General features: G+C 45.9%; 50 protein-coding genes (2 of these 50 cut by a window edge). 20 read left to right on the top strand and 30 right to left on the bottom strand.

The genetic code is table 11. From position 1 onward, the window contains the following. The 3 genes from GVN20_RS06635 to bla all read right to left on the bottom strand — a co-directional run. Window positions 1–190, bottom strand: partial view of a glutamate synthase subunit beta gene (locus GVN20_RS06635; RefSeq protein WP_166557580.1) — the start only. The gene continues 1,346 nt to the left of window position 1, outside the view; 190 of the gene's 1,536 nt are visible here — the first part of the coding sequence; it begins with the start codon at window positions 188–190; its stop codon lies beyond the left edge, outside the window. Between the two features lie 164 nt (window positions 191–354). Then, window positions 355–4,935, bottom strand: a complete 4,581-nt coding sequence (gene gltB, locus GVN20_RS06630) for a glutamate synthase large subunit (RefSeq protein WP_166557579.1) — start codon at window positions 4,933–4,935, stop codon at window positions 355–357. A gap of 325 nt (window positions 4,936–5,260) precedes the next feature. Continuing rightward, entirely contained in the window at window positions 5,261–5,986 is a 726-nt protein-coding gene (gene bla, locus GVN20_RS06625) for a subclass B1 metallo-beta-lactamase (RefSeq protein ID WP_166557578.1), read from the bottom strand. Between the two features lie 153 nt (window positions 5,987–6,139). Between bla and purL the strand changes: the two genes are divergently transcribed. Next, window positions 6,140–8,386, top strand: coding sequence for a phosphoribosylformylglycinamidine synthase subunit PurL (gene purL, locus GVN20_RS06620; RefSeq protein ID WP_166557577.1), 2,247 nt, complete (start codon window positions 6,140–6,142; stop codon window positions 8,384–8,386). Window positions 8,387–8,737: 351 nt separating this feature from the next. Here purL and GVN20_RS06610 read toward each other — a convergent pair whose 3' ends face one another. The 7 genes from GVN20_RS06610 to GVN20_RS06580 form a co-directional block, all read right to left on the bottom strand. Beyond that, window positions 8,738–9,250 carry an ankyrin repeat domain-containing protein gene (locus tag GVN20_RS06610; RefSeq protein ID WP_166557576.1) on the bottom strand — a complete coding sequence of 171 codons (513 nt, stop codon included), beginning with the start codon at window positions 9,248–9,250 and terminating at the stop codon, window positions 8,738–8,740. Window positions 9,251–9,535: 285 nt separating this feature from the next. Continuing rightward, a complete protein-coding gene (locus GVN20_RS06605) occupies window positions 9,536–9,763 on the bottom strand; it encodes a hypothetical protein (RefSeq protein ID WP_166557575.1) in 228 nt (75 codons plus the stop codon). A gap of 169 nt (window positions 9,764–9,932) precedes the next feature. Then, window positions 9,933–10,214, bottom strand: coding sequence for a DUF6932 family protein (locus GVN20_RS06600; RefSeq protein WP_166557574.1), 282 nt, complete (start codon window positions 10,212–10,214; stop codon window positions 9,933–9,935). A gap of 17 nt (window positions 10,215–10,231) precedes the next feature. Further along, a complete protein-coding gene (gene rpe / locus GVN20_RS06595; RefSeq protein ID WP_166557573.1) occupies window positions 10,232–10,888 on the bottom strand; it encodes a ribulose-phosphate 3-epimerase in 657 nt (218 codons plus the stop codon). Between the two features lie 63 nt (window positions 10,889–10,951). Further along, the gene (locus GVN20_RS06590; RefSeq protein WP_166557572.1) at window positions 10,952–11,803 is read right to left on the bottom strand and encodes a methylated-DNA--[protein]-cysteine S-methyltransferase; all 852 of its coding nucleotides are present in this window, start codon (window positions 11,801–11,803) and stop codon (window positions 10,952–10,954) included. Between the two features lie 92 nt (window positions 11,804–11,895). Further along, complete coding sequence (locus GVN20_RS06585) at window positions 11,896–12,312, bottom strand: hypothetical protein (protein ID WP_166557571.1); 417 nt, start codon at window positions 12,310–12,312, stop codon at window positions 11,896–11,898. A 73-nt stretch (window positions 12,313–12,385) separates the two neighbouring features. Next, on the bottom strand, window positions 12,386–12,949 hold the full coding sequence (locus tag GVN20_RS06580) for an NUDIX hydrolase (protein ID WP_166557570.1): 564 nt from the start codon (window positions 12,947–12,949) through the stop codon (window positions 12,386–12,388). Window positions 12,950–13,064: 115 nt separating this feature from the next. On the opposite strand from GVN20_RS06580, the gene GVN20_RS06575 reads away from it, so the two are divergent. Next, window positions 13,065–13,943 (top strand): DUF2911 domain-containing protein, encoded by an 879-nt coding sequence (locus GVN20_RS06575; RefSeq protein WP_166557569.1) that lies wholly within the window; start codon window positions 13,065–13,067, stop codon window positions 13,941–13,943. An 81-nt stretch (window positions 13,944–14,024) separates the two neighbouring features. Here the strand turns inward: GVN20_RS06575 and GVN20_RS06570 are convergent, their stop codons facing one another. The 3 genes from GVN20_RS06570 to GVN20_RS06560 form a co-directional block, all read right to left on the bottom strand. Continuing rightward, entirely contained in the window at window positions 14,025–14,621 is a 597-nt protein-coding gene (locus tag GVN20_RS06570; RefSeq protein ID WP_114463790.1) for a bifunctional nuclease family protein, read from the bottom strand. 214 nt (window positions 14,622–14,835) lie between these two features. Then, window positions 14,836–15,798 carry an electron transfer flavoprotein subunit alpha/FixB family protein gene (locus GVN20_RS06565; RefSeq protein WP_166557568.1) on the bottom strand — a complete coding sequence of 321 codons (963 nt, stop codon included), beginning with the start codon at window positions 15,796–15,798 and terminating at the stop codon, window positions 14,836–14,838. Window positions 15,799–15,923: 125 nt separating this feature from the next. Next, on the bottom strand, window positions 15,924–16,661 hold the full coding sequence (locus GVN20_RS06560; protein ID WP_166557567.1) for an electron transfer flavoprotein subunit beta/FixA family protein: 738 nt from the start codon (window positions 16,659–16,661) through the stop codon (window positions 15,924–15,926). Window positions 16,662–16,766: 105 nt separating this feature from the next. Here GVN20_RS06560 and GVN20_RS06555 point away from each other — a divergent pair, with 105 nt between their 5' ends. The 6 genes from GVN20_RS06555 to secG all read left to right on the top strand — a co-directional run bounded on the left by GVN20_RS06555 (window position 16,767) and on the right by secG (window position 22,208). Continuing rightward, complete coding sequence (locus tag GVN20_RS06555) at window positions 16,767–17,093, top strand: tetratricopeptide repeat protein (RefSeq protein WP_166557566.1); 327 nt, start codon at window positions 16,767–16,769, stop codon at window positions 17,091–17,093. A 185-nt stretch (window positions 17,094–17,278) separates the two neighbouring features. Beyond that, complete coding sequence (gene miaB / locus GVN20_RS06550) at window positions 17,279–18,727, top strand: tRNA (N6-isopentenyl adenosine(37)-C2)-methylthiotransferase MiaB (protein WP_166557565.1); 1,449 nt, start codon at window positions 17,279–17,281, stop codon at window positions 18,725–18,727. Window positions 18,728–18,856: 129 nt separating this feature from the next. Beyond that, window positions 18,857–20,194 (top strand): sigma-54-dependent Fis family transcriptional regulator, encoded by a 1,338-nt coding sequence (locus tag GVN20_RS06545; protein ID WP_166557564.1) that lies wholly within the window; start codon window positions 18,857–18,859, stop codon window positions 20,192–20,194. A gap of 4 nt (window positions 20,195–20,198) precedes the next feature. Next, the gene (gene lptE / locus GVN20_RS06540) at window positions 20,199–20,729 is read left to right on the top strand and encodes an LPS assembly lipoprotein LptE (RefSeq protein ID WP_229598988.1); all 531 of its coding nucleotides are present in this window, start codon (window positions 20,199–20,201) and stop codon (window positions 20,727–20,729) included. A 125-nt stretch (window positions 20,730–20,854) separates the two neighbouring features. After that, window positions 20,855–21,673, top strand: a complete 819-nt coding sequence (locus tag GVN20_RS06535) for a hypothetical protein (RefSeq protein WP_166557562.1) — start codon at window positions 20,855–20,857, stop codon at window positions 21,671–21,673. Between the two features lie 172 nt (window positions 21,674–21,845). Next, window positions 21,846–22,208: a preprotein translocase subunit SecG gene (secG, locus tag GVN20_RS06530; RefSeq protein ID WP_114065552.1), complete on the top strand. Its 363-nt coding sequence runs from the start codon at window positions 21,846–21,848 to the stop codon at window positions 22,206–22,208. Between the two features lie 77 nt (window positions 22,209–22,285). Here secG and GVN20_RS06525 read toward each other — a convergent pair whose 3' ends face one another. From GVN20_RS06525 to carB, 9 genes are all read right to left on the bottom strand, one after another. Further along, window positions 22,286–22,672, bottom strand: a complete 387-nt coding sequence (locus GVN20_RS06525) for a DUF1801 domain-containing protein (RefSeq protein ID WP_166557561.1) — start codon at window positions 22,670–22,672, stop codon at window positions 22,286–22,288. 60 nt (window positions 22,673–22,732) lie between these two features. After that, entirely contained in the window at window positions 22,733–23,122 is a 390-nt protein-coding gene (locus GVN20_RS06520; protein ID WP_166557560.1) for an iron chaperone, read from the bottom strand. A gap of 12 nt (window positions 23,123–23,134) precedes the next feature. After that, entirely contained in the window at window positions 23,135–23,854 is a 720-nt protein-coding gene (locus tag GVN20_RS06515; RefSeq protein ID WP_166557559.1) for a class I SAM-dependent methyltransferase, read from the bottom strand. A gap of 33 nt (window positions 23,855–23,887) precedes the next feature. After that, window positions 23,888–24,547: a GNAT family N-acetyltransferase gene (locus GVN20_RS06510; RefSeq protein WP_166557558.1), complete on the bottom strand. Its 660-nt coding sequence runs from the start codon at window positions 24,545–24,547 to the stop codon at window positions 23,888–23,890. Between the two features lie 75 nt (window positions 24,548–24,622). Further along, entirely contained in the window at window positions 24,623–24,991 is a 369-nt protein-coding gene (locus GVN20_RS06505) for a DoxX family protein (RefSeq protein WP_166557557.1), read from the bottom strand. A 50-nt stretch (window positions 24,992–25,041) separates the two neighbouring features. Continuing rightward, window positions 25,042–25,542: an SRPBCC domain-containing protein gene (locus tag GVN20_RS06500; protein WP_166557556.1), complete on the bottom strand. Its 501-nt coding sequence runs from the start codon at window positions 25,540–25,542 to the stop codon at window positions 25,042–25,044. Window positions 25,543–25,546: 4 nt separating this feature from the next. Next, entirely contained in the window at window positions 25,547–25,861 is a 315-nt protein-coding gene (locus GVN20_RS06495; protein WP_166557555.1) for a helix-turn-helix transcriptional regulator, read from the bottom strand. Between the two features lie 221 nt (window positions 25,862–26,082). Further along, the gene (locus tag GVN20_RS06490) at window positions 26,083–26,550 is read right to left on the bottom strand and encodes a hypothetical protein (RefSeq protein WP_166557554.1); all 468 of its coding nucleotides are present in this window, start codon (window positions 26,548–26,550) and stop codon (window positions 26,083–26,085) included. A gap of 731 nt (window positions 26,551–27,281) precedes the next feature. Next, window positions 27,282–30,110, bottom strand: a complete 2,829-nt coding sequence (gene carB / locus GVN20_RS06485) for a carbamoyl-phosphate synthase large subunit (RefSeq protein WP_166557553.1) — start codon at window positions 30,108–30,110, stop codon at window positions 27,282–27,284. Between the two features lie 327 nt (window positions 30,111–30,437). Between carB and GVN20_RS06480 the strand changes: the two genes are divergently transcribed. The 7 genes from GVN20_RS06480 (at window position 30,438) to GVN20_RS06450 (ending at window position 41,043) form a co-directional block, all read left to right on the top strand. Next, window positions 30,438–31,433, top strand: a complete 996-nt coding sequence (locus tag GVN20_RS06480) for a DUF2157 domain-containing protein (RefSeq protein ID WP_166557552.1) — start codon at window positions 30,438–30,440, stop codon at window positions 31,431–31,433. A gap of 62 nt (window positions 31,434–31,495) precedes the next feature. Beyond that, complete coding sequence (locus tag GVN20_RS06475) at window positions 31,496–32,650, top strand: hypothetical protein (protein WP_166557551.1); 1,155 nt, start codon at window positions 31,496–31,498, stop codon at window positions 32,648–32,650. Window positions 32,651–32,742: 92 nt separating this feature from the next. Next, a complete protein-coding gene (locus GVN20_RS06470) occupies window positions 32,743–34,869 on the top strand; it encodes an alpha-amylase family protein (protein ID WP_166557550.1) in 2,127 nt (708 codons plus the stop codon). A 74-nt stretch (window positions 34,870–34,943) separates the two neighbouring features. Then, a complete protein-coding gene (locus GVN20_RS06465) occupies window positions 34,944–35,420 on the top strand; it encodes a MarR family winged helix-turn-helix transcriptional regulator (RefSeq protein ID WP_166557549.1) in 477 nt (158 codons plus the stop codon). Window positions 35,421–35,496: 76 nt separating this feature from the next. Then, entirely contained in the window at window positions 35,497–36,822 is a 1,326-nt protein-coding gene (locus tag GVN20_RS06460; RefSeq protein ID WP_166557548.1) for a TolC family protein, read from the top strand. A 16-nt stretch (window positions 36,823–36,838) separates the two neighbouring features. Further along, on the top strand, window positions 36,839–37,897 hold the full coding sequence (locus GVN20_RS06455) for an efflux RND transporter periplasmic adaptor subunit (RefSeq protein ID WP_166557547.1): 1,059 nt from the start codon (window positions 36,839–36,841) through the stop codon (window positions 37,895–37,897). A gap of 26 nt (window positions 37,898–37,923) precedes the next feature. Then, window positions 37,924–41,043, top strand: coding sequence for an efflux RND transporter permease subunit (locus GVN20_RS06450; RefSeq protein ID WP_166557546.1), 3,120 nt, complete (start codon window positions 37,924–37,926; stop codon window positions 41,041–41,043). 97 nt (window positions 41,044–41,140) lie between these two features. Here GVN20_RS06450 and GVN20_RS06445 read toward each other — a convergent pair whose 3' ends face one another. From GVN20_RS06445 to GVN20_RS06420, 6 genes are all read right to left on the bottom strand, one after another. Beyond that, a complete protein-coding gene (locus tag GVN20_RS06445; RefSeq protein WP_166557545.1) occupies window positions 41,141–42,367 on the bottom strand; it encodes a 1-acyl-sn-glycerol-3-phosphate acyltransferase in 1,227 nt (408 codons plus the stop codon). Between the two features lie 159 nt (window positions 42,368–42,526). After that, window positions 42,527–42,925, bottom strand: coding sequence for a hypothetical protein (locus tag GVN20_RS06440; RefSeq protein WP_166557544.1), 399 nt, complete (start codon window positions 42,923–42,925; stop codon window positions 42,527–42,529). Between the two features lie 142 nt (window positions 42,926–43,067). After that, complete coding sequence (locus tag GVN20_RS06435; RefSeq protein WP_166557543.1) at window positions 43,068–43,535, bottom strand: GNAT family N-acetyltransferase; 468 nt, start codon at window positions 43,533–43,535, stop codon at window positions 43,068–43,070. A 40-nt stretch (window positions 43,536–43,575) separates the two neighbouring features. Further along, on the bottom strand, window positions 43,576–44,307 hold the full coding sequence (locus GVN20_RS06430; RefSeq protein ID WP_166557542.1) for a helix-turn-helix domain-containing protein: 732 nt from the start codon (window positions 44,305–44,307) through the stop codon (window positions 43,576–43,578). A 41-nt stretch (window positions 44,308–44,348) separates the two neighbouring features. Continuing rightward, window positions 44,349–45,296, bottom strand: coding sequence for a bile acid:sodium symporter family protein (locus GVN20_RS06425; RefSeq protein WP_166557541.1), 948 nt, complete (start codon window positions 45,294–45,296; stop codon window positions 44,349–44,351). A 21-nt stretch (window positions 45,297–45,317) separates the two neighbouring features. Beyond that, window positions 45,318–45,929 (bottom strand): trimeric intracellular cation channel family protein, encoded by a 612-nt coding sequence (locus tag GVN20_RS06420; RefSeq protein ID WP_166557540.1) that lies wholly within the window; start codon window positions 45,927–45,929, stop codon window positions 45,318–45,320. A 346-nt stretch (window positions 45,930–46,275) separates the two neighbouring features. Between GVN20_RS06420 and GVN20_RS06415 the strand changes: the two genes are divergently transcribed. From GVN20_RS06415 to GVN20_RS06405, 3 genes are all read left to right on the top strand, one after another. Beyond that, window positions 46,276–48,717 (top strand): outer membrane beta-barrel family protein, encoded by a 2,442-nt coding sequence (locus tag GVN20_RS06415; protein ID WP_166557539.1) that lies wholly within the window; start codon window positions 46,276–46,278, stop codon window positions 48,715–48,717. Between the two features lie 290 nt (window positions 48,718–49,007). Beyond that, window positions 49,008–49,889: a DUF6454 family protein gene (locus tag GVN20_RS06410; RefSeq protein WP_166557538.1), complete on the top strand. Its 882-nt coding sequence runs from the start codon at window positions 49,008–49,010 to the stop codon at window positions 49,887–49,889. Between the two features lie 64 nt (window positions 49,890–49,953). Continuing rightward, window positions 49,954–50,733 (top strand): DUF1080 domain-containing protein, encoded by a 780-nt coding sequence (locus GVN20_RS06405; protein ID WP_166557537.1) that lies wholly within the window; start codon window positions 49,954–49,956, stop codon window positions 50,731–50,733. Between the two features lie 53 nt (window positions 50,734–50,786). Here GVN20_RS06405 and GVN20_RS06400 read toward each other — a convergent pair whose 3' ends face one another. Both GVN20_RS06400 and GVN20_RS06395 read right to left on the bottom strand, forming a co-directional pair. Beyond that, complete coding sequence (locus tag GVN20_RS06400; RefSeq protein WP_166557536.1) at window positions 50,787–53,330, bottom strand: cation-translocating P-type ATPase; 2,544 nt, start codon at window positions 53,328–53,330, stop codon at window positions 50,787–50,789. A gap of 416 nt (window positions 53,331–53,746) precedes the next feature. Next, the gene (locus GVN20_RS06395) at window positions 53,747–54,595 is read right to left on the bottom strand and encodes a hypothetical protein (protein WP_166557535.1); all 849 of its coding nucleotides are present in this window, start codon (window positions 54,593–54,595) and stop codon (window positions 53,747–53,749) included. 110 nt (window positions 54,596–54,705) lie between these two features. On the opposite strand from GVN20_RS06395, the gene GVN20_RS06390 reads away from it, so the two are divergent. Together GVN20_RS06390 and GVN20_RS06385 are read left to right on the top strand one after the other, a co-directional pair. Beyond that, window positions 54,706–55,005: a hypothetical protein gene (locus GVN20_RS06390; protein ID WP_166557534.1), complete on the top strand. Its 300-nt coding sequence runs from the start codon at window positions 54,706–54,708 to the stop codon at window positions 55,003–55,005. Between the two features lie 82 nt (window positions 55,006–55,087). After that, window positions 55,088–57,671: the 5' portion of an SNF2-related protein gene (locus GVN20_RS06385; RefSeq protein ID WP_166557533.1), read on the top strand. 1,271 nt of this gene lie beyond the right edge of the window; the window shows 2,584 of its 3,855 coding nt (coding positions 1–2,584); it begins with the start codon at window positions 55,088–55,090; its stop codon lies beyond the right edge, outside the window.

The following is a 57,671-nucleotide window of genomic DNA, read 5'->3' as shown; positions in this document are numbered from 1 at the left end:
TAATGTTACCCAAAGGACAACCGTTGTGGCAAAATGGAATCCCGCAATCCATGCAACGGGCAGCCTGCTGTTTTGATTGCGTTTCGTTGCCGATGGGCTCAATTTCTTTATAATCGGTGCGGCGCACTTCGACGTCGCGCTTTTTTGGCAACTCACGGCCAAATTCTATGAATCCGGTGGGCTTTCCCATTTTTTTAAATTAGTAAGCGGTTCGCCGCTGCGATGAGTGATTGAGTAATGGAACGAATAGCTTTGTTCAGTCCTTAATTCGTTCATCAATGTATCTTTTGACCAGCCTTTTTACAAAGACCTTACAGGCTTTCGCCTGCAAGGTCCTACTTATTAAGGGATGGGTTAATTGTGTGCTACGTCCACGACGATGTCTTGGTACACTACGTTTTTGTCGGCCAATTGTTGTGACAGACTGATGTTGCGACTTGCCAAGGCTTTCTTGAAATCGCCGGGCATTACTTTCACAAACTGACCGATGTAGGTATCCCAATCCTGCAACATCATAAAGGCGACGTTACTGGTTGTGTATTGGAAGTGTTTTTCTACGAATTCTCTGATAATCAGGTGGTCTTCTTCGGTAAGTTCTTCCAAATTCACCATTTCACGGTTCACTTTAGGGGCAAAATCACCTTTTTTGTCCCATACATACGCTACTCCTCCCGACATACCAGCGGCGAAGTTGCGACCCACTTCTCCCAAAATCAGGGCTAATCCACCCGTCATGTATTCCAGACCGTGGTCGCCAACACCTTCTACTACTACTTTGGCACCCGAGTTGCGTACACAGAAACGCTCACCGGCTGTTCCGCGAATAAACGCTTCTCCCGCAGTGGCACCGTAGAAGGCTACGTTACCGATGATGATATTTTCTTCGGGTTTGAAGGTTGCTTCACGGTCGGGATAAACGATGAGTTCAGCCCCGCAAAGTCCTTTTCCGAAGTAATCATTGGCGTCTCCTTCGAGTTCAAGACGAATACCGGTGGTGTTGAATGCTCCGAAACTTTGCCCAGCCGTTCCTCTAAACTTAAAGTGAATCGTGCCTTTTGGTAAACCTTCGCCGCCAAATACCTTGGAGATTTCGTTGGAAAGCATATTGCCCACCGAGCGATTCAGGTTATTGATGGCGTACTCACCATAGACTTCTTCCGAACGTTGAAGGGCCGGTTGAGCGGCTTCAATCAATTTCCAGTCAATGACATCGGCAATACCGTGGTCTTGTTCTTCTTGTTTAAACTGAGCGACATCGAGGCTAACGGGCTCTTTGAACAACATGGCACTGTAATCCAGCGCTTTGTATTTCCAATGCTTGATGTCGTCGCGCATTTCGAGGTATTGTACCTGACCTACCATTTCGTTGATGGTCCGGAAGCCCAACTGCGCCATGATTTCACGCAATTCTTCGGCCATGTACGTAAACATATTTACTACGTATTCTGGCTTACCCGTAAACAAGGCCCGCAGCTCTTTGCGCTGAGTGGCAACGCCGACGGGGCAGGTATTCAGGTGGCATTTGCGCATCATAATACAACCCGCCGTGACGAGGGCCGCCGTGGCTACACCCCATTCTTCAGCTCCTAGCAGCGCGGCAATCGCCAAGTCGCGTCCGGTACGCATCTGCCCGTCGGCCTGAATGGTAACGCGTCCGCGTAATTTATTTTTAACGAGGGTTTGGTGGGTTTCGGCTAAGCCAAGCTCCCAAGGCAAACCAGCGTGACGAATTGAACTCAAAGGCGAAGCGCCCGTTCCACCGTCGTGACCCGCAATCAAAATATGGTCGGCGTGGGCTTTGGCTACCCCCGTAGCTACCGTTCCTACGCCTGCCTCCGAAACCAGTTTTACGCTGATACGGGCGGCACGGTTGGCATTTTTAAGGTCGTAAATCAACTGGGCCAAATCCTCAATCGAATAAATATCGTGGTGAGGTGGTGGTGAAATCAAACCAACACCCGGTGTAGAGTGACGGGTACGTCCAATCCAGTCATCCACTTTATGGCCGGGCAACTGACCGCCTTCTCCGGGCTTAGCGCCTTGGGCCATTTTAATTTGGAGTTCCTGCGCATTGCTTAAATAATGGCTCGTTACGCCAAAACGTCCCGAAGCGACTTGCTTGATGGCCGACGACATGAAGTCTCCGTTGGGGAGGGGCTTGTAGCGAAGTTCGTCTTCACCACCTTCTCCCGAGTTTGACTTTCCACCGATGCGGTTCATCGCAATGGCCAACGTGGTATGCGCTTCCCACGAAATAGAACCAAAGGACATGGCTCCCGTAGCAAAGCGTTTAAAAATATTTTCGACCGATTCTACCTCTTCTAAAGGAATTGATTTCCCTTTTCTGAATCGCATCAACCCGCGCAGTGTGAGCGCTTTTTGGGTTTGGTCGTCGATGAGTTTCGAGAATTTCTTGAAAATCTGGTAACCTTCTTCACCTCCTTTACGGGTGGATTGTTGTAGCAGGTGAATCGTTTGCGGATTGAAAATGTGGGCCTCTCCGCGTTGTTTCCACTGGTAAAAACCACCCACTTCCAAACGTGGATTGACAATTGGGGTTTCGGGATAGGCTACTTTGTGGCGGACGATTACTTCCCGCGCAATTTCGTCGATGCCCATCCCGCTAATGCGTGAAATGGTTCCCGTAAAATATTTGTCAATAACATCTTTATTTAAGCCTAAACACTCAAAAATCTGCGCTCCTTGGTAAGACTGAAGCGTTGAGATTCCCATTTTAGAGAAGATTTTCAGCAACTCTTTATTAATGGCTTTGATGTAGTTGGCGCTTAATTTTTCATGGGTAAACTCGCCGTTAATCATGCCGTGGCGGTTCATGTAGGCCAAAGTTTGGAAGGCCATGTATGGACAAACCCCCGAAGCTCCGTACCCGATGAGGGTAGCTACGTGGTGGGTTTCAAACACGTCGCCAGCTTCCACCAAAATGCCAACCTTACCGCGTAAGCCTTTGCGAATCAGGTGGTGGTGAATGGCAGAAGTGGCCAAAAGCGATGGAATAGGGGCGTGGTCGGAGTCAATGGCGCGGTCGGAAAGAACCAAAATTTCAAAACCATCTTCAATGGCATCTTCGGCGTAGCGGCAGATGCGCTCTAAGGCACGGGTAAGCCCTTTGCCGCCATCAACCGATGAAAAATAGGTGTTGATGGTTTTGGCTTGAAAATGCGCTTTGTCTACCCAACGAAGTTTGTCGAACTCTTCAATGGTCAATACGGGCTGATCCAGCTCAATCTGACGACAGTGAAGGGGCGATTCGGTGAGTAAATTTTCGGTTGCACCTACAAACGAAATCAATGACATAATCGACCGCTCCCGGATAGAATCAATCGGCGGGTTGGTGACCTGGGCAAAAAGTTGTTTGAAATAATTCGTCAGGTGTTGGCTTTGCTCCGACAATACTGCCAAAGGTACATCCACCCCCATCGAACCAATGGCCTCATAACCTGTTTCGGCCATGGGCCCTAGTACCATCCGTAGGTCTTCTGACGAAAAGCCGAATGCGATTTGACGTTTCAGCAACGATTTGTCATCATAAGGGGTAAACGGACGAGGCGACGGCTCTAAGTCCGAGAGTTTGATTTTATTTTCGTCCAACCATTGTTGATACGGCTGACGCGAGCAAATATCAGCTTTCAATTCGTCGTCGGGAATGATGCGGCCCTGTTCCATGTCGACCACAAACATTTTACCCGATTGCAAACGGCCTTTTGATACCACCTTGGCGGGATCTACGTCCAATACCCCCGCTTCCGAGGCCATGATGACCGTATCGTCGTCCAAAACCCAGTAACGGGAAGGACGCAGACCGTTACGGTCGAGGGTAGCACCGATGATTTTTCCGTCGGTAAATGAAATCGACGCGGGGCCGTCCCAAGGCTCCTGAATGGCAGCGTGGTATTCGTAAAAAGCACGACGCTCAGGGTCCATGGCTTCGTTGCCGTCCCAAGCTTCGGGTACTACCATCATCATTACGTGCGGCAGTGAGCGGCCTGATAAGTACAGAAGCTCAATCGCGTTGTCAAGGTTGGACGTATCAGAGTTGGTAATGTCGCAGATAGGCAGCAACATATCCATTTCTTCTTTTGTAAATTTATCCGACCAAAATGACTTCTCTCCCGCACGAATCCAGTTTACGTTTCCCCGTACGGTGTTAATTTCACCGTTGTGTGCTACATACCGGAACGGCTGGGCCAGTTTCCATGAAGGGAACGTATTGGTAGAAAAACGCGAGTGAATGATGGCAAATGCCGAAACAACTGACTCGCTGTGCAAGTCGGGGAAGTAATATTTTAACTGTCCCGTCGTCAATTGTCCTTTATAGGAAATGGTACGGCAGGAGAGGGAAGAAAAGTAAAAGTGAGCTTTTGAACCCACCACCGAGTCATAAATAAGACGGGTGGCGTATTGGCGAAACACAAACAGTTTGCGCTCAAAACCAAGTTCATCGGTGACCGAATCGGGGCGTTTGATAAACAATTGTTCAACCTGAGGCTCCACCGAAAGTGAACCTTCTCCTAAGGTATCATTGAGCGTTGGAACACGGCGGTAGCCAAGGAGTTCCATGCCCAATTTCTTCAACTTACGGTTAAGAATGTCGCGGCATTCGTCGCGCAGTTTTTGATCTTTAGGGAAGAAAATCATCCCAACGCCATATTCACCAGCGGAGGGAAGGGTGATGTTTAACTTGGCGCATTCCTCCACGAAAAACTCGTGAGGGAGCTGAATGAGAATTCCCGCACCGTCTCCGGTATTAGGGTCACAGCCACAGGCACCGCGGTGGTCCATGCGTTCAAGCATGGTGATAGCATCAGCTACCATTTGGTGCGACTTACGACCTTTCATGTTGGCGCGGAAACCGATACCGCAAGCGTCGTGTTCAAACTCGGGGCGATATAACCCCAGTTGGGCAGGCTCTGACATGGTTTTGTAGTGTATTGGGGTTGGGTGAATGGCCTTTGTGCGTTAGATTACACGTGGGCTTTAACAAAAATCGGCACTCTGTTTCTTTTGAATAATCACACGCAATTTACACAAAAAATTATTTGGTACAACAACGTTTTTGCCGAATAATGTAGATGTTATTGTGTGATATTAAGAATATATTAAATAATCTTGAAATTTTACAATTTGGTAAAGCAATCAAAATAAGATTTACAAAATTTTAAATAAATGAATGAATTGTTGATTGTTTGTCTAAAAAAAGGTAAAAATATTGAAAAATAAGCAAATATAAAAAACCAAAACTTCATTTGTTTTGGTTTTTGTCAACCAACTCAATTGTTCGGGAAAAAGAACTCAAATTGTCCCATTTTTCATGGCCAGGAATTACAAATGTGATATCGGGGAATTTTTTTCGCACATTGTCTACCGATTGGCGCCATGTTTTGAGGTTGGCGTCGGCAATGTTGCCAATACCCATGGCTACATAGCTCTTAATCAGACAACCTCCTACGAGTACCTTTGAATCGGGAAAATAGACCACAATGTTATCATCGGTATGTCCCGCTCCTGGAAAATAGGTTTGAACCGTGGTGGTGCCTACCCGGAAGGTCGTGTCCTGCGGTAAAATACCTTCGGGGGCTGGAAGTCCCTGCGCGACTGTTTTCTGGACAGTGAGCGGAGTGCCGATAATCTTAATGCCCCGTTGCTGAAAGGCTTTCACCCCTCCGATTCTGTCTTCGTGGGCGTGGGTAACGATACAAAGCACTACTTTTTGTTTAAGTTTTTGCTCTATTTGCGCCAGCAGCAATTCCGTCTGTTCCAAACCCCAGCCCGTATCCACAAGGATAATTCCTGCCGATGTACTGACGATTAACCCGTTGGAGGGAAACGGATTGTTTTGGTACACTTGATACGTAGTATGTACATAATGATTGGGAACCAACGGTGTGATTTCAACGGGAGGCAGTTGACAAAAGCCCTGAAAATGAACGAAAAGAGGAATAAAAAGGAGTAAAAATGGGTTTTTCATACGGTGGAGAATAGATAAATGTAGGGTAAAGATACAAAATAGTTGAGCCTCTGCCTTCAAAATCCTACCTTTGCACCGTGATTTTGTCACACAGTGCAGCGAGCATCCGTTGCCAACCATTTTTTTTATCATTCAATCCCAAATCTCCCACTCGTGGAACACGTCGAACAACTTCCTACCGTTGAAACTGCCAAGAAATTGGGTATTCTTCCCGAAGAATTTGAACAAATTAAACAGATACTGGGCCGTACGCCTAATTTTACCGAATTGAGTATTTTTTCGGTCATGTGGTCTGAGCACTGCTCGTACAAGAACTCTATCGTTTGGCTCAAAACCCTGCCGCGTGATTCTGACCGGATGTTGGCGAAAGCGGGCGAAGAAAACGCGGGTTTGGTCGATATTGGCGACGGATTGGCCTGTAGTTTTAAAATCGAATCCCACAATCACCCGTCGGCGTTGGAACCTTATCAGGGCGCGGCTACGGGTGTAGGCGGTATCAACCGCGATATTTTTACGATGGGCGCCCGTCCCATTGCGCAGCTTAACTCATTGCGTTTTGGCGACCCAAAATTGGCCAAAACTAAGTGGTTGGTGAAAGGCGTCGTCAAAGGAATCGGGGATTATGGAAATGCTTTCGGTATTCCAACCGTGGGCGGCGAAGTCTTTTTTGACGAATGTTACAATACGAATCCCCTTGTCAATGCCTTCTCGGCGGGTATCGTTGAAGCAGGAAAAGTAGCCAAGGCTATCAGTTACGGCGTCGGCAATCCCGTTTTTATCGTGGGTTCAGCCACGGGAAAAGACGGCATTGGTGGGGCTAGTTTTGCGTCGGAAGACATCAGTGAAAAATCGACCGAAAAACTTCCAGCTGTGCAGGTAGGGGACCCGTTCATGGAAAAACTCCTGCTTGAAGCCACGCTCGAAATCATCGAAACGGGCTACGTGGTTGGTATTCAGGACATGGGCGCCGCGGGAATCATCTGCTCAACCTCAGAAATGAGTGCCAAAGGTGAACACGGAATGATCATTGACCTCGACAAAGTACCTACGCGCCAAACCAACATGAAAGGCTGGGAAATCCTGCTTTCAGAATCGCAGGAGCGGATGCTTGTGGTGGTGGAAAAAGGAAAAGAAGACGATATAAAACGCATTTTTGATAAATGGGATTTGCACTGCGCCCAAATCGGTGAAGTGGTGGAAGGCGGCAGCTTGCATTTTTTCCAACATGGTGAACTGATTGCCGACGTGCCTGCCCACGACTTAGTATTGGGCGGCGGTGCTCCGCAGTACCGTCGTGAATACCGCGAGCCCGCTTATTATCAGGAATTTAAGAAATTTGACATCAATCAGGTCAGTGACGTAAAAGGAGAAGAGATTGGTAAAGTAGCCAAACACCTTTTGTCGCACCCCAACATCGCCTCCAAAAAATGGGTGTATGAGCAATATGACTCTACCGTTGGCACGGCCAACCGCACCACCAACCGCCCGTCGGACGCAGGGGTAGTGCGGATTCGGGATGTGAAACGCCCTCATTATCAGAAATCTATCGCCATGACGGTGGATTGCAACGCCCGTTATGTAAACGCCGACCCGTTCATTGGCGCGCAGATTGCCGTGGCCGAAGCCGCGCGTAATTTGGTGTGTACGGGTGCGGAGCCGTTGGCCGTGACCAACAACCTTAACTTTGGAAATCCGTACGTGCCAGAAGTATACTGGCAATTTGTGAATGCCGTTCAGGGAATGGGCAAGGCCTGTTTAAAATTCAACACGCCAGTAACGGGTGGAAACGTGAGCTTTTACAACCAATCGTCGGACGACGGACCTGTATTCCCCACGCCAACCATCGGTATGATTGGGTTGATTGAAAAACCTGAGAACCAAACCTCGCTGGATTTCAAAAACGAAGGCGATTTGATTTACCTCGTGGGCCAATCTCAAAACGACATTGCTTCTTCGGAATATCTGTACTCATACCGGGGCGTAAAAGCATCGCCTGCCCCTGCATTTGATTTGGACGAAGAATACAGCTTGCAGGTAGCCATCAATCAATTGATTGAAAAACAATTGGTTAAGTCGGTGCATGACGTGTCGGACGGTGGTTTGTTTGTAACCTTGGCTGAATCAGCTTTGCCCAACGTGGTAGGATTTGACGTAGCCACGATGGATGATTACCGCAAAGATGCGTTCCTTTTTGGCGAATCGCAGAGCCGCGTGGTGGTTAGTGTGAGCCCCGACAAACAGGCTGAATTTCAGAAAGTAATGGGCGGTGAATTGAAAACAGTTCACGCCTTGCTAGGAAAAGTAACGTCGGGTGGATTTGTGGTTGACGGTCAAGAAGTTATTTCAACCGCAGAAGCCAAAGATTTATACGATAACTCATTGGGAAGATTGATGAGTTAATACACTCATTTCATATATGAAAAACGCCGGCAGGATTCAATACCTGTCGGCGTTTTTTTTGTGGGAGATTCCGAAAAAGGTTTAAATTTGGCTAATAAACCGCAAATAAAGTGGCAACTGCAACGCAACAAATCCCCGAGAGCCTGATCTATGAAGAGTTTGGCGGCCGAGTGTATTACCGTCGCGGGTATCGTCAGGTGTAATCAGGACTTAAGTCAGAAGACGAAATTATGGGGAGCAGTGTTTTTCAATCGCTTATTATTCAGTCGCTTGTCTTTTATTTAAAAACTATTTTACCCAAAAAACTGTAGAAAGCCCTGCCTCACTAAGTAATTCGTTACAAACGGTTTCTCATTTTTGAATCGTGTATTTCATAATCAGTCGCTTAATTTCTGGCATCTCGCTCCTCATTTCTGCCATATCTATAACAGTTTTCCCATAGGCGTTTACTAAATTTACATCTGCACCATGTTTGAGTAAAATTTCAGCAATCTTGTAATTGTTTAGATAGCCAAAATGACAAGCATACCAAAGTGCTGTATTCTGATGTGGGTTATCTTTTTCGTTTATATCGTTAATTTTAGGTATTAAAATTTCTACAATTCTTGGATCTATTTCTATATCGCTGGCAGCAATGTGCAATACGTTATATTTGTTTTCATAAATCAAATTCGCATCGGCATTGTGTTCTAACAATATTTTAACTGCTTCATAATGATTATTGGAAACCGCCCTACTTAATGCCGTATAAGTAGCATTATTTCTGCTATTTATATCAATACCTGTTTTTAGTAATGATAAAATAGCTTGTGTAGCACCTAAACGTGATGCAGACAATAAATTAGTTATTTTTGAAGATTCCATTTTTATATTTAATCGTTTGCTCCTTAACCTTGTTCTGTATCTCCACAGACCTTTTTGGTGAAAACGGTATGGATTTTTTTGCCCTATCACACTCAAAGATTTTAACATTGAGAGATTGACAAGTGTGAAGGGTCTGTGCGGACACAGACCAAGGCTATGGGGCGCGAATGGTTTTTTACATTCGCGCTTTTCTTTAGTTTACCAAACCTTCTTCAACTCCGCAATGGTCTGCACTGGGTCAGCGGCGGTAAAGACAAAATTTCCCGCTACCAGCGCGCGTGCTGGCTATGCTGCATTACTCATATTCAGTAATTGTATGGTCATGCCTGAATCTTTTAAGAGGTCACGTAATTCATTAAGATGTTCATCTCTTAAACGCTCATATTGTTCAATGATTGATACTGGGCTTTCGCCTTCTTTATGCATTTTGATCGCATCATTGTCCATTGCTACCAGTTCTAAAAGGCGTGATACCCTCACTGCCCATTCTTCATAGTTTCCTATCGAATTCATGCTTCTTAAAATTGAAGTTGAATAATTCCTTTTGATTTTTTGTCACGACTGCGGCTGAATAAATGATACCACCGTAAATGATCCGATTCGTAAAAAAAGCGTTTGGGGTGCTCTTTTGGAAATGTTCTTATAAAATAAGCATCAATGTATTGATGTAATTTACAATTTTTTAGCAGATTTTCGTTGGCGTCAAAGATGGTGCATCTACAAATGTTACTACATCAATGTCGCGAGGATTCAGTTTTTTAGACGTAAAACTTCCATCAACCCATTGATAAAACGGTCCGTTTATAATTTGTTGTATACGGAGGATATATTGTTCGTATTCATCAAAAATACTGGTTCTACTAACAGAGTTTGGAAACCCATTAACAAATACTTGTTTAAATGTCACAAGTTCGGCTGAGATTACTTCATAAGGTATTAAATACCCATATTCGTCAAATTTCATTCGCGCTTTTCTTTAGTTTACCAAACCTTCTTCAATTCCGCAATCGTCTGAACGGGATCGGCGGCGGTAAAGACAAAATTGCCTGCTACTAACGCGCGTGCACCAGCATGGTAGAGGAGGGCCGCGTTGGACTGATTGACGCCTCCATCAATCTCAATGATGGCTTTGCTGCCCGATTCGGTAATCATTGCGGCCGTCTGACGCACACGCTCGTAGGTGCGCTCAATGAATTTTTGTCCGCCAAAGCCCGGGTTGACCGACATAATCAGCACCAAGTCCAAATCTGCAATCACATCCTGCAATAGACTAACGGGGGTATGCGGGTTGAGTGCCACGCCCGCCTTGGCCCCCAAGGATTTGATTTGCTGAATGGTGCGGTGCAGGTGCGGACAGGCTTCGTAGTGAACCGTGAGCATATCGGCGCCCGCGTCGCGAAACGCTTCGAGATAACGCTCGGGCTGAACAATCATTAAATGAACGTCCAACGGTTTTTGGGCGTGTTTTTTGATGGCCGCCGTTACGGGCAGACCAAACGAAATATTGGGAACAAAAACCCCGTCCATAATATCAACGTGAATCCAATCGGCAGCGCTGCGGTTGAGCATTTCTACGTCGCGTTGGAGATTGGCAAAGTCGGCGGCTAAGACGGAAGGGGCAATCAAAGGTGCATTCATGAAATAAAATAACCAGCTAAAAAGTACAATTAATGAGAAAATCGCTGGCAAAGTTCGCCTTTTTTACGAACTATGGCTCATTTCCCAGCCTAAAATCGCTTTTTTGCGCGTAATTCCCCATCGGTACCCACCGATTCCACCCACTTTTTGCAGCACGCGATGGCACGGAATCAGGAACCCGATGTGGTTGCTACCAATGGCCGTTCCTACCGCCCGACTTGCCTTGGGCTGTCCGATGTGCTGCGCTATTTCGTCGTAACTGACCAATTGACCAAACGGAATCCTAAGCAATGCCTCCCATACCTTGATTTGAAAATTGGTGCCGCGCAGAAGCATCGTCAGAGGCACATCGTGGGTTGATGTTTGGTAAAAAATTTGGTCGATATAGGGTTGGGTCATCGATGGATTTTCAACCCAGTCGGCATTGGCCCAATCCTGACGTATTTTATCCGTTATGGCCTCGGCGGCGTCTTCACTCAAAAATTGTAAATCGGTGATTCCGCGGGCGGTAACCGCAATCAAACAGGCTCCGAAAGGGGTTTCGTGAATGCCATAATGAATCGTCAATCCTGCGCCTTTGGATTTGTATTCGGTGGGCGTCATGGCTTCGTAGGTGACAAACAAATCGTGTAGGCGGCTGGTACTTGAGAGGCCCGTTTCGTAGGTGGCGTGGAGTAGATTGTCAGCGTTGGAAAGACATTCCTTGGCAAATTCTTTGGTCAAAAAACGCATAAAACGCTGGGGACTGGTGCCCGCCCAACGGCTGAAAAGGCGGTTGAAATGAAAGTCAGATAAGGCAACGTGGTCGGCAATTTGGCTGAGTGAAGGTTGGTTTTTGAAGTTTTGCTCAATAAACACAATTGCTTTTTCGACACGCTGATAGTCAAGTACCTGTTGTTCGTTGATTGTTTCCATGTTTTTAACATTTATGTCAACAAAGGTACTTGACCCCAACGGGTAGTTCAATCTGATTCTTGCGGAATCTTCCTGAAAATAATATACTTTAATTAGCGATTGACAAATTTGGAAGAATCGGTCAATTCGTACCGCACAAAGGGAGCTGTTGTATCCGCTGCGTATTGTTCCGACGAAGCAGACTTGGCTCTCGTATTGGGCGTCTGACGTTTATAATTGGCGGAAGAATTGCCGTTGCTGTTTGCCCGGGTAGGCTTCACCACAAAAGTGATGCCGCCTATTTTCTTTTTGGCCACCTGAATTTGTTTTTGCTCTTTGTAAGATAGGTGGGGTGAAAAAATAAACGGCTCGGCCTGTTGTTGAACCGAAAACTTTATTTTATCCGTTTTAGGGAGCGGTTTGGCATAATTATTACGGTTTTCTTTGGTGGTTTGGGCGCACAAAGTAGACGATAGGAGGAGCAATGCCACGGCCCATCCACCCCAGCGAAAGGAGACAAGGTACTTCATGATGTTTTTTATCGATTAATGGAATACAAATACTATTGGAATACTGCTACTAAGGTAAAAAAACTAAGTATATCTAACTATATTTTTTTAGAAAATCTTGCATTGCTGCCATTTTTTTGACCATTCTCATGATGGAATCAGAATCATTATAGCGTTGAATATCGGGCATCTTAACCCAAGCCAAATCCTTCGATTCGTTGTTGATAAGGAGTGGTTTCTGGCTGTCGGATTGGAATAAAAACCGAATGTCGTAATGGTAATGGGCGGGGTCTTTGGCGTTGGCAGGAATGAGGTGCACGTCTACGTCAAATATCTGAGTGCTTAATATTCTGATTTCTTCCAGTCCAGTTTCTTCTTGTGCTTCTTTTAATGCGACCTTTAGAATATCCGATTCGCCGTCGGCGTGCCCTCCGGGTTGAAACCATTTGTCGAGTTTACGGTGGTGCATTAACAGGGCCGAGGTTTGGGTTTCGTCTACTATCCAGGCCGAGCCCGTAACGTGCCCTATTAGCAGCCATCTTTCAAAACAATCGGGGTTTTGTTCCACAAATTGTAGGGTATCGAGCCACATTTTTTGTTCTTTATCGTCAAAAGGAGTGTGGTGGCGGAGCAGCGTCAGAAGGGCAGTACGTTTCATATTGTTTGGGTAATGAATGAATCTTAATAATAGATAGGGTTGAGGGGGTATTGTTACTTTTCTATATCTTCGCGGTCTAAAGTCTACTAATTTATTAACAAAACTGCTAAAAATCATGATGAAATCACTCACACTAACGGCCCTAATTTTTGGAACCGTAGGTGCATTTGCCCAAATTCGTACCCCTCAACCCAGCTCGGCGGCTACCGTGATGCAGACCGTTGGAGTTACTGATATTACCGTAAAATACTCACGCCCAAGCATGAAAGGACGCGAAATTTTTGGTAAATTGATTCCTTACGGTCAGTTTTGGCGGACGGGTGCCAACCAAGCCACCGCCATAGAATTTTCGACGGATGTGATGTTGGAAGGCCAAAATGTTCCTGCTGGTAAGTATTTTCTGTACAGCATTCCCAACGCCGATGCATGGACGATCATCATCAACAAATCAGCAGCTACGGCTCCTGAGCAATACAAGCAAGCCGACGATGTGGTACGCGTAAGCGTAAAGCCCACCCAGGCACCTATGACCGAAACATTCATGATAAGTTTTTCGGATATTACGGACTCAACCGCCGCCCTTGATCTTACGTGGGCCAACGTAAAAGTAAGCCCTAAGCTTTCGGTAAGTACGACTAAAATGGTAGAAACGGCGATTGACAAAGCGGCCGAAGCAAGCGCAAACAACATGAACGCGGGAGCAACTTACTTGTTAGGTAAAGGGCTCAATATGCAAAAAGCGCTTTCGATGATTAATCAGGCCGTGGCCTACAAAGAGACTTTCCGCAACCTGTGGACCAAAGCGCAAATCTTGGCCAAACTAGGCAACTTTGCCGAAGCCGCGCCATTGGCCAAAAAAGCCCTTGAGTTAGGTCAGTCAAGCAACGATCCCTCTTTTGCGTTCTTCAAAGATGCCATTGAAAAAGGCGCTACTGAGTATCTGTCAAAAGTGCCCGTACCAGAAGCGTTGAAGTCAATTAAGAAGAAAAAATAGTTTTCTTAAACTGCCTTAAATTAAAAGCCCCGATGATGAGTCGGGGCTTTTAATTTAAGGGGTCAATTATATTCAGAAAGACTAATTTCTGCGCGCAATCTCGTCTCGAATTTTAGCCGCTTTTTCGTATTCTTCGTTGTTAAGCGATTCGTCCAGAATGCGGTGGAGCTCATCGAGACTCATGTTTTTGATTTGCTCGCTCAGGGAGCGGGGCTTCGATTGTTGCACTATTTCTTCAATGGCATCGTCGGGTTCTGATTGTGACCCCGAAACAATCCCTGCTTCGGAAAGGATAGTTTCATAAGTGTAAATCGGGACGCTAAAGCGGAGCGCAATGGCGATGGCGTCGGATGGACGGGCATCTACGATGGTTTCTCTCAACCCATCGGAGCTTGAGCAATGAACCCGGGCAAAAAAGATACCTTCGCGCAAATCAGAAATGATAATTTCGTTGACGGTATAATTAAACGCCTTGGCAAATGACTTGAAGAGATCGTGGGTCATGGGGCGGTTGGGCTGAATTTTTTCAATCTCAATCGCAATGGCCTGTGCTTCAAACATTCCAATGATGATGGGTAAGCGGCGATTACCGTACTCTTCGCCAAGCACGAGGGCAAACGAACCTGCTTGTGACTGACTCGGTGAGAGCCCCAAAATTTCCAATTTTATTTTTTCCACTACTTTGTTAAGTTATCTTTTATTGGTTGCCTGTGGTTTCTCATCCTAAAATGAAGGGGACAAACAACGACTCTTCTTTCAAAGAGGATGCAAAAATAATAAACCTGCGGTGAAAATGGAAAGTTTTTCCATTCTCCGCAGGTTTATTAACGTTTGAAAGTACTTCTGGTGTTCCCGTTGCTAAAACTTTGTTCTAAAAAGGCAACTAAATGCCCTATTTAGCGTCTTTTACGGCTTTTGTCAACCGGGGTAAAATGTCAAAAACATCCCCTACAATGCCGTAATCGGCTGCTTTGAAGAAAGGTGCTTCGGGGTCTTTGTTGATGGCTACGATTACCTTTGAGGAGTTTACCCCCGCCAAGTGCTGAATCGCTCCCGAAATACCGCAGGCAATGTATAGATTTGGGGCTACTTTGATGCCTGTTTGCCCAATGTGCTCGTGGTGAGGGCGCCAATCGAGGTCAGAAACGGGCTTAGAACAGCCCGTTGCGGCTCCCAAAGCACTCGCTAAATCTAACAAAGGCTGCCAATTGTCGGGGCCTTTCATTCCGCGCCCACCCGACACAATAATGTCGGCTTCGGTCAACGACAATTCACCGCTGGCTTTCTCCTGACCCGTTACTTTGGCCACAAAATCGCCATTGTTGAGGGCAGGCATGAATGCTTCTACCGTTGCGCTTCCTGCACCTTCTACGGCTTCAATGGCGTTTTTCTTAATTCCTAAAATCTTAACGGCCCCTTTGACGTCTACGGTGGCAAAGGCTTTGCCTGTATAGATACTGCGGGTTACTTTGAAGCCATTTGATACATCAGGCAATTCCGTCACGCCCGAAACAATGCTTGCGCCCAGTTTGGCGGCGGCGCGGGCACCCATGGCGTCGCAAAGCCCCGATTTGGGCAAAATAACCACTTCTGCGTTTTCATTTTTTACGGCCGCGGCCAGCACTGAGGCGTAGGCCATGGCATTTTCGTTGGCCAATTCAGCGGCGTTGGCGTGCAATATTTTGGTGGCGCCATAGGCACCCGTTTTGGCTAATTCGGCGGCATCGGCCGTGCCGATGGCCAAGGCGGTCGCGGTAGTTCCCGTTGCTTTGGCGACTGCTGCTCCGTACGCCACGGCTTCAAGGGATGTTTTTTTGATGCTTCCGTTATCTAATTCAACAAATATTAAGACCATTTCTTTTGACATTTAGCAGTGAAAATTTTTACATTTAACAGTAATCATTTGACAATGAACATTGGGGAGGCGGTGACTTTCACTCTTCATTCTTTTCTCAATGTTAACTGTTGAATGTTCAATGATTACAGTACTTTGGCTTCCGTTTTTAAGAGTGAAATAAGGGTTTCGGCCTGGTCGGCAGGAATCATCTTGCAGGCACCTTTGGGGGCGGGTAGGGTGTATTGGCCGAGGGTGGCCATGTCACCTACAGCGATGGGTTCTACCACTTTGAGGGGTTTGGTACGGGCCGTCATAATGCCGCGCATGTTCGGGATTTTCCATTCGGCAATGGGCTCTTGACACCCTAAAACCAACGGTAGGGGAGCTTCCAAAAATTCTTTGCCGCCTTCAATCTCCCTCGCAAATTTGGCGGTAGTGCCTTCGATATCAAGTTTCATCACAGGTGAAAACGACGGGATTCCGAGCATTTCGCCCACCAATCCGTGGACTACGCCGCTGTTGAAATCAATCGATTCGCGACCCATCAAGATTAGATCATAACCGCCTTCTTTGGCAATGGCGGCAATTTGGGTAGCGGTAAAATATGAATCGGTTGGCTCGGCATTGACACGTACCGCATCATCGGCACCGATGGCTAAGGCTTTGCGGATTTGAGGGTCGCTTTCGGCTTCCCCCACGTTGAGCACGGTGATGCTGCCTCCGAGTTTTTCTTTCAGTTCAACGGCCCGCGCTAAGGCGTAATCATCATAAGGCCCAATGATGTACTGCACTCCGGCTTTGTTTAGTTTGGTGTTGTTGTCCGTAAAACTAATTTTGGCCGTGGTGTCAGGTACATTTGTTATACAAACTAAAATTTTCATGTGCTTATTTTGATGGTTTGAAATATAACTTTTAGGAGATTTACTTTGTTGGTGCGAATATAAAGCAAGGTTTTTAAAAATAGTATGCTTGCATAATAATTTTTTATGAATAACAATCGTCTCGCCTTTTTGCTGCAATTTTTTGAGGAGGATTCCAAAGATCCTTTCAACGCGTACGCTCTTGCGATGGAATATCAACAAACTGATGTGACCAAAGCGGCGGAGTATTTCCAATTATTATTGGAGCAACATCCTGATTATTTACCCACGTATTACCACGCGGCGGCGTTGTTTGCGGAGTTGGAGCAATTGGATGTGGCCGAACAACTCTACCAAAAGGGAATGCAATTGGCGTTGAGTCAGCAAAATACCAAAACCTACCAAGAACTCCAACGGGCGTATCGCGGCTTTCAGGATGAGTACTTGTCCTGATTAACGTCTAAACGTTGGCGAGGGCTGCGCGCCCCGGTTCCAAACCTCGCCGCTGTTGTACTAAAATATGTTAAAACCTGACACTTTGTCAGCGTTTTCGCGGAATCTTTGTAACTTTGCAACTATTCGTAAGGTTAGGTAAAAATACCGATGACTTTATGAACTAACGACCATTGATTGACAAAATGATTACATCAACATTAAAAATACTTTCGGAAGCCGATAAAGAGGCGTGTGAACTGGTCAAAGTAAGCGAGGAGGAATTGACCGTTGATAAAAAGAGACTGTTCATCGAAAGCTATGGCTGTCAGATGAACTTTTCGGACAGTGAAATCGTGGCGGCCGTGATGCGGAATGCGGATTTTGCGACTACTTCTTCGGAAGATAACGCCGACGTTATTTTTCTGAATACCTGTGCCATCCGTGACAACGCCGAACAAAAAGTTCGGAATCGGCTTCAATACCTCAATAATTTGAAGAAAAAACGCCCAGGACTCATCATTGGAGTGTTGGGGTGTATGGCAGAGCGTCTGAAAACCAAGCTGTTGGACGAAGAAAAAATGGTAGACATCGTGGCGGGCCCCGATTCCTACCGCGATTTGCCGCGCTTGGTGGAAGAAGCCGAAACGGGTCAAAAAGCCGTTAATGTGTTTCTTTCGAGGGAAGAAACTTACGCCGATATTTCGCCGATTCGCTTGAATTCCAACGGCATTACGGCCTACATCAGTATCATGCGCGGTTGCGACAATATGTGCAGTTTTTGCGTGGTTCCTTATACCCGTGGACGTGAGCGCAGCCGCGACCCGTTTAGCATTGTGGAAGAAGCGCGTTTGCTTTTTGCCGATGGTTATAAAGAAGTGACGCTACTCGGGCAAAACGTGGATAGTTATAAGTGGAAAAATGAGACCGAAAAAAGTGCCGAGCCTGCTCAAATGGTCAACTTTGCGCAGTTGTTGGAAATGGTGGCCTTGATTCACCCTGATTTGCGGGTTCGGTTCAGTACGTCGCACCCCAAAGACATCACCGATGATGTTCTTTGGACGATGAAAAAGTACGAAAATATTTGTAATTATATCCATTTTCCCGCCCAAAGTGGCAACAGCCGCGTGTTGAAGGTCATGAATCGTACCTATGACCGTGAATGGTACATCCAAAAGATTGACCGCATACGAGAAATATTGGGCGAAGACTGTGGTATTTCAACCGACATGATTACAGGCTTTTGCACCGAAACGGAGGAAGAACACCAAGATACGTTGTCGTTGATGGAATACGTAAAATACGATTATGCGTACATGTTTGCGTATTCTGAGCGTCCGGGCACGCCTGCGGCCAAAAAACTCAAAGATGACGTTCCCGAAGAAGTCAAAAAGCGCCGTTTACAGGAGGTCATTGCCTTACAGCGTCAACATTCTAGTGAGCGCAATGAATTGGCCTTGGGAAAAATCCAAAAAGTATTGGTTGAAGGGCCCTCTAAGCGCTCCGATGCGGATTTATGCGGCCGAAACGACCAAAACAAAGTGGTAATTTTCCCAAGAGAACACTATAAAAAAGGGGACTATGTATATGTGTTGGTGACCGAATGCTCCTCCGCTACCTTGATCGGGAAAGCGGTAGAAGCGGTTCCCGCCTAAGGTTAGTTGAAATGGATACATATTCGGTTAGTGCCCAGAGTTCTTACTAAAAATTTTCTAACGTAGCGTTGCTAAATCGTTGGTTTCAGCCATCAAATAATCGGCAACGGTACATTGTAGATGCAATAAATGCTTTCAAATCCGGAAATACAATCCATCAAAAACCGCTTTGGGATAATCGGAAATGCTCCTGCGCTCAACTATGCCCTCAACATAGCCTTACAGGTAGCAGCCACCGATTTGACCGTGCTCATTACGGGCGAAAGTGGTAGTGGTAAAGAGTCATTCTCAAAGATTATTCATAACCTAAGTTCCCGCAAACACGGCCCTTTTATTGCTATCAACTGCGGGGCTATTCCCGAAGGAACCATTGATTCTGAGTTGTTTGGGCACGTAAAAGGTTCTTTTACGGGGGCCATTGAAGACCGAAAAGGCTACTTCGAAATCACCAACGGTGGGACCATTTTTTTGGACGAAATCGCTGAGATGCCCATCGGAACCCAGGCTCGGCTTTTGCGGGTGTTGGAAAACAAAGAATTTATTCGGGTAGGCTCTTCTAAGGTGCAGAAAACGGATGTACGGGTTGTGGCGGCCACCAACGTGAACCTCATCGACGCCGTACAGCGTGGCAAGTTTCGGGAAGATTTGTATTATCGCCTCAATACGGTGCCGATTGCGGTGCCGCCCCTGCGCGAACGGGGAAGCGACATTGACATGCTTTTTCGGAAATTTACCACCGATTTTGCCGAGCGCTATCGCATTACACCCGTTACCCTTACGCCCGAAGCGCGAGATATGTTGATAAGTTACAACTTCCCGGGCAACATTCGCCAGTTGAAAAATATTGCCGAGCAGATTCAAATTCTGGAAGCGGAAAATAAAGTGCCAATTGCGCCAACGGTTTTGGTAAAATACCTGCCCAATTATGCCTCTTCTACGCGTTCGATGACGTTGCTGGGTGGTGCCGCAGGGGCAGCCAACGGCCCCGAATCGTTCAACGAACGGGAGTTGTTGTACAAAATCCTGTTTGACATGCGCCGCGATGTCAATGACCTGAAAAAGTTGGTGTTGAAAGTCTTGAATAATGAAGCCTACGGTAGTGATATTTTGCGGGAGCATGATGGGTTGTTTAACGGCATTGAAGCAGAAAGTGCATTCGCAAAGCCACATTCAGATACCAAACTGTTGCCCAGCCATAGTCAGCACCAGCCCACGGTAAGCAGCGGCCAACCACCGCAGAACACTACCCCAAACATTATTCAGATTTCGCCGTATGACGACGTGGAAGACATTGCCCACGAAACCGCCGAAGACGAGTCGTTGTCGTTGGAGCAGAAAGAAAAAGAGATGATTATCAAAGCCTTACAGCGGAGTAATGGCAAACGGAAATATGCAGCACAGGCACTCGGGATTTCGGAAAGAACGCTGTATCGAAAAATTAAGCAATATGATATTGAAGAAGAATAATTTTATGTGGAAATTGAATAGTGAAAGGTGGAAAGTGGAATTTCTCATTGTTCTTTTCACTTTAGCTTCTGCACTTTTTACTTCCTGCGGGATTTACTCTTTCAGCGGCACGTCGCTGTCGCCCGATATTAAGAGTGTGACGGTGGTCAATTTCACCATGGCAACCGCCGGTGGGCCTTCCAACATGGCGTTGCAGTTCAACGAAAAAATGAAGGAATATTACCAGCGAAATACCAGTTTGGCGCTGTTGCCTTCCAACGGTGACATGCAGCTTGAAGGCACAATTACGGGCTATGAGGTGATTCCTGCCGCGCCAACGGCCAACGACCAGGCGGCACTCAACCGGTTATCTATAACGATACAGGTAAAGTTTACTAATAATAAAGACGAAGAGAAAAACTTTGACCAAAGCTTTAGCTTTTTTAAAGACTTCCCCCAGAATCAGACACTTAACCAGGTAGAAAGTAGGCTCGTACCCCTCATTTTGGACCAACTCGTGCAGGACATCTTCAACAAGTCGGCGGGCGACTGGTAAGTTTTTATAGAAATCGTTCATGTTGTCTGTGAATCGTAGTATCTTCGCTACCTAAAAAAATATAGTTGTTCGTTTTCCTTCCGACACAGAAGGCCGACGACGGATTGAATTACTGACCCCATTGTATGAATAATCGTTACGTTAAAGAGTCCTTTTCGTACTGGACGGCTCACCCCGACGATACTTCCGAAAGCGATATTTCGCAATTACAGGAGGCCGCCGGCACTTATCCTTACTGCCAGTCGTTGCATATATTACTTGCCAAAGCAATGGCCGTTCATCATCCTGAGCAAGCCGAGGCGAGCATTCAAAAAGCGGCGGCTTATTCCCTTAGCCGTAACACGTTACGAAAATTAATCCAGAATGAATTTGAATGGTCTCCTAATTTGCGCAGCCGTCAGTTTGAAAATGTATTGATTTGGCCGGGCGACTATCAGAAACCTGCCGCCACTTCTTATTCCAAACAGGAATGGAAATTGCCTGAATTGCCAAAAATTTCTTTTTTTGATGCGCCAGAAACCCCGCAGCCAAAACCAAGTCTTCCCGAATTGCCACCCATAGACGATACTACCTTGCGCGAAAACGCACTACAAACCGAATTGGAACAGATTGAGAGTTCAGTGATGGAAGAAAGCCAACCGGACCAACGTGAGTTGGAGCGTCAGCGTCAGATTCAGATTATTGACAGTTTTATTGAGAATGAAGCCCGCATGGGTCCCATCCGCGCCAACTTCAAAGATTTGTCAAACCAAGAGCAGGAAGACCTCGCCAAAAAACGCAATATGAACTTTTCAAGCGGGGCCGTCAGCGAAGGAATGGCCAAAATTATGGCGCGACAAGGGAAAATTGAACGGGCGATTGAAATCTACGAACAACTAATGTTGAAAAAACCGGAAAAAAAAGCGTACTTTGCCGAAAAAATTAAGGATTTAACAACTGAGTAGAACGTTTGAAGTGTAAAGTTAAAAGTAGGAAGAGGAGAGGGAAAGGGTAAACGTATAGAGAGAAGAAAATTTGTTGAAAACAGAGAATCGGCCTTAAAACGCAAACTGCTTCCTAAAAACCTGAAACTTTTGACCGAAAACCGAAACTGTAGACTCTAAACTGTAAACTACAATGTTCACCGTATTTATTGTAATAATCGCCATCATCGCTGTATTATTGATTTTGATTGTTTTGGTGCAAAACTCAAAAGGTGGCGGATTGACTGGCGAATTGGGCGGAATGGGCGCTACGCAAATGTTTGGCGTAAAACGTACCACCGACTTGTTGGAACAAATTACTTGGGGCTTGGTAGGTGCTTTGGCCTTACTTTGTCTTGTGTCTAATTTGTTTATCGGTACTCCCCAAGCCGATGCCGGCATTAACAGCGTAAACGTAGAAAAGGCCAATCAGCGCTCGGTACCTGCCGCGCCTGCCCCTGCTCCAACGACCACTCCTGCGCCCGCACAGCAGCAACCTGCTCCCGCGCAGAAGTAAGCAAAACATTTTTCAGCACAAAAGCCCCGAAATTTTCGGGGCTTTTGTCGTTTAAGGAGGTCAGCACTTTGGACAAGTTAGGCCGCCGCCGCCGTTACCAGCTCAACCATGATGCGTTGTAGCTCGGCCCGATGGATTTCGACCTCGGCCATGTTGTTAAAATACATCATTCGACGGTCTTTGTAATTACCTTCCAACATGGCCGAAGAAATATTTACAATGGCCGCGTGGTGAAATACCAAATGGACTTTTTGGGTCATTCTAAGATTGAAAGTGACCAAGTCAACCCCTTCATAATAATAACTCGGTGCATTCCATTTGATGCGCTCCCTGAGGGCAGGATGTGCCGCCATGATGATGGCTCTGAGGGCGTTAATTTCAGCCTTGAGCGGATGCTCCAGTAGGTGCATATATTCGCTCACCTTTTCTTCATCTGTTTTTTTGGGAGTAGTTGGTTTTGGCATATTTAGTAATGTTATTCGTTAAGCTAAAAAGCAAAGGGTAATGCTTTGGCCGCCCTCACACTACAGACCTTTTCCCCCTTTACTCTCCGCTTTTTTCAAATTTTCTTTTACTCTAAACAGCACCATTTGGGTGATGAGGCCGAGGGGGAGGGGTTGGCCCAGCGGAAATTGAACGGTTCCTTTGGATAATTTATACGGGGTCAGTTCATTTTTGAAGGCTTCAATGCCCGATGTACCGGGATAAAACCCGATGTGGTGCTTGTAGGCCGCAAAATGTACTAAGTTTCCTTTGAGGCTAAAAGTCGGAATTCCGTAACTGATTTTTTCTTCGGCGTCGGGGGCGGCATTTTTTATCGTGGCTCTGAGCTGCTCTAATATTTCCTGCGTCTCGGGCGGGAAGCCTGAGATAAACGCATCAATGTTGCTGATTTTGATGTCGTGCATAGCCATAGGAAGAAGGGTTTAAAGGGTAAAAATAGGCTTTTTTGCGCGTAAGCACATAAACGCGGGAAATTCGTTCAACTCGCGGTAATGTTTGGGGTCAAGTTCTTTGAATTTCTCCACGGGTTTGGGTTCGAGCAGGGTATCAAGCAGGAACCCGTTGACGAGCAGCGGCATAATGCAGGCTTCCAGCGGCCGCCGAAAACTGTGAATATCGACGGGTTTTCCAAAACCTTTCCACGTACACATGACGGGTTCGGTTTCAAAATAACGGGTGGATTGGAAGTAGGTAAATTCAAAAAACGGATGTTCAATAGAAATAACGAGGTGTCCGCCGGGTTTTAGCACCCGATAAAATTCTTTGAGGGTCGGGGTCCAGTCTTCCAAGTAGTGCAAGGCCAACGCGCAGACAATCAGGTCGAAAGAAGCATCTTTGAGTTGAGGCAGCGGGGTAGATAGGTCATGGACAAAAAAAGTACCGTTGCCTTTGTTGCGCTCAATGGCCAGTTCTACCATGCGCGGACTGATGTCAAATCCCGTGACAAACGCACCGTTGTCGAGAAATATTTCGGCGTATTTCCCAGGGCCGCAGGCGGCATCGAGAATGTGTCGGCCATCCATTTCTGGAATCAGCGAGAGCGTATTAGGGCGGTCGTAGTAAGCGTTGTGGGGTTTATGGTCAATGAGCGCGTTGTAGCGCTCGGCCAATGATTCGTAGGCTTCAATGATTTTTTGTTTCATGGCTTTTTAGGGTTATGTGTCTGAATATCAGTATTATTCAATGTATTCCTGAAACGAAACACCATCAAGCGGCCAAACCATCAGCACGCTACAGTTTCCCGCTGTGGGGTCGTCAAGGTAATGATAAATGGGCTGTACCCACTCAAACCCCGCCTTGCGCTGAGGCGTGATGGTGGGGTCTGTGAGTTCATTGTTTTTTAGTTTTTCGCAATAGGTTTCAATCGAGAACTGGTCTTTATAACGAGCATACCCAATCGTCATGCCCACGAGGATCTGCCCCTTCATGTCCAAAGATTTGACCAATTCTTGCTGCGTGTTGTACAATTCCGTAGAAAGTTTCTGTCCCCGATACGCGGGCAAGACCCCAATGTCAAACTGGTACAACCACTCTCCGTTGGGGATATGTGAGTTGGTAATCCATAGATTATCAGTGACTTCCATAAAGGTGTGGTCGAGTTTGGGGAACGTAATTCGGAGGGTACTTGATGAAGCAATGACTTTGTCGCAGTCGGTGATGACGAATTGTCCTTCGGGAAAAACGCGGATGTGATTGGCAAAATGTGCCTTTGTCAACAGCTCATGCGAAGCAAGAGTGGGGAAACAAATCCGCTGCACTACTTCCATTTGCTCGGCATCGGCGGGAGTGGCCGTGCGGAGCGTGTATTTTCCATCCTTTGTTTTTTTGTGTATCATTTGCCGAATAAATTTTACCAAAAAACCATTCTATTTTCGATAAAATAAACGGGCACGATAACGGATAATTTATCTTCAGACGGTTTCCTTCTTTTGATGCCAAAGGTAATGGGAAAGAAATAGAAAGGCAATCGGCAAGACCATAAAGGTAATTTGAGGCTGAAATCCTTCTTTGGAGATGATTGAATAGGCCGCCCCAATCAAATCAAAAAACAAACCTGCATACGCCCATTCTTTGATACGGTTAAAACTGGGGATAAGGATGGCTACCACACCCAAGGCTTTGGCCACGCCTAAAAAAGGAATGATGTATTTGGGGTAGCCCAAACCCGTTACCATCGTGACGGCTTCTGGCACCAGGAGGATGTCAGGAATGGCAGAAAACAACATAAATGCCCCGAAAATTGCAGTAATCACCCAATAAGCAATATTTATTTTTTTCATTTTTGAGGTTGGTTAAGCGGGGAGGTCTGTCAAGACGCTCCCCAGAGAGATTAAGAAAGAGTGGCCAAAACTTCATCTAATCCTTCCATGGCCATCGTTAGCCCTTCTTTGAAGCCCATTTGGATGGTTGCTTCAAGTTGGGCTAAGTCATTGTAGGTGATGAGAATGGTTACCAAAGTAGCATCTCCGTTATCTTGAAAATTGTTTGTCCATTTCGATTGTGGTAGTTCGGGGTTGATGTTGCCCTCGGCATCCGAAAAACCGTCTGTTCCGCTAAAACGCTCTTTGGGTTGGATGGTTTGGTAGCTTGTCAACCCCCAATGCTCCTCGCCCTCGGGTCCGACCATCGCGTAAAGCCAATGCCCGCCTTCTCTGAAATCCATCGTTTTGGTGCGGGCTTTCCAGGGTTTGGGAGCCCACCATTGGTCAAGGATTTCGCTTTTGGTGAAGGCATCCCACACCAACGGAAGTTGGGCGGCAAATTCTCTTTTTACGGTGATTGAATTGGTCGCTTTATCGACGATAAAGTCCATTAATAAGGCATTTTTCATGGTTTTATTTGTTTTTTAGGTTCAATAATACGTTGTCAAGCTGGCTAAAGCGGTCTTCCCAAAGGGCTCTGAATTTTTCGAGCCACTGGTCTATTTCTTTCATCTTAGTAGGGTTGAAGTGATAATAAATTTCCCGTCCCGACTGCTCCTGTCGGACCAATTCACATTCGGTCAGGATTTTAATGTGCTTCGAAACCGCTTGTCGGCTGGTGTCAAAATGCTCGGCAAGGGCGTTGGGGGTCATGGCCTGTAAGGCAATGAGGGCAATGATGGCTCTTCGGGTGGGGTCGGAAATGGCCTGAAATACGTCTCTTCTCATCACGTCTCTAAATTTATTATGCAACTAATCGGTTGCAAATATAAATGCAACTAATCGGTTGCGCAAATATTTTTTCATTTTTTTGTTAAAATCAAAAATAAAGTGGGATGAGGAGGTGTAAAAAAAGGAGTTAGTTGTGAATAGGGGCTGTCACATAGACTACGGATTAAAAATCATCCGTCGATAGAGGGGAATTTGTTGGGTGTGCGTAATCCAGCGTGTTATTTCTTGACCCTAACATATTTTTCGATATTGATTCGGTCAACACCCGCACCAGCCACTTTCTCCACGCCGTACTGAACGAGGGTATCATTTTTTATACTGATGGCAAATGTAAATGCGTTCTGCTCCCAATCCCGGGCGCTGCAATAGTCCAACTGTTCGGTGTATGTACTGTCGACGAGGGTATAACTGCCCCCGCCCGCCGAAAAAACGGCCGCCGAGTCTTTTCCCTGATTTAAATCATGGTGTAAAAATGCAAAATGGCTATCGTTAATGATTTTAATAAACGAGGTATTTTGGGTGTAATCCGTAACGGCCGTATCGCCTTTTTCAATGAGGGTGCCCGTCAATAACTTCCACGTACCAACGAGGGGTGGGGAGGAAGATTTCTTGGCGTTATCGGCGGTTTCGGCCACGCAAGACATCAAAATGACGCTAAGGAAGAGACAACAAATGACGAGTTTCATGATTAACTAGTTAAGAATAAAGGATTTATGGTTGACGTATTCGGGGATGTTTTGGGGGCTGTCGTTTCCCTTGCGCCAAAGATAAGGAGATTGGTAGCGACTCTTTCAAACTACCAATGATTTTAGCCCATTTTAGTAAGAGCCTGATAGTTTTGAAGTTTTATAAAGCCTTCTAAGTGACGATTAACCACAATTGCGTCCAAAACGAGTGAGTTCAACTTTGCTGAGCGTGGGGGGGAGCATCATATTCAGAATCTAATATTCAATTTAACCGGCCGACTACGGACGTATTTCTAAACCCAAATACAATGAATAGATGAACCAAGAAGCTGTTTTTTGGCTTGAGGGCCTATTGATTTTTTCCATAATTGTGGGAGCTCCTCCTTTAGTTTTATGGAAATTAATTTCATTTTGTAAAGTTAGACTAATTCGATTTCTTAAATTCTTATCAAAACGGCGCTAACTATTTCATCACTGTGTTTCAAAATTAAGTTTATAGTGGTAAAAAATAAGGTCTGTGGAGACACCCAAAAATAAACAAAGTGTTTGTAACACGGTAAGTGTCAATTGGCCTCTTTTTATGCGCCCAATCAAGCGAACTTGGACTCTTTCAGAGTTACAAAAAATAATTGTTTACTTCCGAATAATGTGCCTGTTTCTACCCGTTGATTTGGCCAATAAAAAAGCCCTCGTTTTCACGAAGGCTTTTAGATGCTAGTCAGCACAAATTGTTAGCGGCTCAAATACAGGTTCCGCTCTCCGTATATTTTTTGGAAGAATTCGTCTTCGAGGCTATCAATGAAGTAAATACCTTCTCCAGTAGACTTCATCTCTGGCCCTAGTTCCTTGTTTACATTCGGGAATTTGTTGAACGAGAACACTGGAATCTTAATGGCCCAACCTTTCTTGACGGGATTAAACTCGATGTCTTTCACTTTCTTGTCGCCGAGCATGAACTTCGTCGCGTAGTTTACGTACGGTTCTTGGTAGGCTTTGCAGATAAACGGCACCGTGCGGGATGCGCGTGGATTGGCTTCAATCACATAAACTACGCCATTTTTGACTGCAAACTGCATGTTAATCAGCCCTTTCACCTTCATCGCTTTGGCTACTTTTACCGTAATTTCTTCGATTTGGCGGATTTCATCGGGTGTCAAATCAAACGGCGGGAGGGTAGCGTGCGAGTCGCCAGAGTGGATACCAGCGGGCTCGATGTGTTCCATTACCCCGATGATGTAAGCATCTTCACCGTCGCAAATTGCGTCAGATTCGGCTTCGATGGCGTTTTCGAGGTAGTGGTCGAGGAGGATGTTGTTGTCAGGAATATCGTTCAGGATTTTCACGACGTGTTGCTCCAACTCCTGCTCATTGATGACAATCTTCATGCTCTGTCCTCCCAATACGTAGCTCGGACGAACCAACAGTGGGAAGCCCAATTTCTTGCCGATTTCGGCGGCAGCATCCGCCGTGCGCACGGTGTCAAACTGCGGATACGGAATGCCCAAGTCATGCAACAGCGCTGAGAAACGACCACGATCTTCGGCCAAGTCGAGCGTATCAAAGCTGCTACCGATGATTTTGATTCCATACTGATGGAGTTTTTCGGCAATTTTCAGGGCCGTTTGTCCACCCAACTGCACAATCACGCCTTCGGGCTTTTCGTGTTGGATGATGGCGTGTACGTGTTCCCAGAAAACGGGCTCAAAGTATAACTTATCCGAAATATCGGGGTCGGTCGACACCGTTTCGGGGTTACAGTTAATCATAATGGTCTCGTAACCAGCCTCTTTGGCCGCCAACACCCCGTGTACACATGAGTAATCAAACTCGATGCCTTGTCCGATACGGTTAGGCCCTGAACCCAATACTACCACTTTTTTACGGTCAGAAACGATGGATTCATTCTCAGGCTCATCTTGCGATACGCTGAAGGTAGAGTAGTAGTAAGGAGTTTTGGCTTCAAACTCAGCGGCGCAGGTATCTACGCACTTAAACACGCGCTTGATATGGTGGTCTTGGCGATACTTATAAACGCGGCTTTCTTTTACGCCCAAGAGGTGGGCAATTTGGCGGTCAGCATAGCCTTTCTGCTTAGCGGTAAGTGCCAAACTTGGGGGAAGGTCTTCCAGGTCGTATTGTTGAATTTGTTTTTCCAACTCCACCAATTCTTCAATTTGATGCAAAAACCAAGGGTCAATTTTGGTCAAATTTTGAATGGTTTTGAACGAAAGTCCTACTTTGAAAGCATCGTAAATGTGGAAAAGTCGGTTCCAGCTTGGGTGCGCCAAACTTTGCTTGATGGCGGCTACGTCGGTCAATTCTTTACCATCCGCTCCAAGTCCGTTGCGGCGTATTTCGAGTGATTGACAGGCTTTTTGGAGGGCCTCTTGAAAATTACGTCCGATACCCATGGCTTCGCCCACGGATTTCATCTGCAATCCCAACGAACGGTCGGCGCCAGGGAATTTATCAAAGTTCCAACGTGGTACTTTTACAATTACGTAGTCGATAGTGGGCTCAAAGAAGGCTGATGTGCTACCCGTAATCGGGTTGATGAGCTCATCTAAGTTATACCCAATGGCCATTTTAGCCGCAATCTTGGCAATCGGATAACCCGTTGCTTTGGAGGCTAAGGCCGACGAGCGCGATACGCGCGGGTTGATTTCAATGACGATGATTTCGTCGGTTTCGGGGTTGACCGAAAACTGAATGTTACAACCACCCGCAAATTTACCGATGCCGTTCATGGTCAGAATGGCCAAATCGCGCATTTTTTGGTAGAGTGTATCGGGCAAGGTCATGGCAGGGGCTACGGTCACGCTGTCGCCCGTATGAATTCCCATCGGGTCGAAGTTCTCAATCGAACAGACGATAATGAGGTTGCCTTTCCCGTCGCGCAATAACTCCAATTCGTATTCTTTCCAACCCATGATGCTTTGTTCTACCAACACTTCATGCACGGGTGAAGCAATGAGGCCGTGCTGGAGGGCTTTGTCAAATTCTTCAGCTGTATTGACAAAACCGCCACCAGTTCCCCCTAAAGTAAAAGAGGGGCGGATAACTAAAGGGAAGCCGATTTCTTGGGCAATTTCTTTACCCTCTAAAAAAGATTTTGCTGTGCGGCCTTTACAAACCCCCGCTCCCAATTCCAGCATTTTAAGACGGAATTTCTCCCGATCTTCGGTTGTTTCGATGGCTTTGATATCTACGCCTATGATTTGTACGCCGTATTTTTTCCAAATACCCGCCTTGTCGCAATCAATGGCTAAATTTAACGCCGTCTGACCACCCATGGTTGGCAAAACGGCGTCTATTTTGTGCTTTTCTAAAATTTCAATGATGTATTTTTTCTCCAAAGGCTTTAAGTACACATGATCCGCATTGATGGGGTCGGTCATGATGGTAGCGGGATTGGAGTTAATCAGAATGACCTCAATGCCTTCTTCCCGCAGTGAACGGGCGGCTTGGGAACCTGCATAGTCAAATTCGCAGGCTTGACCAATAACAATAGGACCGGAACCAATGATGAGGATGGATTTGATGTTGGGATTTTTTGGCATTTTTTTGAGGAAAAGTTATCAGTTATCTGTTATTCGTCGCTCGCTTTGACCTTTTCAGACACCCTAAAAGGGATATTTCTGACAAATGGGGCGCGTCTAACTTTTAACTTCTGCAACAGGGTTGCTGCAAAAATTGCACAAAATTAGGGGATGAAATGTTTTTTGAGGCATTAAATCTTGAAAAAAAAAGAATTTATAGGCCAAATTAATGAAAAATAAGAGGTATATCATTGATAGATAGCCTTTTAACAAAGTGGTGCTTCACAAAATAGGTACGGTAAATAAGTACATTTTTTGATTTCATGCTAAATGAGCACCTTTGTTTATATGAACCCTTTATCATTTCTTTTGGATGAGTGGCAACAACGCCACCTCCTGACCGACGAGCAGCGTGGACAATTGGAAACGCACGAGCGCAACCGCCCCGTTTCTTTGTATATCCTGCTGCGCAGCCTGCTCTACGCGGGTATTTTACTTTTTACTTCGGGTGTGGGTGTGCTCATTTACAACAACATTGACACCGTTGGCCACACGGCACTCATTGCCCTTTTGGCGGTGCTAACTGCGGGAAGTTTCTTCTACGTCTACCGCACGAGTGTCCCATTTTCGCGGGGCCTCATCGAAAATGAGGCCAAGTTCAGTGATTTTACCTTGCTCATTGCCTGTACCTTGTTTCTGATGTTGGAGGGATATGTACAATGGCGCTATAATGTTTTCGGTACACGCTATGGCCTGGCGACTGTTTTACCCGCGGTCCTTTTTCTGTTTTGTGCGTATCGGTTCGACCACCGGGGTGTTCTTTCGATGGGACTGACGGCCTTTGCTTCGTGGGTGGGAATTACCGTTGCGCCGATGGAAGTACTGAGCAACAACGATTTTAACGATATGAAACTCATCGTGACGGGCGTGCTTTTGGGCGTTTTATACATTGGGGTAGGAGTAGCTTCGGAGAGAATGGACTTCAAAAAACACTTCTCATTTACGTATTTGTTGCTCGGAGGAAACGTCTTTTTTATAGGTTCATTGGCGGGGTTGTTTCGTGAGGAAGGTTGGGCCTTTGAATTTGCGTTGCCGATTGCCGCAGGATGCTGGCTGTTTGTAAATTATGCCCGCCGCTCGCAATCGTTTCTTTTCTTGTTGATGGCGGTGGTTTACGGATACATCGCGTTTACTTACCTACTTTTTGAAGTGATGAACGAAGCGTTGTGGGCATTTTTTGGGATGTTTTACGTAGCGGCAAGTACGGGAGGAGTGATTTGGTTTTTCCTGAATTTTAAAAAATTATTGAAAGTAAGGGACGAGGAGCGGCCGCCGTTGCGGTGAGTAGTCAGGTGTGAGTCCAAAGCCCTAATATTTATCATTAAAATTAGCATTCTATTTTGATTATGAAAGCTTACAACGAAACGCTTCTTCTGAACGAATACGCCCAAAAGATGGCCAAAAAATGGCATACTGAGCGTTTGTTATCGACGGAACAACTAGCGGAAGTCGTTCAATCGCACGCTCAGGTACCCTATAATCCTAACGTATTTATCAAAATCGGTCTTTTTCTATTTGGGTACATTTGTTTTATGTTCGGGGGAGGGTTTGTTTTTATGATTATGGGTGAGGGGGGAGGCTTTGCGTTCACGGCGCTGTTGTACGGTTTGGGCGTTACTTTTTTGTTGCTCCGACTCATCAAACGGAAACAACTGCATTTTGCGGGGGTAGACAATGCGCTCATTTACGGCATCATTGGGGCTACGATGCCGCTCATTTTTGAGCTATATGATGCGCTGAAAATCAATGAGATTTGGGTAGGTGTTTTGTTTTGTTTACCCGTTTTGGTGGTGGTGGTTTATAGTTTTGGGGAGCCGTTGGTGGCGTTGGGGGCTTTTCTGTCGGGCATGTTTATTCTGGCTTCCATATTAATGAAAAACCCCATTGGCAAAGCCCTTTTGCCTTTTGCGTTGATGATTTACGCGGCGGCGTTTTTTGTCGTTACGCGAAATATGAGCCAAAAATCAAGTACTTTTTATTGGAAATTAGCCATTTATTGGGTCAACACAGCCGCTTTGGTACTGTTTTATGCGGCAGGCAATTATTTTGTGGTTCGGGAGCTAAATGCCGAACTGAACGGACTCGGCTCGCCCTCTCCTGAAGTTGCCTTTGCGGGGTTGTTTTGGGTATTTAGCATTTTAATTCCTATGCTCTATCTGTACGGCGGTTTTCGCTGGCGCAACCGTACTTTGCTTTTGTTGGGGCTATTGGGCATTGTGGCTACGATTCTGACGGTCCGTTATTATCACGCCATGCTGGCCATTGAGTGGGTGTTGATTTTAGTCGGTGTTGTGGCGGCGGTTAGCGCGTTTGCCCTCATTCGTTCTCTCAAAACGCCTAAATTCGGTTTTATCTATGCTACCGAAAAAGACAATGACGAGCGTTTTGCGATTGAAATGGTCGTGATTTCTCAAATGACCAAAAATAGTCAATCGGCCGAAAATGGTGTTGAATTTGGCGGTGGAGATTTTGCGGGCGGCGGCGCAGAAGACAAGTACTGAAGTTGCAGCCTCACGAGTGGCTGAGAGGGTAAATTTTCGTTTTTCGTCCCTTTCCTGAGTTATACATCCAAAACGAACCCATCCCGAACTCAATGAGAAAGCTGTGCTTCGCGCTTTATTTTCTGCTCCTGCTTTTGCCTTCTTTTGCCCAAAAAAATACGATTTCCACCGCCCAATGGCCCGTCGATATGCCGTGGTGGAAAAAAAATAACCTGCGGGTCATTCAGACCAATTTGCCCGCTTACGAAGCCGCAACGCTGAACCCTGATTCGTTACTCAAAGATTTGGAGGCTTGTTCGGCCAATACGCTGCTCATCAACGCGGGCGGAATCATGGCATTTTATCCAACTAAACTCGATTTTCACTACACCAACCCCTACATGAAGGGAAATATGTTGGGCGATGTCATTCAGCGTTGTCATCAGCGGGGGATAAAAGTCATTGTGCGGTTTGATTTCAGCCGGGTACATGAAAGTATCTTCAAGGCGCATCCGGATTGGTGTTATACCTCGCCCAAAGGCGAGCGCATCATCAATACAGATATGTACGTGGTGTCTATCAATGCGCCGTATGTGCAAGACCGTGCGTTTAAAATCATTGAGGAAGTGATTGATAACTACGGTATTGACGGCATTTTTCTCAACATGCCAGGTTATCAGGTCAACAACCCGTATGAGGGAAAATACCACGGCATTGACCAAAATGAATACGACAAAAAGCGTTTTGCGGAGTACAGCCAAGGCCTGACCCTACCCACAGAAGAGAACAAAGCTGACCCCGTTTTTCAAAAATATTTGGCTTTTAAAAAGTTTACGGTCGAAGATTGGTCGAAGCGGCTCCATGAATTGGTTAAGTCCAAAAGCAATCAAATCGCGATTTGTACTTACATGGACAAGTACGTAGACATCATCCGCCACGAATCACAAACCAACAGCCTGCCGTATTGGCCGTACTCGGCCTCCGACAACGTGGGAAATGCCATCAATTCCTTTCCTGACCACATCATTAGCAATAGTAGTATTCAGCAGATTTCGTTTCAGTCGCGCTACAATGCCGTGGAGCCCGAAGAGGTTTCCATTCGATTGTACGAAAATATCGCCAACGGCTCAGGACTTGACATCAGCATGATGGGGGATATGCGCGGCTACGAAGACGAGCGCAATTATGACGTCATCAAAAAAGTCTATGCCCATCATAAAAGGTATGAGCCTTACTTTGGAAAATATGCCTCGGTGGCCAAAATCGCGGTTGTAGCACCAGGCGCGTGGCCGAGTGGCGCGCCGATGCAGGAGTATCGCGGTATTCAACTGATGCTCAAAGAAGCCCATATTCCGTTTGATATTGTGGAAGACGCCCAAATTGAGCACTTGGCCGATAAGATGAAGCACTACCGCCTTGTGATTTTGCCCGACATTACTTATTTGAGCAGTGCTTCGGTACAGGTGTTGAAAGAGGCTTCTCAACAGGGCGTAAATCTGCTGGCAACCAACCAAACGATGTTTGATAACCCCGACGCTTTGCAGCAATTGTTCGGAGCAAAAATCTTCAATAAAGACCATGAAGGCAGCGGTTTTTACCTCAAACCCGACAATCATGCGTTGTTTAAGCGTTTTATGAAGCAAAAAATGCTTTTCTGGAAGTTTAATTTAGGCTTGTATGACCTTTCGGGAACAGATAAACAATTTCTGCCCATTCTGAGCAAAGGTCGACCTGGACCGCCCGAAATAATCGGCGGGCACGAGCCTACGGGCTATTTTGCCATGGGCTTGAAGCAACATCCGCGCAGCAAAGCCGTGATTTTGCCCGTTAATGTGGGGCGTTTGTATTACTTGCATGGGTACGAAGAACACAAGAATATTGTCCTGGATGTGATTGATTCTGTTTATCCCGAAGCAAACCAACTGCTGCAAACCAACGCCCACGAGCGCGTGGAGGTAATTTTGAAAGAATACATCAAAAACGTTCCCCAAAACAAAGCCAAAAAATCGGCCGATGGCCTGATATTGCATTTGGTCAATATTACGGGCTTCAGCGGAAATACCTATTTTGAGCCTTTGCCCGTATCCAATCTTTCATTCAAAATTCAAATAGACTACAAACCTTCAAAAATATTCTCGATGGTTAGTAAACAGCCGATAGCATACACTTGGAAAAACGGTTATCTGGAGTTTAAGTTGAATAAACTGGATGATTTTGAAGGAATTGTGATTGATAAATAGTGATTCTTCCTATTACCCTGAAACTTTTTAGAAATAAATTAGGTTGATATGTCAACAATATTTATTTTTGTGCCATGATAACGAATGAACAGCAAAGTATAAAGGAAAAAATATGGGGACAACTGGGGCAATATCTGACCTTTAACATCAACCATGTGTCGCATTTGTTTGCCCGAAAGGTCAACCGGGAGCTTTCCAAATCTGGTTTTACGCTTCAAATCGAACAATTCCCCATTTTGTTTTTGGTCAATCATTCGACCGAAGGATTACTGTCGCAGCAAGACATTGCTAACTTTCTCCAGCGCGACAAATCGGGTATTCAGCGTTCTATTCGCACTTTAGAGCGCGATGGCTACGTCAGAATCGTAAGCGACGATACCGACCGACGTAAAAATTTAATTCAATTAACGCCCGCAGGAAAATTTACCATTGAAAAAATCAGCGAGATGGCAGCTACCCTCAACCAAGAGGTAACTAACCAACTCACCACTGAGGAAGTGTCAACATTGCTCACAATTTTGAGGAAAATTTCTGCCGCCATTGACAATTAGTTTTTTTTATTTAATTAGTTGATATGTCTACTATTGATATATCAACAATCCATATTTTTCTTTATTTTTTACAAAAATGAAACGTTTAGCAGCCTTTTTAATCATCACCCTCGGGGCGGGGTTAGCCGCTTCAGCGCAGCAAAGTCGATCGCTGAAAGAGTGCATCGACTACGGATTGCAGCATTTTGGTTCGATGCGCGTGGCGCAGTACCAAGTCGAAACCGCCAACCAGCAAGCGCGGCAAGCACTGGGACAGTATTTGCCCCAAGTGTCAGGAACGGGAAATTTTACGGATAACCTTAAACTGCAAACCACGCTGTTGCCCGCAGGCTTTGCGGGACCAGAGCCGCGACGTATTTCGTTGGGCTCTAAGTATCAAACCAACTTATCGGCACAACTGACCCAAACGATTTATGACAAATCGCTGCTCATTGGTATCAAAGCCAACGAAGCCAATCAAAAATTGGCCGACCTCAGTGTGCGACAAACCCGTGAGGAGATCATTTACAACATTGCGAGCAATTATTATCAGGTATTCATTGTGCAACAGCAGATTGCGTTGCTTAAAGATAACCTTGAACGCACACAACAAGTACTTAATATCCTGAAATTACAGCGCGACAACGGCGTGATTCAGCCGATTGACTATACCAATACGGAGGTGAGTTTTAACAACACCCGGTCTCAACTTTCGCTGAGTGAAAACAACTTGGCGCTGGCGCTAAACCGCCTAAAATACCAGATGGGACTGCCGCAGGAAGCAGAGCTTACGCTTTCAGATACTCTTTTGTTAAAGAAAGTGCCCACGGTGGAGGAAGCTAATTTTAGCGCGCAGAGCTTGATTTCGTACCAGAAAGCAAATGCAAATCTAGACTTGCAGCGCTTGCAGTTGTTGCGGACCAAAGCGGGCTACCAACCCACGCTCAATTTTTCGGCGAGTTACGGCACGTTGGCATTGGGCAATCAATTGGCCGATGGCTTCCGCAATTTTACGGGCTTTGGTAGTATAGGGTTGCGGTTGAATATTCCCATTTTTGACGGATTTCAGCGTGACGCCCAGATTCAGCAGAATCGCCTGACGGTCATGACGCAGGAGGAGCAGCTTCGGTTAAATACAGCTGCCTATCAGTTGCAATTCAGCAATGCCCATACGCAAATTCAAAAATCGAAAACCAATATTGAAAACGACGACCGCACCGTAAAACTGGCGCAAGAGGTGTACAACATCACCACGTTGCAATACAAACAGGGCACGAAGTCGCTGACGGATTTAATCAATGCCGATAATTCGTACCGACAGGCGCAGTCGAATTACATCAATTCACTCATCAATTTTTACCAAGCCCGACTTGATTTGGAACAATCGCAGGGCTCGTTACTCACTTTTTACAACCAACTTTAGAAATTTCAGCCGAACCATGAAAAAGACCACATTCATCGTCATCGGGGCTGTATTGGCCGTTATGGGCCTGATTGCCTTTCGCCTTTCTTCCAATAAAAAGAAGATTGACACCCAAAATCAATTACCTGCCACCAATGTCACCATCGCTATTCCCGTTACCGTCAGCCGAGTAGAAGAAGGCGATGTAAGTCAACAACTGATAAAAACGGGGAATTTAATTCCTTTCAAAGAAGCCGCAATTTCGGCCACCACCGCAGGCCGGGTTACCCACGTCAACTTTAACTTGGGCACGCAGGTGAACCAAGGAGCGGTGTTGGTTCAGGTAGACAATAAATTGAAAGAGCTGTCGCTCGAAGCTACGCAGCTTACCATCAGCAAGTTAAAGAAAGATGTTGATCGTTATAATACGCTTTTGGCGGGCAATGCCACCACCGAACTTCAAGTAAATGAGGTGAAGTACAATTATGAAAATGCCATAAATCAGGCGGAGCAAATCAAAAAACAGTTGCTTGACGCTACCGTAAAAGCACCCATCAGCGGCCGTATCGTTAAAAAAGACATCGAAGTGGGGGAGTTTATCAATGCGGGAGCTGTTCTCGGTACTGTTTTGGACGTTTCTCGACTGAAAGCGGAAGTGCTGGTCAACGAAAGTGACGTGTATCAACTCCGCGTTGGGCAGTCGGTGCGGGTGAGCAGCGATATTTTTCCGAATCGGATTCTGTCGGGGACCATTTCCTACATTTCTCCGCAGGGAAACAGTGAGCACAATTATCCCGTCGAAGTGACGGTCAGTAATTCCCTTGGTTTGAAAGCAGGAACGTTCGTCAATGTAGATTTCTCACAAAAATCTAATCAAAAAGCCTTGCAAATTCCGCGTTTGGCTTTGGTGGAAAGCCTCAAAAACCCTTACGTATACGTGGTGGCGAACAACGTAGCCCAACAGCGTGTCGTCAAAATCGGCCGTGAATTGGGCGATAAAATTGAAGTACTCAGCGGCCTTTCGGCGGGCGACACGGTGGTCATAACGGGCCAACTCAACCTAAGTGAAGGCAAGCCAGTACAGATTACGAAATAATACACCCTTTTTAAAATACAACAACCATGTCAATAACCGAGATTGCCGTTAAGCGACCGCTACTGGTCACAACGGTGTTCATCGTTCTGATTTTATTCGGTGTTTTGGGGTATAAGCAATTGTCTTATAACTTGTTGCCGAAGTTTGAAGCCAACGTCATCAGCGTGGCTACGACCTACATTGGGGCGTCGGCTGATGAGGTGGAAACCAACGTCACCAAACGCATCGAAGACGCGCTGTCGTCGCTCGAAGGCTTGGATAGGATGACTTCGATTTCGCAACAAGGTGTGTCGATTGTCACCATTCAGTTGAAAAACGGCATCAATACGACCCTCGCCCAACAAGACGCGCAGCGGAAAGTGGAGCAGATTATTAACTTCTTGCCCGATGAAGCCGACCGCCCGATTGTCAATAAATTCTCTACCGACGAATTGCCCGTTTTGCGGATGGGCGTTACCGCCGATTTGTCGCCTACCGAGTTGTTTGATTTGATTGATGACGAGCTAAAACCTCAGCTTTCCAACGTGCCTGGAGTAGGGCAAGTGAACCTGATTGGAGGCAATGAACGGCAGATTCAGGTCAACGTTGACAGTGAAAAACTCAAGGCGTATGGTGTCTCAATCGTGCAGGTTTCGCAGGCCATCAATAGTGCTAACACGAGCTATCCAGCGGGCCAACTCGAAACGCGAAATTCGCAGTATTCTATTCGTTTTGACGCGTCTGTCGAAACCACCAACCGCATGAGGGAATTGGTGGTAGCGCGCCGGGCCGATGGAAGTCAGGTGTTACTCAAAAATGTAGCAGAAGTGGTCGATGCGACCGCCAAACCCAGCGCCATCAACCACATTAACGCCAAGCCGTCGATTGGGATTCAGATTTTAAAACAATCGGATGCCAACGCCGTGTCGGTGAGTGAGTTGGTGCGGGCAAAAATTACGGTGTTGGAAAAACAACACGGTAAAAATAACCTTAAATTCACCATTGCTTCCGACCAATCGGTGTATACATTGGCCTCGGCCCACGCCGTAGTCGATGACCTATTTTTGGCTATATTGATTGTATCGGTCGTGATGCTGATGTTTTTGCACAGTTTTCGCTCTTCACTTTTTGTACTGGTGGCGTTGCCGTCTTCAATTTTGCCCACGTTTCTGCTGATGTACGTGGCGGGCTTTTCACTCAATATGATGACGCTCATGGCGCTTTCGCTGGTGGTCGGGATTCTGGTAGATGACTCGATAGTGGTGTTGGAAAATATAAATCGACACCTCGAAATGGGAAAAGACAAACGCACCGCCGCCCTTGACGGACGGAGCGAAATCGGCTTCACGGCCCTCGCCATTACCTTGGTCGACGTCGTTGTATTTATTCCCTTGGCTTTGACGGGAGGCTTAATTGGCAATATTTTGCGGGAGTTTTCGCTCGTGGTGGTTTTCTCAACGTTGATGAGTTTGGTGGTGTCTTTTACGCTGACTCCTTTGTTGGTTTCGCGTTTTGGAAAAATGGAAACCCTGAATCCGAAGAGTTTGTGGGGTAAGCTGAACATCGGTTTTGAGCGCTTGCTCGACCGTATCATTGCCACCTACACGCACTATTTGAAGTGGGTGTTGGGCCACAAGCGTTGGATGTATTTGGCCGTTATTGTGTTGTTTGTGGGTTCGGTTTCGCTGGTTCCTGCGGGCTTTATTGGGGCGGCATTTATGCCCAAAAGCGATCAGGGTGAAATGAGCATCCAGTTAGAATTGGCCCCTACGGCTTCTATTTACCAGACCAACGCCATTGCCCAACGCGCCGAAGAAATCATCATGCAACACCCAGAGGTGACAAACGTATTTTCGAATATTGGCTACACCAGTAGCGGCATTAGTACGGCTTCTAATAGCAACATTGCCGACATTAACGTGAAGCTGATTGATAAAAAAGAAAGGAAGTTTTCGACGGATGATTTTGGGCAAATGCTCAAAAAAGAAGTCGGTCAACTTCCAGGCGTAAAAGTGACCGTGAACGCGACCAGCATCGTGGGGTCGGCGCAGGCTCCGATTCAGATTGCCGTAAAAGGCACGAGCCTAGAAGTGATTCGTAAATCAGCCGCAGAAGTACTGAAAGTGGTGCAATCGGTGCCTGGCACCCAGGATGTAAAATATTCGGTGAAAGACCCGAAACCCGAAATTACGGTAAATCTTGACCGCGAAAAAATGGCGCAATTGGGCATCAGTGCTTCAGATGTGGGTATTGCTTTACAAAATGCATTTCGTGGAAACGACCGTTCTAAATTCAAACAAAACGGTAACGAATACGATATTCTTATAAGTTTGGACCAATTCGACCGCAGTAATTTAGCAGATGTCAGCAAATTGCTTTTTGTAAATAGCCAAGGCAAATCGTTTGAACTGTCGCAGTTTGCCAAAGTGGAAGAAAAGGTAGGAGAGAGTGTTCTCGAACGCATCGACCGCTTGTCGTCTATTACCGTCAATTCGCAGGTAATCGGCCGCCCAGTGGGTACGGTGGGGGCCGATATTCAGAAAAAAATGGCGCAGGTACAACTCCCCGAAGGCGTAACGGTCCAGTATCTAGGCCAATTACAACAACAATCCGACGCCTTTGGTAGTCTGGGATTGGCATTGGGGATTGCCATTTTGTTGGTATACTTCATCATGGTGGGCTTGTACGAAAGCGTAATTTACCCTTTTGTGGTTTTATTTTCCATTCCCGTCGCGTTGATTGGTGCCATCTTGGCTTTGGCCTTGACCATGGAAAGCATGACCGTTTTTTCCATTGTCGGGATGATTATGTTGCTAGGTTTGGTGGCCAAAAACGCGATTTTGATTGTTGACTTTACCAACCAATTGAAAGAGCAAGGCCACGACGTAATTCACGCGCTCATTGAAGCGGGAAAAGAGCGTATGCGCCCCATTTTGATGACAACCCTCGCGATGGTGTTCGGGATGTTGCCCATCGCGTTGGCCAGCGGAGCTGGCGCCGAAACCAAGAACGGGATGGCATGGGTGATTATCGGTGGCCTAACCAGTTCGTTGATACTCACGCTGTTTGTGGTTCCGGCCACGTATTTAATCGTTGATCGCCTCAAAGACCGTTTGACTGGCAAAGGACGCAAGCCGCTGAAACCAGAAATGGCAGAAATTGCCTGATTTTTTTATCCACACCTACAATAGTTCAAGTCCGCATTGATTCTCCAGTGCGGGCTATTTTTATGGGGTAAGGGGAGTTTTAGAAAATAGGATTTGTTTACGAGCGCAGCTTCCATAACTGCACCGTTTCGCTCCACCATCGCGCCCATCGGTGCGCAAAATAACCCGAAAAAGGTAGCGAAAGCGCGTACAAAACGGAGGTTTTAAAATCGGTGAGACCCAAAACAATGCCCCATTGAATCAGCCACACAAACGGGAAGGTAATGAGGGCAAACAGCACAAGGCGGATGGCGCTCGAAAACTGCTTGTCTTTGAGTTTTTTGGTAACATAAAACGGAATGGAATACGGAATGACGCTGTTGAGCCAGCCATACAGCGCCACGGGAGCGCTGAGTAGCAGACCCAAGGTTTGTAAAACCAAGGCAAAAACGGAAGGTTTGGGTTGCCCGTAAATTTCAGCTTCGATGCCCTGTTTGGATAAAGTATGCTTTAGGTTTTTGGTTTCTTCCAGTCGCTTGGTGTAGGTTTCGGTGTCAAGTTGACGTAGTCGCTCCAGTCCTTTTGCTTTGTCGAGCACGTTGTTTATCAAATCTCCTTCTTTTCGTATCTCGGTATCAGTCAGCCACTTGAGTGTGTCGTGGTGGGGCAGGTCGTCAAAATGCAGCATCTTGCTTTTGATTTCGTCCGACATGCGCTTGGTGAGTTGGGTCAGGGAGCGGGGTTGGTTTTGCTCGTATTCCGCCTTAAAGTCCCGGACGCTGAAGGGTTCTCCAAAATTTACGACCAATTTTTCGCCCATTTTCTGGCAGTTTGTGTAATACAGACCGCAGGGGAGAATTTGCAGGTTGAGATTCCAGTCGTGGGCCATTTCAGCCTTGAATGCAATCCGGGCCAAGCCTTTTTTGAACGGTCTCAGGTGGTACTGCACCCCGTGATTGCCTTCGGGAAACGCCGCCAACGTGCCCCCAGCGCTCAGAATATTGACGCACATTTGAAAAATCTCGTCGTTTTGCTGCATTTCGTCCATGCCGTCGCGCAGGCGGTACACGGGTAGCATTTTCAGGTACATGAGCAGTTTTCTGACAAAGTCTTTTTTGAAAATATCGGCGCGCGTTAAAAAATAGGGTTGACGAGCGCCCACATTCAGCACCACCGCCAAGGCATCCATGAGCGTGTTTTGGTGATTGGTAACGATTAAAATCGGGGTGTTGGGGGCAAGGTCGGTTGGGAAATTCTTGATTTCTACTTTTCGGTAAAAGATAATATTGTGCCAAAATCGAATATAAGTACGAAGAACGTGATAGAAAAAAAGATTATTAAACATTGCCAGCCGATGGGTTTTGGGATGATTGTTTCGGTGTTTTATGTAAAAAAATACGGGTAAATGCGGCTGCAAAAGTAACCCATTTTTTGACATGAAGCACGGCTATGTGGGCGCCAAAACGATGCTTTTTTAAATTTTAGCAACGAAAAACGAAGTCCTTTAAGCGGATGCTTTCTCCCGCGCAAGGAGGGCGGTCAAGATGCTTAAAATCAAGGTAATGGGCGTGGCGATATATTTTTCTAAGGAGTTGATTGCCACGAGATTGCCGAGGGTGTTAACAGCAAAAATCAACGACATGCCCCAAAACAACACCGTGAGTAGACGAGCGGGGAAGTTGATTTTCAACCATTTGGCTTTCACGGCTACCAAAAACATAAAAAACAGGTTGACGGCAATCGAAATCGTTTCAAACTGAATCATTTCTTGGTGGCTTTTGAGCCGCCCACCCCAGGTGTTTTCGTAAGGAATAACGCCCGTAAGAATCAAAAAATGAAACACCAGCACGGCCGAAAAAATAAACATGATGCTGATTTTGATGGCCCGATTTTGTGTATTCATTGGGTAAAAGAGTGGTGATTTTAAAGGTTAGAGTAAACCAATTGAGTGATTGCAATGGCTATTGAAGTAGTTAAGTAAGACAATTATTCGGGGATTTTCCCCGCATTTATTCAAACCGTAATTTTGTTCAGTTTTTTCTCAATTAAGTTAATTTTTTCCAAAATACCACCTTGTCTTCTCCTTCATTATAAAAATCACGAATAACCGCTTCTCTATTATAACTCTTATTTTCATAAAACTTTCGTGTTAATTCAAATTCAGGTAAACCCGAAGTTTCAACTATCAGAATTCTGTTTCCGTTGGATTTTAATAAAGTCTCAATGTAATTCATTAGCTCACCGCCAATTCCTTTTCCCTGAAAATCTTTATGAACTGCGATAAGGTACAAATTGTATGTTCCAGAAGTTAATCGCTCTGGTGCACAATATGTAATAGCAATAGGCTTTTCATTTATTACTTTGGTCAACCAAATGTCCTGTGTTTCTGAATTGTCAAAAAAGTCGGATAGCATACCTGCAAGTAGGTAAGGTGGAAAAAGCCCACTTGTTTCAATAACAGATTTAAGGTCTTCTAAGTCGTCCTTGTTAATGAATCTAATATTATCTGGCATATTTGTCTTAAATTTTAGAGTTATTACGATGCCAGCAAATTTAAAGTGTCAAAATGGTTGAAACTTGTAAGGTTCTGCTATTGTATGCTTTTGAAGCTTTTACACCTAACATGGATTTAAAGCTCTTGCTAAAATGTGGTTGGTCATAAAATCCACTACTGATTAATGAAGAAAATAAATCGTCTTTTCCGTTTAAATGTTGCTTTATTGTTAATTTTAACTTAGTCCAGATAAGATATTTTTTTAATGAAATTCCAAGGTTAGATGTAAAAAGGTGTGAAAGCCTACTTTCTGAAAGGTTTGTGACGCTTTGTAAAGTTTTTATCATCTGCTTGTATTCAAGCTTGTTGTTGTTCAAATATTTAATTGTTGCTAAAATTCGTTCATCATATTCCATTAAAAATTCATAATTCTTTATTTTTTGAATAATTTCTTGAATGATTTTTTTCTCATTTCCTTTGGTAGTTTGAAAATAGAAACCCATCTCTGAATTAATACCGTTGAGAACTAAAATCTCCTTTACAAATTTTTTATGGTGTTCGATCATAATTACTTTTAACTCACAGTTTGTCGAAGAAAGTTTGTGTTTCTGATTGGCTTCAACGAGGGCAAATTTTAAATTTTGATATTCAGAGTTTTGTGTCCAAAGAGTGAAAGTCCCATTCTCTGCTAAGATTATTTCAATTGCCGGGTGACTATGATACACTGTCTCGAAATTGTCAAACTTGAAAATATAAAGTCCCTTGTCAGTGTTGAAATCTTCTACTGTCATTGCTTTTTATAATTACCCTAATCAACAAAAATCCTACTAACCTAATCCTTCACACCCACCAACGTACTTTTTCGTTGCCAATAAAACGCCAAGGCCGTGCCCGATACAATGTGCCAGATGCTCCACCAGCCCGCCACGATGGCCATGCCGCCCAGCGGCAAATCGGGGGGGAAAACGGCAGGGTTAAAAAGCAGCGCGAGTCCTAAGCCCGAGTTGTGGATGCCAGTTTCGATGCTGAGCGTGCGGCGGTTGGTTTCTGAAAGACCAAAAACGCTCGCGGTCAGGTATCCCATGCCCAGCGCGATGCCGTTGTGAATCAGCACCAACAGAAAAACGTAGGTGATGTGATTGATGAAAATGTCGAAATTTTTGGTGAAAGCCACCACTACCAAAACGATAAAAAACACCAAGGAAGCCTGCCGCAGGGGTTTGATGAGGCGCTCCGCGAGGCGAGGCATATAAACCGAGCAGAGCATTCCGAGCGCCATCGGCAGGCCCAAAATCATCATGACCGATTTGAGCAACTCCCGCCAGTCCAGTTCGATGGGCCGTACCAGTGAGTTGGCCTGCGCGTACATGTTGCCCCAGAATGTGAAGTTAAAGGGCGTCATAATCACCGCCAAAATCGTACTGATGGCCGTTAGGCTGACGGCCAGCGCCACGTTGCCTCGGGCAAAAGAAGTGATAAAATTGGAAATATTGCCGCCTGGACAGGCAGCCACCAAAATCATCCCCAGAGCCACGCCTACGGTGATATTGTCGCCAAGGGCCATCACCAGACCAAAAGTGGCGGCGGGTAATAAAATGGCTTGGCTCAATACGCCGGCGATGAGTTGCCGGGGATTTTGAATGAGGTTTTTGAAATGTTCGGGTTTGATGTCCAGCGCCACGCCAAACATAATCAGCGCGAGCGCCACGTTGATGGTGGCCGAGCTTTCGGCCGAAAAATCGAGGCGGATGTAGTCCAGCGCCGCTAAAGATTCTTTCATAAAAGGTAATAGGTCAGGTATTTACAGGTCAATTTTGGGCAAAGACAAACGGTACTTTACCGCGATTAACCGAACAATAATAATCAATAATACGCATCCAATCGCATTCCAATCCGAATGAAAATCGTAGTAATCCAGTAAAACAAACACGACCGCCCCCGCCATACAGGCCGTGGCGTAGATTTCTTTTTGGAAAATCAGCGGGAGTTCGTTGATGAGGGTGTCGCGAATGACGCCGCCAAAGACGGCAGATACCATTCCTAATATAATGGCCGCAAAAGGATTGACGCCGTACTGAAGGGATTTTTGCACACCCAAAATCGTGTAGACGCCGATGCCGACGGTGTCGAGCAGAAAAATAACTTTATGCAACCGAAAAATGACGCGCTTGAAAAGTACCGTAATGATGACCCCCAACGTGATGAAAATCAGGTAATTCATGTCTTTCACCCACGCCAGCGGATACACACCCAGTGTGACGTCGCGGAGGGTGCCGCCACCGATGGCCGAGATGAATCCCGTAAAAAATACGCCGAACAGGTCTTGGTACATTTTCTTATCGGAAGCCGCCAAAGCGCCCGATATAGCAAACACCAATACGCCAATCATATCAATATAATAAGGGAGCTGCATAACTGGGGTTGATTTGACGAAGGCACAAAATAAAGACAAACCTAATTGAGAAACCAATTTTTACCTTTCATGAAGTTTTTTTAACACTTCGTGCAACGTTTATATACTTGAATGCATCTTATCCCTGAAATTAGCAGCATGAAAACGAAGTAAGCAAGAGATTACAGGCAGTTAAATATTTCAAAAGTATCCCATTGGCTGCCTGTAATCTAAAATTTATCCTAATCGGCTCCTTCAAACCGTTTGTCCAAAAAATCAAACCGCTTGTGTAAAAAAAGGTAGCTTGTATTGCAAAGTACCGTAGTTTTGGAGCAGTAATTAACAACAGCCATTTTAAACAATAGCCATGAAAACTTTTACGAGTTTGGTTGCAGCTATGTTGCTGCTTTCTACTTCAATGTTTGCCCAAAGCCCTGTTCGGGGGAAAGTATCGGGCGAAATCCGTGAAGCAAACGGAAAATCCCTCCCATTTGCGACCGTTTTATTGCTCAAGGCAAAGGACTCTACGCTGGTAAAAGGAGCTATCACGAGCGAAACAGGTTATTATGAAGTTGAAAACGTGCCCGAGGGTAGTTATTTGATTGGGGCCAACATGGTCGGATTTCAAAAAACGTATTCGGCTCCTTTTTCGATTTCGGCCGCCTCCACCACTGTTCAGGTGCCAGCACTACAGATGTCTGAAACTTCGCAAACTTTGGACGAGGTAAAGGTGATTTCCAAGAAACCTTTTGTGGAACAGCAGATTGACCGGATGGTGGTTAACGTTGAAAACAGCGTCGTATCGGCGGGGGGGACTGCCTTGGAGGTGTTGGAAAAAGCACCGGGCGTAACGATTGACCGCCAGAATGATCGTTTGCAATTGAAAGGCCGGCAGGGAGTGATGGTGATGATTGACGGAAAATTGCAGCAGATTTCGATGCAAGACCTCATGAACATGCTCCAAAGTATGCCCAGCGACAACGTTGAAAAAATTGAATTGATAACTAATCCACCCGCCAAATACGACGCCGCTGGTAATTCGGGTTTGATTAACATTGTGTTGAAGAAAAACAAAAATTTCGGTACCAACGGAAACTATACCCTCAGCGCGGGGGTGGGAAGATACGAAAAGCTGAACGGCTCGATTGGGCTCAATCACCGCACCGCAAAAATCAACTCATTTGCCAACGTGAGTCTCTTCCACGCCCGTTTTCAAAATACACAGGACATCGACCGGACCATTGCTTACAAAGACCAAATTACCTACTTGGACCAAAACAGCCCCCGCGTGGGTAATCCCCAAAACCTGAGTTTTAGGGCAGGTGTGGATTATTTTGTGACCAAGAAAACAACGGTCGGCATCTTGGCAACGGGCTTCTTGAATCAGTTCAAAATGAACGGAATTTCAAGTACGGATTTTTACGACAAAAATCGTACACTGACGGGCCGTTTTGCCACCGACGCTTTCAACCATAATAAGTTAAATAACTTCACGGGCAACCTTAATTTGAAACATGACTTTGGGGACGGTCGCGAGTTGAGCGCTGATGCCGACTACTCGGTTTTTGACGGAAATTCTGGTAACGATCTCAATACCAATTACTTTGATGCCAAAGACGTGCTTACCAGCAAAGAGATTGTACGCAACATCATGCCTTCAACTATCGGTATTGCGGCCGCAAAAGTAGACTATATCCATCCCCTCAAAAAGGGTAAATTTGAAGCTGGGGCCAAAAGTAGTTTGGTAAATTCAGACAACGATATGCGTTTTGAGACGCAAGTGGATAAGCAGTGGATTCTGGACCCTTCGCGCTCTAATCGTTTTAAATACACCGAAAATATCAACGCGGTTTACTCCAATTATAGCACAAAACTTGATAAAAAAACGCAGTTGCAATTAGGATTGCGCGTGGAGCATACGCACTCAAAAGGAAATTCAGTAACGCTCAACAGCATCGTAGACCGCAACTACGTCAACGCGTTTCCTAGTGTGTTCGTGTCGCGTCAGTTGGATACCAACAACGTGTTGAACGTGTCGTTTAGTCGTCGCATCGACCGTCCGAACTACCGCAACTTGAATCCTTTCCAGTTCTTTTTAGATCCGTTGACCTTCCAACAAGGAAACCCAAATTTGCGCCCGCAGTTTACCAATTCGTTTCAGGTAACGCACGTATTTAAGGGGATGTTTTCGACCACGTTGGGCTACAGCCGCATTAACGACGTCATAGCCGACCAGATTCCGAAACAGATTGCCGAAGAAAATAAAACCTACGTTACCACCGAAAACCTTGACCATCAAGATAGTTACAACGCAACGTTTAGTATACCCGTCACCATCAGTAAATGGTGGACGATGCAAAACAACGTCAGTGCGTTTTATAACCGCTACCGCTCGTTTTACTACGGTGCCGACTTGGATTTGGGTCAATTTGGAGCGACGGTATTTGTGACCAACAATTTTACACTTCCCAAGGGCTACACGGCGGAGTTGAGCGGATTCTGGAATTCACCAACGCAGTACAACATCCTCCAAGCCAAAGCACAGGGTCAAATCAGTGCGGGTTTTGCCAAATCACTTTGGAATCGGAAGGCCTCCTTACGCCTGAATGTTCAGGATATTTTCTTCCTGAATCGTTTTGCTGGAACGGTTAAATACCAAGATTTGAATTTCCGCGTCAATTCGCGTTGGGAAAGCCGCCAAGTACGCTTATCGTTTACGTATCGATTTGGAAATCAAAATGTTAAAGCCGCCCGTCAGCGGAGCACAAGTACCGAAGATTTGCGTAACAGGGCCAATTCAGGTCAGTAAAGCAGAGGGGTTGAAAGATGGGATTCCTGAAAACCGCTTTGGACCAGAGACAAACAAAATGTAGACATTCACTGTAACCATTTCCTTTTTTGCCAGTATCGACAATCAGGAAATAAGTATAAAAAATTTTAGTTTAGGTTAAGAAAACGTCGGAAAGCCGTCCTTCACTTGAGGGGCGGCTTTTTTTTGTCTTTTGCGCAGGATGTTTTCTAATAATGGCCATCTAAATCAAAGAATAAGGGCTTACTTTACTTTTAAAAACAACTCATTCTTCCATTTTCAAAAATACTATGAAGTACTTTGTGTTGACCTTTTGCTTGTTTTTTAACCTTTTGGCGCAGGCACAATTGCTGAAAAAACTCACCCAACTTCGCCCTGATTCGCCGTGGAAATTAACGGCTTCGGTTCGGCTTCAATTTCCGAGTTTTCATCCGCAGGGAATGGTTAAAATTGGCCAATATTTTTACCTGAGTTCGGTAGAAGTCACCCGCAAACGGCAAGACAACGACGGAGGCGCGGGCATCGGCCACCTTTTTAAGTTTGACGCCACAGGCAAACTAATCTCTTCCATTACCTTGGGCGAGGGCTTAATATACCATCCGGGCGGGATAGATTTTGACGGAAAATACATCTGGGTTCCCGTGGCAGAATACCGCGCCGACAGTCGGGCGGTGATTTATAAAGTCGACCCTGAAACGATGAAAGCCGTTGAAGTGATGCGAGTGGATGACCACCTTGGGGGCATCGTCCACGATACCGAAGCCAATACGCTCAACGCGGTAAGTTGGGGTTCTCGCCGCTTTTATCAGTGGGAAGTGTCGTCAAATACGGCCGTTTCTCCCAAACAATTGCGGGTAGATAATCCTGCCTTTTATGTGGATTATCAGGATTGTCACTACATCGGGCAACGAAAGATGCTTTGCGGTGGGCTGAAAAAATACAAGACCGCTCCCGACGCCGTGGCTTTTGCGTTGGGGGGCTTGGAAGTGGTGGATTTGAAAGACAACCGCCCGGTGCATCAGGTGCCGTTGCTGCTGTGGTCGCCCACGGGTGCACCCATGACCAACAATCCCTTTTGGATGGAATCAACCGCCACGGGACTACGCGGGTATTTTGTGCCCGATGATGATGCCGCTTCCACGCTGTTTGTGTACGAGACCTACTTAAAATGAAGTAGAATAAGCCTTTTCTTGCTTTGATAAATAGTTGTAATTCACCCCCAAAACTTGTTTTCTCATGAATAAAATTGCCGCTAAATCGTTCATTTTTGCTGGGGCCATGCTTGTGGTTGGCTTAGCATTTCCCGTGGTTGCCCAAGTAGGAGTCGGGGTAAAAGCCCCCAAAAAAGCTGAAGTGTATTTTGACGGGTCGCGCAAAATGCTCGATGAAAAATGGACGTATTGGGATGGCCCGCGTTTGGCGGCTACGCTTCCCATCAAATGGTTTATTGTCAATGACCCGGTCGATAAAGGAACGGCCGTCAATACCAATGACCCTGCCGCAGCGGGTGGAAAGTACGGTGCGGCAGATATTGTTACCAAAGAAAAATTCAAGGATTTTCGCCTTCATGTGGAGTTTTACATCAGCAAACCGGGTGGCAACAGCGGTGTTTATCTCCAAAATCGTTACGAAATTCAAGTATTAGACGGTGATACCACCTCGCACGGCATGGCGGCGGTCATCAACGAAACGCCTTCCCCTTACTATGCCTATAACGGTGTAGGAAAATGGAACGCCTACGATATTATGTTTAGGGCGGCGCGTTTCAAGGATGGAAAGCTGGTTGAAAAACCCCTAGTAACCATTTATTTTAACGGAAAAAAAGTGCACAAAAACCAGCGCATCAGTCAAGTATGGGGCGGTCCGAACTCGGGCATTGACGGGGGAAATGATGGCGGCAAAGGAATCACGGATACGCCTGGTGGCCTAAAATTACAGGCCGAAGGCCATGACGTACTTTACCGTAATATATGGATTCAGAAAATGGACATTACCGAAGCAAATACCGATTTTTAATCACCTGTTCCTCGGAGACTTGGAAAGTTTAGAAAACTTTCCAAGTCTCTTTTTTACTTTTTGTTTCGTTTAAAGGTTTTTTCCACCTCGACGGCCCAAAAAGTAATGCTTGATACGCCAAAGGCAACAGCTAATTCTTCCAATGTAAGAGGCTGCGTATGGAAGAAGTCATTCAGAAACGGCACGTATATCACCGCCATCTGCAAAGCAATAGTTAATAATACGGCCCCGAGTAAGGTTTTGTTACCCAATAAACCTTGGCTAAACAACGATTCTTTATGGCTTCGCACGGCCATTACGTGCCAAAGTTGACTCAGACACAGCACCGTAAACACAATCGTTTGCCAGTGGTCAGCGCCAGAATTGATTTCGTACCACTGCGTGCCGACGGTCAGTAATCCCACCAAAATACCTACCCAAATGATATGGCGGCCCAGCCCGTTGGCAAAAATGCTCTCTTTAGGGTCGCGCGGTGGGTGACTCATGATGCCTTTTTCGGCAGGCTCAGCCGCCAGCGCCAAGGCTGGCAAACCGTCCGTTACCAAATTGACCCATAAAATATGAACGGGCAACAATGGAATAGGCAAGCCAATGAGCGGAGCCAAAAAGATGCTCCAGATTTCGGCGGCATTGCCAGTCATGATGTACTTAATGAATTTCGTGATATTGTCGTAAATGCGGCGCCCTTCGCGGACGGCCTTGATGATGGTGGCAAAGTTATCGTCCAACAAAATCATGTGCGCGGCCTCCTTGGTTACGTCGGTGCCCGTGATTCCCATGGCTATGCCGATGTTGGCGCGTTTGAGCGAAGGCGCATCGTTGACACCGTCGCCCGTCATGGACACAAACTGGTCGCGATTCTGAAGGGCTTTTACGATGTTTAGTTTTTGTTCGGGCGACACGCGCGCGTACACTCTAATATCCAGCACTTCTTTGGCAAACTTCTTTTCGCTCATGGCAGCCAGTTCTTTGCCCGTGATTACCTTTTGCTGGTCGTTGTCCAGAATACCGATTTCGCGGGCGATGCTCGCCGCCGTGAGTGGGTGGTCGCCAGTGATCATCACGGGCACGATTCCAGCCGATTTACATTCTTGAATGGCCTTTTGTGCTTCTTCGCGTGGCGGGTCAATCAGGCCGACCAGCCCCAAAAAATCAAGGTCTTTTTCGATGGTTTCAATGGTAATGTCGGCGGGTAACGCGTCCAATACTTTGGTGGCAAACCCCAAAACGCGCATTCCTTCTTGGGCCATGCGTTCTTCCTGTTCTTTGATAACGGTGTCGTCTCCAATGCTGATTTGGGCAATTGATTCGGCCGCACCTTTGGAAATAATCAAAAATTTACCGTCATATTCATGAATGGTTGTCATGGCCTTGCGATCCGAATCAAACGGCAATTCATGCACGCGTTTGTTTCTCTTCCGCCATTGTTTATCAAAAGAATCCTGTGTTTGCGCATAGTTGAGGATGGCCACTTCGGTGGGGTCGCCGGTGAGGATGTTGTCCTGTTTTTTTACGTCTTGATTGAGGGCCATAGCCTGTACCATACGCATTTGGTCAGCTTCATTGGTTACCCAAAGGTCTACCACTTCCATTTTGTTTTTGGTCAAAGTCCCCGTTTTGTCGGTGCAGATGTAGGTCACAGAGCCGAGGGTTTCGACCGCGTATAGTTTTCGAACGAGGGCATTTCGTTTGGCCAAACGGCCCGCGCCCAACGCCAACGAAACCGTAATGACAGCGGGTAATGCTTCGGGAATGGCCGCAACCGCGAGCGAAATGGACGTAAGCAGCATATTGCCAATTTCTTCGCCGCGCAGGTACCCCGCCAAAAACAGTACCCCGCAGAGGATCAGGATGATAACGGTCAATCGTCGGCCAAAATCGCCCATTCTTTTTTGGAGGGGTGTTTCACTGCCTTCTTCTTGCAACATCCCCGCGATTTTGCCCAGTTCAGTATCCATACCCGTGGCCACTACGACGCCCTGCGCTCGGCCGTTAGTGACGTTGGTGCCGCTAAAAGCCATGTTGGTGCGGTCGCCCAAAGGCAGCGATTTGTCATCAAGTGGGTCGATTGTTTTATCAACAGGTTGTGATTCGCCCGTCAGGCCCGCTTCTTCAATTTTGAGCGAATGCACTTCCATCAAACGCAGGTCGGCGGGGACGGCCGCACCCGCTTCGAGCAAAACGAGGTCACCTTTGACAAGCTCAGGGGAGGGAATGTCGGTGGGTTTGCCGTCGCGAATTACTTTGGTGGTCGGAACTGCCAGTTTTCCAAGCGCTTCCATGGCTTTTTCGGCGCGGTATTCTTGCACAAAACCAATGACAGCATTTAGTAGCACGATGACCAAAATAACGATGGTATCCGATAACTCGCCCACAATCCCCGACACCACGGCTCCCACAATGAGCACCAGAATCATCACATTTAGGAATTGTTGAAGAAAAATAAAAATGGGTGATTTTTTCTTCTTCGTTTTCAATTCGTTACGTCCTTCGCTTTGGAGTTTTTTCTGCGCCTGCGAGGCTGTCAGGCCCGTAGGGGAGCTGTGCTGGTGTTTTAAAGTCTCTTCTGGTGAAAGTAAATGCCAGTGTTGTGTCATAATTTAACAGTTTATGAATGTCGGTGTATGAAACATTTTGCCGTCTATTGTTCACACAAAGCGCCGACATCAACGTGTTTTGGAGATGTAAACGAAAAGTAACTTTTAAGCAATTTGCTAAATTTACACCCATAAAATGATTTACGACCATTTTATGGCTCGAATTTTACCGTTTTTTCTCTTATTGGTTTGCTTAGAATGACGAAATTTTCTAACAAGATGTTTAAAAAATGGGCTTATGAGTGGGTGTATAAAATTATTTTGAATTCAACGGTAGTTGGAAGTTTCCCCGCGCTGGTGGTTAGCTCTCAAGAAGGGAATAGTGGAAAATCCCCTTACAAGCAATTACTTATCAGCCTAACTTTGGCTAGTATAAGCAGTTTTAAGGAGAAAGATTACCGAGGTTATGGATTGTTTCAATCTTCGAAACGGCTTCGATACAAATGCCGCATTCCGTAAATGTATCGGATGGCTACGCCAAACTGATAACTCACAGGGCGCAAGGTAAGTGAAGACGTGCCCTCAATCAGTCGATTGATGTATAATTGGGAATCGGAGCGTAGTGCAGAAGCACCCGCATAGTGAACGCGCCCGAAGGCGACGAGTTCGAGGTGGGTCGATACGCGGCCCACAAATTCAAGGCTTACTTCGGGTTCTAGTTTAGATTTTCCAGTGGAGAAGGTTTGATTTTCTACCAAAAGCGTATCGGGTGCGTTGCCAGCGCCCGATGAGCGGGTAAGACCTGTTAATACAAAAGTTTCGGCATTTTGTCGTTTGCGTGTAGGAGTCCACAAAAAACCTGCACCGACGTAGATACCCGATTGCTTGAGAACGTTGCCCAACCGAAGAATGCGCCATTTAAACCGCAGCGGAATGCTGTGTTCAAGTTCATTGACCCGGACCGTAAAGCCGCGAGAGGCATTGACCCGCATGATGGTATTGGAGGGATTGCGAATGTAGCCTGATTCAATAGTCCAACGTAAATTATGAGAATATCCCAAATGCCCACCCGCGTAGCTATCGGTGTAGCCCGATTGATACGCCAACAGCCCAAAAAGGGAATTGGAAAGCGTAGCTCCGTTCCATTTTCCCCCGCCTTCAATGCCGATGTACCAGTGACTGTCGGAGCGAAATAAATCGGGTTGTGTAAGCAAAATGGCCGTTTTGGGGCGTTTAAAAGGACGATAATATTCATCAATCTGGGCTTTTGCATTTAGAAAGAGCCCACCCCAACATATCCCAAAAATTAGTATCCGTTGTATCATTAAAAAGCTGAATAATTACAGAACGATTTGCGTTTTGAATTGTTCAATAATACGGCGAAGGTAACGAGTTCGTTGCAAAGGACTGCCGTTTTATCGTTATTCGCGTTATTATGAAACTTTTATTTCCATTATCTACCATTGAATCCCCCTTTCGCATTGGCGAGCGGGTAAAGATCGATTTGTTTACTTTGTACAAAAAACCTCCATACGAGACCATCGAGGGGACGATTTATCAGGTACGGGTTGACTTTCCTTTACTATCGACGACCAAAAGCGACTTTTCGTTTGAATTCACCGAAATTAAATTTCGTTATGGAATCCAACCTGATACCAAGATGTTCCCTAAAATGAAGGATGTTGAGAATGAACTCTATGATGTGCCGGCGGAATATATTAACGAATTAGATTGAACGTACCACCTTTTGTGAACGGGTTGACAGGAATTATAGGTCAGAATTTGACCCTTGGCAATCTGGAAATTGAAACTATAAAATGGCTTATTTTAAAGGACTGATCATAGAAAGTTTGACCGCTTTGCGAAAAGAAGCTTCAAGTGCTGTTCGTCAACGCGGAAATGATATTTTTAGAAGTGGAGGAGTAAAAATTGCGAGTTTTGACGGAGATTATTACGCGGCAAAGTTTAACGTTGAAAGTCAATCGAGTTCGCAGAAATACGAGGTGGAACTGTCGAGCATGGACGATACCGATGCCATTGAATGTTACTGCAGTTGTCCCTCAGAGGTATATCCCTGTAAGCACGGCGTAGCGGCGGCTTATGCACTGGAAAATTTTCTGAGTGAAGGCTCAGAAAAAACCAAGCCGACGATTCACGACCTAAAAAAAATCATCATTGACATCACCGATTCGTCGCGGCAAATTGAGCCCCAAAAGCTCGTGTTTCATAAGCCCACTCTGCACCGAATGACGGATACGACGGTGGTTTTACGCACCCTCGACGACCAACAGATTCAGAACAATGTACCGCTTTCTTTTTGGGCAAGTCGCCGTCATTATTTGGAAGTAAAGTCCGTAGAGCAGGGCAAAGGCTATGAACGTTTTGAGCTGTCTGTGCGCAAAAAAGGTGTGAATACGGTGCTAATTACCCGACTAGAGAAGTTTAAGTACCATTTTTCGTGTACTTGTCAGCAAGAACTTCGTACACCGCTCTGTGAGCACATGATGGGGGTTTTGGTGTGGCTCAAGCAGCAACGGGGGCTGTACGCACTTGAGTTACTGAAGAATTGGGAGCGCGAAAAAGATGCATTGCTGGCCAAATATGGCTATACTTCGGAGGATAATTTGGTCGGAAAGTTTGACTTTAAAATCAATCATTACGGCGAATTGGAACTGGTCGTATTGGATAAGAGCATTCAGCCAATTGCGGGGGTGCAGTGGGGAAATGTCTTTAAAAGTACCCTGCCCATCAAGTCTGCCAGTCCTTTTGTACCTGCCGAAAATGCCAAAGATAAGCCCGTATTTGTATACCTATTGGAACATTTTACGACCAAAGAGCTTCCTTTTTTTAGGCTCGAAGTAGGCAAAGGATTTTTGAATTCCAAAACGGGAAAAGTGGCTCATTTTGCCCGTATCAACTGGACCGATAAAGAACGCCCCGCCGCTGATGCTACCGATTTAGAAATCATGAATTCGAGCCGGTTGTTGGGGCAGGAATTTATGCACGAAACCCTGCGGCAGCGTGGGTTTAAGCTCTCTACTTCTTCTTGGAACATCAAATACACTGAAGAAATCATTGATGCCGCCCTCGAAATTACGGGCAAAGTGCTGGAGAAATTGTTTCCTTTGCTGGTGGGCCATGCCGTTCGGGTCAATCAAAAAATCAGCTCCCACAGTACTGGAACAGCCGTGACGGTCAGCGAGACCCCGCTGGATTTGCATTTTCAGCTTTCGCGTACCGAACAAGAAACCATTCTCGAGGCATTTATTAAACACGGTAATGAAACCCTGATTCCGTTTCAGGAACTTACCGATTTGGAAACGTATTGGTTGGCACTGCTGCCCGGTGATTTACTTTGTCGCTTTCGTTCGGCGGCGGCGGCCAAAGTGGCCCGTCATTTTTTTGAACTGGGTGGGGCTATTCGCTTACGCTCAGTGCGCGATGACACGTTTTTCAACGGCTTTGTGATTCCGTTGGCCGACCAGTTTTCGGTCGAATTTGATAAAAATCAGGCCATTTCGCAGACTGACCTCGAATGGCAGGAGGGAAGGGTTTACCTCAAAGAGGCCGAAGATAATTTGTTGATTGTGCCCGTTTTTGTGTACACGACAGAAGATGGAGACGAGATAGAACTACCCCGCGATTTTCGGCAGGCCCGGGTTAATGCCTATAATAATACCGTGCAGATTCAACGCCGAGACCGTGATTCTGAAGAAACTTTTGTGCAGTTTTTGCAAAAGCAACACCCTGCTTTTGAGCACCAAACCGACGAATATTTTTATCTACCCTCCGAGCAGGTGTTGGAAGCGGGCTGGCTGTTTCAGTTTTATGAAGCCCTGAATCAGTATGGTACCAAACTTTTTGGGTTTAATAACCTCAAAAAATTCCGTTATAACCCCAATAAGGCGACCTTCAAAATTCGTAATTCTTCAGGGATTGACTGGTTTGATTTGCAGGTAGAAGTCTCGTTTGGCGACCAATCGGTAGCGCTGGCCGACGTGCGAAAGGCTATTCTGAAAAAGCAAAATTACGTCGAACTCAAAGACGGCTCGTACGGACTGCTGCCCGAAGAATGGGTGGCACAATATGCGCAGTTGTTTCGGTTTGGGAAAGTGGACGAAAAGAAGGGCGTGTTGCGGCTTTCTAAACAACATTTTACGATTTTAGAGCGCTACAAAGAGTTTATCGAAAATCCTAAATTGCTCGAAGAACTCGACGAAAAGCGCGAAAAACTGTTGAATTTTACCGAAATAAAAAAAATAAATCTGCCAAAAAACATCACCGCCACCCTGCGACCGTATCAAGAAGAAGGCTATAAATGGCTGCATTTTTTGGATGAATTTGGTTGGGGCGGTTGTTTGGCCGACGACATGGGGCTGGGCAAAACCCTGCAAATGCTGA

It is taken from the genome of Runella sp. CRIBMP (assembly GCF_009905605.1).
In the GTDB taxonomy this organism is placed as follows: Bacteria; Bacteroidota; Bacteroidia; order Cytophagales; family Spirosomataceae; genus Runella.
Note: the sequence above shows the minus strand (reverse complement) of the source record. Positions and strands in the feature narration are given on the sequence as shown.

Coding starts and splice junctions, on each gene's coding strand:
- GVN20_RS06510 (WP_166557558.1), bottom strand. CDS start 24,547: ATGATACACAAAAAAACAAAGGATGGAAAATACACGCTCCGCACGGCC.
- GVN20_RS06430 (WP_166557542.1), bottom strand. CDS start 44,307: ATGACAGTAGAAGATTTCAACACTGACAAGGGACTTTATATTTTCAAG.
- GVN20_RS06555 (WP_166557566.1), top strand. CDS start 16,767: ATGAATAACAATCGTCTCGCCTTTTTGCTGCAATTTTTTGAGGAGGAT.
- GVN20_RS06500 (WP_166557556.1), bottom strand. CDS start 25,542: ATGAAAAATGCCTTATTAATGGACTTTATCGTCGATAAAGCGACCAAT.
- GVN20_RS06445 (WP_166557545.1), bottom strand. CDS start 42,367: ATGTTTAATAATCTTTTTTTCTATCACGTTCTTCGTACTTATATTCGA.
- GVN20_RS06505 (WP_166557557.1), bottom strand. CDS start 24,991: ATGAAAAAAATAAATATTGCTTATTGGGTGATTACTGCAATTTTCGGG.
- GVN20_RS06460 (WP_166557548.1), top strand. CDS start 35,497: ATGAAACGTTTAGCAGCCTTTTTAATCATCACCCTCGGGGCGGGGTTA.
- GVN20_RS06585 (WP_166557571.1), bottom strand. CDS start 12,312: ATGAAGTACCTTGTCTCCTTTCGCTGGGGTGGATGGGCCGTGGCATTG.
- GVN20_RS06440 (WP_166557544.1), bottom strand. CDS start 42,925: ATGAATACACAAAATCGGGCCATCAAAATCAGCATCATGTTTATTTTT.
- GVN20_RS06455 (WP_166557547.1), top strand. CDS start 36,839: ATGAAAAAGACCACATTCATCGTCATCGGGGCTGTATTGGCCGTTATG.
- GVN20_RS06560 (WP_166557567.1), bottom strand. CDS start 16,661: ATGAAAATTTTAGTTTGTATAACAAATGTACCTGACACCACGGCCAAA.
- GVN20_RS06480 (WP_166557552.1), top strand. CDS start 30,438: ATGAACCCTTTATCATTTCTTTTGGATGAGTGGCAACAACGCCACCTC.
- GVN20_RS06415 (WP_166557539.1), top strand. CDS start 46,276: ATGAAAACTTTTACGAGTTTGGTTGCAGCTATGTTGCTGCTTTCTACT.
- GVN20_RS06470 (WP_166557550.1), top strand. CDS start 32,743: ATGAGAAAGCTGTGCTTCGCGCTTTATTTTCTGCTCCTGCTTTTGCCT.
- GVN20_RS06465 (WP_166557549.1), top strand. CDS start 34,944: ATGATAACGAATGAACAGCAAAGTATAAAGGAAAAAATATGGGGACAA.
- GVN20_RS06605 (WP_166557575.1), bottom strand. CDS start 9,763: ATGAATTCGATAGGAAACTATGAAGAATGGGCAGTGAGGGTATCACGC.
- GVN20_RS06580 (WP_166557570.1), bottom strand. CDS start 12,949: ATGAAACGTACTGCCCTTCTGACGCTGCTCCGCCACCACACTCCTTTT.
- GVN20_RS06450 (WP_166557546.1), top strand. CDS start 37,924: ATGTCAATAACCGAGATTGCCGTTAAGCGACCGCTACTGGTCACAACG.
- GVN20_RS06395 (WP_166557535.1), bottom strand. CDS start 54,595: ATGATACAACGGATACTAATTTTTGGGATATGTTGGGGTGGGCTCTTT.
- GVN20_RS06495 (WP_166557555.1), bottom strand. CDS start 25,861: ATGAGAAGAGACGTATTTCAGGCCATTTCCGACCCCACCCGAAGAGCC.
- GVN20_RS06410 (WP_166557538.1), top strand. CDS start 49,008: ATGAAGTACTTTGTGTTGACCTTTTGCTTGTTTTTTAACCTTTTGGCG.
- GVN20_RS06600 (WP_166557574.1), bottom strand. CDS start 10,214: ATGAAATTTGACGAATATGGGTATTTAATACCTTATGAAGTAATCTCA.
- gltB (WP_166557579.1), bottom strand. CDS start 4,935: ATGTCAGAGCCTGCCCAACTGGGGTTATATCGCCCCGAGTTTGAACAC.
- GVN20_RS06400 (WP_166557536.1), bottom strand. CDS start 53,330: ATGACACAACACTGGCATTTACTTTCACCAGAAGAGACTTTAAAACAC.
- miaB (WP_166557565.1), top strand. CDS start 17,279: ATGATTACATCAACATTAAAAATACTTTCGGAAGCCGATAAAGAGGCG.
- GVN20_RS06420 (WP_166557540.1), bottom strand. CDS start 45,929: ATGCAGCTCCCTTATTATATTGATATGATTGGCGTATTGGTGTTTGCT.
- GVN20_RS06535 (WP_166557562.1), top strand. CDS start 20,855: ATGAATAATCGTTACGTTAAAGAGTCCTTTTCGTACTGGACGGCTCAC.
- GVN20_RS06435 (WP_166557543.1), bottom strand. CDS start 43,535: ATGCCAGATAATATTAGATTCATTAACAAGGACGACTTAGAAGACCTT.
- GVN20_RS06405 (WP_166557537.1), top strand. CDS start 49,954: ATGAATAAAATTGCCGCTAAATCGTTCATTTTTGCTGGGGCCATGCTT.
- lptE (WP_229598988.1), top strand. CDS start 20,199: ATGTGGAAATTGAATAGTGAAAGGTGGAAAGTGGAATTTCTCATTGTT.
- GVN20_RS06545 (WP_166557564.1), top strand. CDS start 18,857: ATGCTTTCAAATCCGGAAATACAATCCATCAAAAACCGCTTTGGGATA.
- bla (WP_166557578.1), bottom strand. CDS start 5,986: ATGAAAAACCCATTTTTACTCCTTTTTATTCCTCTTTTCGTTCATTTT.
- GVN20_RS06425 (WP_166557541.1), bottom strand. CDS start 45,296: ATGAAAGAATCTTTAGCGGCGCTGGACTACATCCGCCTCGATTTTTCG.
- GVN20_RS06565 (WP_166557568.1), bottom strand. CDS start 15,798: ATGGTCTTAATATTTGTTGAATTAGATAACGGAAGCATCAAAAAAACA.
- GVN20_RS06515 (WP_166557559.1), bottom strand. CDS start 23,854: ATGAAACAAAAAATCATTGAAGCCTACGAATCATTGGCCGAGCGCTAC.
- rpe (WP_166557573.1), bottom strand. CDS start 10,888: ATGAATGCACCTTTGATTGCCCCTTCCGTCTTAGCCGCCGACTTTGCC.
- GVN20_RS06575 (WP_166557569.1), top strand. CDS start 13,065: ATGATGAAATCACTCACACTAACGGCCCTAATTTTTGGAACCGTAGGT.
- GVN20_RS06475 (WP_166557551.1), top strand. CDS start 31,496: ATGAAAGCTTACAACGAAACGCTTCTTCTGAACGAATACGCCCAAAAG.
- GVN20_RS06490 (WP_166557554.1), bottom strand. CDS start 26,550: ATGAAACTCGTCATTTGTTGTCTCTTCCTTAGCGTCATTTTGATGTCT.
- GVN20_RS06525 (WP_166557561.1), bottom strand. CDS start 22,672: ATGCCAAAACCAACTACTCCCAAAAAAACAGATGAAGAAAAGGTGAGC.
- GVN20_RS06610 (WP_166557576.1), bottom strand. CDS start 9,250: ATGGAATCTTCAAAAATAACTAATTTATTGTCTGCATCACGTTTAGGT.
- GVN20_RS06390 (WP_166557534.1), top strand. CDS start 54,706: ATGAAACTTTTATTTCCATTATCTACCATTGAATCCCCCTTTCGCATT.
- carB (WP_166557553.1), bottom strand. CDS start 30,110: ATGCCAAAAAATCCCAACATCAAATCCATCCTCATCATTGGTTCCGGT.
- GVN20_RS06590 (WP_166557572.1), bottom strand. CDS start 11,803: ATGGAAACAATCAACGAACAACAGGTACTTGACTATCAGCGTGTCGAA.
- secG (WP_114065552.1), top strand. CDS start 21,846: ATGTTCACCGTATTTATTGTAATAATCGCCATCATCGCTGTATTATTG.
- GVN20_RS06520 (WP_166557560.1), bottom strand. CDS start 23,122: ATGGCTATGCACGACATCAAAATCAGCAACATTGATGCGTTTATCTCA.